Origin of the sequence: Ralstonia sp. RL, from assembly GCF_001683835.1 — a bacterium.
GTDB lineage: Bacteria > Pseudomonadota > Gammaproteobacteria > Burkholderiales > Burkholderiaceae > Ralstonia > Ralstonia mannitolilytica.
This window is the reverse complement of sequence record NZ_LWRX01000056.1, coordinates 112,289-168,811: the sequence shown is the minus strand read 5'-3', so window position 1 is coordinate 168,811 and position 56,523 is coordinate 112,289. Positions and strand designations below refer to the sequence as shown.

At 66.9% G+C, this 56,523-nt stretch carries 52 protein-coding genes and 1 pseudogene (2 of these 53 only partly in view); 27 read left to right on the top strand and 26 right to left on the bottom strand.

The window, feature by feature from the left end; genetic code table 11:
- Positions 1-438 carry the start of a methyl-accepting chemotaxis protein gene (locus A6M56_RS06030; protein WP_102078996.1) on the bottom strand. The gene continues 1,107 nt to the left of window position 1, outside the view, so only the first 438 of its 1,545 coding nucleotides appear in the window; the start codon lies at positions 436-438; the stop codon falls past the left edge of the window.
- Between the two features lie 460 nt (positions 439-898).
- Here A6M56_RS06030 and A6M56_RS06025 point away from each other — a divergent pair, with 460 nt between their 5' ends.
- From A6M56_RS06025 to A6M56_RS06015, 3 genes are read left to right on the top strand one after another with little or no spacing between them, the layout of a single operon-like run.
- The gene (locus A6M56_RS06025) at positions 899-1,459 is read left to right on the top strand and encodes a GbsR/MarR family transcriptional regulator (RefSeq protein ID WP_045219801.1); all 561 of its coding nucleotides are present in this window, start codon (positions 899-901) and stop codon (positions 1,457-1,459) included.
- A gap of 26 nt (positions 1,460-1,485) precedes the next feature.
- On the top strand, positions 1,486-2,859 hold the full coding sequence (locus tag A6M56_RS06020; protein ID WP_102078997.1) for a cytochrome ubiquinol oxidase subunit I: 1,374 nt from the start codon (positions 1,486-1,488) through the stop codon (positions 2,857-2,859).
- Complete coding sequence (locus A6M56_RS06015; protein WP_062738923.1) at positions 2,856-3,887, top strand: cytochrome d ubiquinol oxidase subunit II; 1,032 nt, start codon at positions 2,856-2,858, stop codon at positions 3,885-3,887. The genes A6M56_RS06020 and A6M56_RS06015 overlap by 4 nt, the downstream gene beginning before the upstream one ends.
- A gap of 191 nt (positions 3,888-4,078) precedes the next feature.
- On the opposite strand, the gene A6M56_RS06010 is transcribed toward A6M56_RS06015, so the two are convergent.
- Both A6M56_RS06010 and A6M56_RS06005 read right to left on the bottom strand, forming a co-directional pair.
- Positions 4,079-5,200 carry a helix-turn-helix transcriptional regulator gene (locus A6M56_RS06010; protein WP_102078998.1) on the bottom strand — a complete coding sequence of 374 codons (1,122 nt, stop codon included), beginning with the start codon at positions 5,198-5,200 and terminating at the stop codon, positions 4,079-4,081.
- Positions 5,201-5,486: 286 nt separating this feature from the next.
- A complete protein-coding gene (locus A6M56_RS06005; RefSeq protein WP_102078999.1) occupies positions 5,487-7,139 on the bottom strand; it encodes a hypothetical protein in 1,653 nt (550 codons plus the stop codon).
- Between the two features lie 213 nt (positions 7,140-7,352).
- Here A6M56_RS06005 and A6M56_RS06000 point away from each other — a divergent pair, with 213 nt between their 5' ends.
- Positions 7,353-7,784 carry a PGDYG domain-containing protein gene (locus A6M56_RS06000; RefSeq protein ID WP_102079438.1) on the top strand — a complete coding sequence of 144 codons (432 nt, stop codon included), beginning with the start codon at positions 7,353-7,355 and terminating at the stop codon, positions 7,782-7,784.
- 9 nt (positions 7,785-7,793) lie between these two features.
- Here A6M56_RS06000 and A6M56_RS05995 read toward each other — a convergent pair whose 3' ends face one another.
- Positions 7,794-8,708, bottom strand: coding sequence for a hypothetical protein (locus A6M56_RS05995; protein ID WP_045219791.1), 915 nt, complete (start codon positions 8,706-8,708; stop codon positions 7,794-7,796).
- A 157-nt stretch (positions 8,709-8,865) separates the two neighbouring features.
- Here A6M56_RS05995 and A6M56_RS05990 point away from each other — a divergent pair, with 157 nt between their 5' ends.
- Positions 8,866-9,771 carry an oxygenase MpaB family protein gene (locus A6M56_RS05990; protein ID WP_373271725.1) on the top strand — a complete coding sequence of 302 codons (906 nt, stop codon included), beginning with the start codon at positions 8,866-8,868 and terminating at the stop codon, positions 9,769-9,771.
- A gap of 63 nt (positions 9,772-9,834) precedes the next feature.
- On the opposite strand, the gene A6M56_RS05985 is transcribed toward A6M56_RS05990, so the two are convergent.
- A complete protein-coding gene (locus A6M56_RS05985) occupies positions 9,835-11,406 on the bottom strand; it encodes an MDR family MFS transporter (RefSeq protein ID WP_102079000.1) in 1,572 nt (523 codons plus the stop codon).
- 90 nt (positions 11,407-11,496) lie between these two features.
- Positions 11,497-12,441 carry a LysR family transcriptional regulator gene (locus A6M56_RS05980; protein ID WP_045219788.1) on the bottom strand — a complete coding sequence of 315 codons (945 nt, stop codon included), beginning with the start codon at positions 12,439-12,441 and terminating at the stop codon, positions 11,497-11,499.
- A gap of 136 nt (positions 12,442-12,577) precedes the next feature.
- Between A6M56_RS05980 and A6M56_RS05975 the strand changes: the two genes are divergently transcribed.
- Positions 12,578-13,192, top strand: a complete 615-nt coding sequence (locus A6M56_RS05975; RefSeq protein WP_045219785.1) for an FMN-dependent NADH-azoreductase — start codon at positions 12,578-12,580, stop codon at positions 13,190-13,192.
- Positions 13,193-13,303: 111 nt separating this feature from the next.
- On the opposite strand, the gene A6M56_RS05970 is transcribed toward A6M56_RS05975, so the two are convergent.
- Positions 13,304-13,450 carry a hypothetical protein gene (locus A6M56_RS05970; protein ID WP_180964197.1) on the bottom strand — a complete coding sequence of 49 codons (147 nt, stop codon included), beginning with the start codon at positions 13,448-13,450 and terminating at the stop codon, positions 13,304-13,306.
- A gap of 433 nt (positions 13,451-13,883) precedes the next feature.
- Here A6M56_RS05970 and A6M56_RS05965 point away from each other — a divergent pair, with 433 nt between their 5' ends.
- A complete protein-coding gene (locus A6M56_RS05965) occupies positions 13,884-14,015 on the top strand; it encodes a hypothetical protein (protein ID WP_045219783.1) in 132 nt (43 codons plus the stop codon).
- Positions 14,016-14,034: 19 nt separating this feature from the next.
- On the opposite strand, the pseudogene A6M56_RS05960 reads toward A6M56_RS05965, so the two are convergent.
- The 3 genes and pseudogenes from A6M56_RS05960 to A6M56_RS05950 all read right to left on the bottom strand — a co-directional run.
- Positions 14,035-15,612: pseudogene (locus A6M56_RS05960) on the bottom strand (S10 family peptidase); the annotation flags it as partial.
- A gap of 24 nt (positions 15,613-15,636) precedes the next feature.
- Positions 15,637-17,226: a S53 family peptidase gene (locus A6M56_RS05955; protein WP_102079002.1), complete on the bottom strand. Its 1,590-nt coding sequence runs from the start codon at positions 17,224-17,226 to the stop codon at positions 15,637-15,639.
- Between the two features lie 107 nt (positions 17,227-17,333).
- Positions 17,334-18,383, bottom strand: a complete 1,050-nt coding sequence (locus A6M56_RS05950; protein ID WP_102079003.1) for a serine hydrolase family protein — start codon at positions 18,381-18,383, stop codon at positions 17,334-17,336.
- Positions 18,384-18,790: 407 nt separating this feature from the next.
- Between A6M56_RS05950 and A6M56_RS05945 the strand changes: the two genes are divergently transcribed.
- Together A6M56_RS05945 and A6M56_RS05940 are read left to right on the top strand one after the other, a co-directional pair.
- Positions 18,791-18,997, top strand: a complete 207-nt coding sequence (locus A6M56_RS05945) for a hypothetical protein (RefSeq protein ID WP_082062929.1) — start codon at positions 18,791-18,793, stop codon at positions 18,995-18,997.
- Positions 18,998-19,268: 271 nt separating this feature from the next.
- A complete protein-coding gene (locus tag A6M56_RS05940; RefSeq protein ID WP_045219776.1) occupies positions 19,269-19,610 on the top strand; it encodes a DUF1488 family protein in 342 nt (113 codons plus the stop codon).
- A gap of 68 nt (positions 19,611-19,678) precedes the next feature.
- On the opposite strand, the gene A6M56_RS05935 is transcribed toward A6M56_RS05940, so the two are convergent.
- The 3 genes from A6M56_RS05935 to A6M56_RS05925 form a co-directional block, all read right to left on the bottom strand.
- Positions 19,679-21,367, bottom strand: a complete 1,689-nt coding sequence (locus A6M56_RS05935) for an AMP-binding protein (protein WP_102079004.1) — start codon at positions 21,365-21,367, stop codon at positions 19,679-19,681.
- Between the two features lie 128 nt (positions 21,368-21,495).
- The gene (locus A6M56_RS05930) at positions 21,496-22,005 is read right to left on the bottom strand and encodes a hypothetical protein (RefSeq protein ID WP_045220450.1); all 510 of its coding nucleotides are present in this window, start codon (positions 22,003-22,005) and stop codon (positions 21,496-21,498) included.
- A 141-nt stretch (positions 22,006-22,146) separates the two neighbouring features.
- Positions 22,147-23,031: a LysR substrate-binding domain-containing protein gene (locus tag A6M56_RS05925; RefSeq protein ID WP_102079005.1), complete on the bottom strand. Its 885-nt coding sequence runs from the start codon at positions 23,029-23,031 to the stop codon at positions 22,147-22,149.
- Between the two features lie 130 nt (positions 23,032-23,161).
- Here A6M56_RS05925 and A6M56_RS05920 point away from each other — a divergent pair, with 130 nt between their 5' ends.
- The gene (locus A6M56_RS05920; protein WP_102079006.1) at positions 23,162-23,920 is read left to right on the top strand and encodes a sulfite exporter TauE/SafE family protein; all 759 of its coding nucleotides are present in this window, start codon (positions 23,162-23,164) and stop codon (positions 23,918-23,920) included.
- A 571-nt stretch (positions 23,921-24,491) separates the two neighbouring features.
- Here the strand turns inward: A6M56_RS05920 and A6M56_RS05915 are convergent.
- From A6M56_RS05915 to A6M56_RS05900, 4 genes are all read right to left on the bottom strand, one after another.
- Positions 24,492-24,998, bottom strand: coding sequence for a TlpA family protein disulfide reductase (locus tag A6M56_RS05915; RefSeq protein ID WP_102079008.1), 507 nt, complete (start codon positions 24,996-24,998; stop codon positions 24,492-24,494).
- On the bottom strand, positions 24,995-26,260 hold the full coding sequence (locus A6M56_RS05910) for a sialidase family protein (RefSeq protein ID WP_502686883.1): 1,266 nt from the start codon (positions 26,258-26,260) through the stop codon (positions 24,995-24,997). The genes A6M56_RS05915 and A6M56_RS05910 overlap by 4 nt, the downstream gene beginning before the upstream one ends.
- Entirely contained in the window at positions 26,248-28,563 is a 2,316-nt protein-coding gene (locus A6M56_RS05905) for a TonB-dependent receptor (protein ID WP_102079010.1), read from the bottom strand. The genes A6M56_RS05910 and A6M56_RS05905 overlap by 13 nt, the downstream gene beginning before the upstream one ends.
- 84 nt (positions 28,564-28,647) lie before the next feature.
- Positions 28,648-29,052, bottom strand: coding sequence for a DUF2946 family protein (locus tag A6M56_RS05900; protein WP_045219762.1), 405 nt, complete (start codon positions 29,050-29,052; stop codon positions 28,648-28,650).
- 174 nt (positions 29,053-29,226) lie between these two features.
- On the opposite strand from A6M56_RS05900, the gene A6M56_RS05895 reads away from it, so the two are divergent.
- Entirely contained in the window at positions 29,227-30,408 is a 1,182-nt protein-coding gene (locus tag A6M56_RS05895) for an ATP-binding protein (RefSeq protein ID WP_045219760.1), read from the top strand.
- An 83-nt stretch (positions 30,409-30,491) separates the two neighbouring features.
- Complete coding sequence (locus A6M56_RS05890; RefSeq protein ID WP_052698633.1) at positions 30,492-31,499, top strand: TraB/GumN family protein; 1,008 nt, start codon at positions 30,492-30,494, stop codon at positions 31,497-31,499.
- 21 nt (positions 31,500-31,520) lie between these two features.
- On the opposite strand, the gene A6M56_RS05885 is transcribed toward A6M56_RS05890, so the two are convergent.
- On the bottom strand, positions 31,521-32,471 hold the full coding sequence (locus A6M56_RS05885) for a sugar-binding transcriptional regulator (protein WP_045219758.1): 951 nt from the start codon (positions 32,469-32,471) through the stop codon (positions 31,521-31,523).
- A gap of 193 nt (positions 32,472-32,664) precedes the next feature.
- Here A6M56_RS05885 and A6M56_RS05880 point away from each other — a divergent pair, with 193 nt between their 5' ends.
- The 11 genes from A6M56_RS05880 to A6M56_RS05830 all read left to right on the top strand — a co-directional run bounded on the left by A6M56_RS05880 (position 32,665) and on the right by A6M56_RS05830 (position 44,662).
- A complete protein-coding gene (locus A6M56_RS05880) occupies positions 32,665-34,023 on the top strand; it encodes an ABC transporter substrate-binding protein (RefSeq protein WP_102079011.1) in 1,359 nt (452 codons plus the stop codon).
- Positions 34,024-34,051: 28 nt separating this feature from the next.
- Entirely contained in the window at positions 34,052-35,005 is a 954-nt protein-coding gene (locus A6M56_RS05875; protein WP_082076369.1) for a carbohydrate ABC transporter permease, read from the top strand.
- Positions 35,002-35,823, top strand: a complete 822-nt coding sequence (locus A6M56_RS05870) for a carbohydrate ABC transporter permease (protein WP_062738911.1) — start codon at positions 35,002-35,004, stop codon at positions 35,821-35,823. Before A6M56_RS05875 ends, A6M56_RS05870 begins: the two co-directional genes overlap by 4 nt.
- 2 nt (positions 35,824-35,825) lie before the next feature.
- Positions 35,826-36,527, top strand: a complete 702-nt coding sequence (locus A6M56_RS05865) for an HAD family hydrolase (RefSeq protein WP_102079012.1) — start codon at positions 35,826-35,828, stop codon at positions 36,525-36,527.
- A gap of 54 nt (positions 36,528-36,581) precedes the next feature.
- Positions 36,582-37,682: an ABC transporter ATP-binding protein gene (locus tag A6M56_RS05860; protein WP_062738910.1), complete on the top strand. Its 1,101-nt coding sequence runs from the start codon at positions 36,582-36,584 to the stop codon at positions 37,680-37,682.
- 25 nt (positions 37,683-37,707) lie between these two features.
- The gene (gene dalD, locus A6M56_RS05855) at positions 37,708-39,108 is read left to right on the top strand and encodes a D-arabinitol 4-dehydrogenase (protein ID WP_102079440.1); all 1,401 of its coding nucleotides are present in this window, start codon (positions 37,708-37,710) and stop codon (positions 39,106-39,108) included.
- A 56-nt stretch (positions 39,109-39,164) separates the two neighbouring features.
- Entirely contained in the window at positions 39,165-40,664 is a 1,500-nt protein-coding gene (gene xylB / locus A6M56_RS05850; RefSeq protein ID WP_102079013.1) for a xylulokinase, read from the top strand.
- Entirely contained in the window at positions 40,661-41,620 is a 960-nt protein-coding gene (locus A6M56_RS05845; RefSeq protein WP_102079014.1) for a carbohydrate kinase family protein, read from the top strand. The genes xylB and A6M56_RS05845 overlap by 4 nt, the downstream gene beginning before the upstream one ends.
- Before the next feature lie 24 nt (positions 41,621-41,644).
- Positions 41,645-41,977: a YnfA family protein gene (locus A6M56_RS05840; RefSeq protein WP_045219746.1), complete on the top strand. Its 333-nt coding sequence runs from the start codon at positions 41,645-41,647 to the stop codon at positions 41,975-41,977.
- 155 nt (positions 41,978-42,132) lie between these two features.
- Positions 42,133-42,441 carry a hypothetical protein gene (locus A6M56_RS05835; RefSeq protein ID WP_102079015.1) on the top strand — a complete coding sequence of 103 codons (309 nt, stop codon included), beginning with the start codon at positions 42,133-42,135 and terminating at the stop codon, positions 42,439-42,441.
- 70 nt (positions 42,442-42,511) lie between these two features.
- The gene (locus A6M56_RS05830; RefSeq protein WP_045219741.1) at positions 42,512-44,662 is read left to right on the top strand and encodes an ATP-dependent helicase; all 2,151 of its coding nucleotides are present in this window, start codon (positions 42,512-42,514) and stop codon (positions 44,660-44,662) included.
- A 10-nt stretch (positions 44,663-44,672) separates the two neighbouring features.
- On the opposite strand, the gene mdtD is transcribed toward A6M56_RS05830, so the two are convergent.
- A complete protein-coding gene (gene mdtD, locus A6M56_RS05825; protein ID WP_102079441.1) occupies positions 44,673-46,094 on the bottom strand; it encodes a multidrug transporter subunit MdtD in 1,422 nt (473 codons plus the stop codon).
- A gap of 167 nt (positions 46,095-46,261) precedes the next feature.
- Between mdtD and fumC the strand changes: the two genes are divergently transcribed.
- A complete protein-coding gene (fumC, locus tag A6M56_RS05820) occupies positions 46,262-47,647 on the top strand; it encodes a class II fumarate hydratase (protein WP_062738905.1) in 1,386 nt (461 codons plus the stop codon).
- Between the two features lie 100 nt (positions 47,648-47,747).
- A complete protein-coding gene (locus tag A6M56_RS05815; RefSeq protein ID WP_286757895.1) occupies positions 47,748-48,794 on the top strand; it encodes a sensor domain-containing diguanylate cyclase in 1,047 nt (348 codons plus the stop codon).
- A 1-nt stretch (position 48,795) separates the two neighbouring features.
- Here A6M56_RS05815 and speD read toward each other — a convergent pair whose 3' ends face one another.
- From speD to A6M56_RS05790, 5 genes are all read right to left on the bottom strand, one after another.
- The gene (gene speD, locus A6M56_RS05810) at positions 48,796-49,221 is read right to left on the bottom strand and encodes an adenosylmethionine decarboxylase (protein ID WP_045219735.1); all 426 of its coding nucleotides are present in this window, start codon (positions 49,219-49,221) and stop codon (positions 48,796-48,798) included.
- Positions 49,218-49,406, bottom strand: a complete 189-nt coding sequence (locus A6M56_RS05805; RefSeq protein WP_027679205.1) for a hypothetical protein — start codon at positions 49,404-49,406, stop codon at positions 49,218-49,220. The genes speD and A6M56_RS05805 overlap by 4 nt, the downstream gene beginning before the upstream one ends.
- Positions 49,403-50,851, bottom strand: a complete 1,449-nt coding sequence (locus A6M56_RS05800; protein WP_102079016.1) for a DUF4178 domain-containing protein — start codon at positions 50,849-50,851, stop codon at positions 49,403-49,405. The genes A6M56_RS05805 and A6M56_RS05800 overlap by 4 nt, the downstream gene beginning before the upstream one ends.
- A gap of 88 nt (positions 50,852-50,939) precedes the next feature.
- Positions 50,940-51,983 carry an SPFH domain-containing protein gene (locus A6M56_RS05795; RefSeq protein ID WP_045219733.1) on the bottom strand — a complete coding sequence of 348 codons (1,044 nt, stop codon included), beginning with the start codon at positions 51,981-51,983 and terminating at the stop codon, positions 50,940-50,942.
- A 49-nt stretch (positions 51,984-52,032) separates the two neighbouring features.
- A complete protein-coding gene (locus tag A6M56_RS05790) occupies positions 52,033-52,431 on the bottom strand; it encodes a DUF350 domain-containing protein (RefSeq protein WP_009240530.1) in 399 nt (132 codons plus the stop codon).
- 177 nt (positions 52,432-52,608) lie between these two features.
- Here A6M56_RS05790 and A6M56_RS05785 point away from each other — a divergent pair, with 177 nt between their 5' ends.
- Both A6M56_RS05785 and A6M56_RS05780 read left to right on the top strand, forming a co-directional pair.
- On the top strand, positions 52,609-54,186 hold the full coding sequence (locus A6M56_RS05785; protein ID WP_102079017.1) for a polyamine aminopropyltransferase: 1,578 nt from the start codon (positions 52,609-52,611) through the stop codon (positions 54,184-54,186).
- Positions 54,186-55,808, top strand: coding sequence for an NAD(P)-binding protein (locus A6M56_RS05780; protein WP_102079018.1), 1,623 nt, complete (start codon positions 54,186-54,188; stop codon positions 55,806-55,808). The genes A6M56_RS05785 and A6M56_RS05780 overlap by 1 nt, the downstream gene beginning before the upstream one ends.
- A 160-nt stretch (positions 55,809-55,968) precedes the next feature.
- On the opposite strand, the gene A6M56_RS05775 is transcribed toward A6M56_RS05780, so the two are convergent.
- Positions 55,969-56,100 carry a hypothetical protein gene (locus tag A6M56_RS05775; protein WP_257983901.1) on the bottom strand — a complete coding sequence of 44 codons (132 nt, stop codon included), beginning with the start codon at positions 56,098-56,100 and terminating at the stop codon, positions 55,969-55,971.
- Between the two features lie 422 nt (positions 56,101-56,522).
- Position 56,523: a 1-nt sliver of a dienelactone hydrolase family protein gene (locus A6M56_RS05770; protein ID WP_102079019.1), read on the bottom strand. 704 nt of this gene lie beyond the right edge of the window; a 1-nt sliver of its 705-nt coding sequence is all that appears in the window; the start codon falls outside the window, past its right edge; the stop codon is cut by the window's right edge — 1 of its three bases falls inside, at position 56,523.

Sequence of the window (56,523 nt, the reverse complement as noted above, 5' to 3'; positions counted from 1 at the left end):
TCCTTTGTGAAACTTGCGCGTGCCTGCCTGTCCGGTCCGAAAATCCTTGTAGAGGGTTTCGGCGGCGGCAATTTCATCGCGGGTCGGCTTGGTGCGCACGGACATGTAACCCGTCGTGCGGCCGTTGCGCACCACGGGTGTCGCGTTGGCACGCACCCAATAATGGTCGCCATTCTTGCGGCGATTCTTGACCAGCGCCGTCCATGGCTGGCCCGACTTCAACGTCGCCCACATGTCCGCAAACGCTTCTGGGGGCATATCGGGGTGCCGCACGATATTGTGCGGCTGGCCCTCGATTTCCTCGCGGGAAAATCCGCTCGCCTCCACAAAGGCAGCATTCGCGTAAGTGATGTAGCTCTGGGTGTCGGTCGTCGACATGAGCGTGGCGTTTTCCGGGAACTCGTATTCACGCTGGGTGACAGGTTCATTGACACGCATGGGGGGGCTCCTCTGGCGATTTTGCTTAGCAACGAGGTTTTCGGCAGAAAACCCGATTTATTAAGGACGAGACAGCCCTTCGTACGCAGGGTGTGAGACGAAGTCCTCGATTAAACTGCCCGAGCAGATACTGCTCAAGGAAAACGATTTTTGCCTGCCGCCCAGGGCGGCCCAGCGCGAAAATCCTTGGGTATCTCCGTTTTCCGCAGGGAGCGCCGTCGCGTCATATATCAACATGCAAAACCAATTAATCCCTTGTTTGCGTTATTTTTCCCGTGTCAAGGGGAGAATAGAAGGCGCCTCCTAATCTGCACGCGTTTGCTTGTGAGCAACATTCACATCGCCACTTGAACGCCCCGCGTTGCGCTTCGTGCCGCCCCGCGACAGCACGTCACATTGCACCGCCAGGCCGGGCAGCTAAACTTTCACAAATTCCTGAAATTTGAGAAAGATCAAAACGATGCAACTCTCCCCCTTGAAACAGCGCTTCGTCTTGCATTTTGGCGAGATGGGCAGCCGCTGGGGCATCAACCGCACGGTCGGGCAGATCTACGCCCTGCTCTACGCGGCGCGCGAGCCGATCAACGCGGACGAGATTGCCGAGGCATTGGGTTTCTCACGCTCCAACGTGAGCATCGGGCTGAAGGAACTCGAAGCGTGGAAGCTGGTGCGGCTGTCGCACAGGCCGGGCGACCGGCGCGAGTACTTCGCCGCCCCCGACGACATCTGGACCATCTTCCGCACGCTGGCCGAAGAACGCCGCAAGCGCGAGATCGACCCCACGCTCTCGCTGCTGCGCGACGTGATGCTCGAATCCCCCACCGACCCGGACGACCGCCACGCCCAGGCCCGCATGAAGGAGATGTATCAGCTCATCACCCTCATGACCAACTGGTTTGATGACGTGCAGAAGCTGGACGCCGGCTCCCTGCAGCAGCTCATGAAGATGGGCGCCAAGGTGCACAAGCTGCTGGAGATGAAGGACAGGCTTGCCGTTGTGGTTGGCGGCAAATCGAAGTAGCACGCCCCCAAAAAGAAAGAAGAACCATGTCATTTGATCCGGTTGTACTGGCGCGCATCCAGTTCGGCGCCAACATCACGTTCCACATCCTCTTTCCCACCATCAGCATCGCGCTCGCATGGGTGCTGCTGTTCTTCAAGCTGCGCTATCGCAAGACGGGGGATGAAGCCTGGATGGCCGCGTACCGCCTGTGGGTGAAGGTCTTTGCGCTCACGTTCGCGCTGGGCGTGGTGTCCGGCGTGACGATGAGCTTTCAGTTCGGCACCAACTGGCCGGGCTATATGAACACCGTGGGCAATATCGCCGGGCCGCTGCTGGCCTATGAAGTGCTGACGGCATTCTTTCTGGAGGCAAGCTTCCTCGGCATCATGCTGTTCGGCACAAGGCGCGTGAGCCAGCGAATCCATACGTTTGCGACGTTCCTGGTCGCGCTAGGTACGACCATCTCGGTGTTCTGGATCATCGCGCTCAACTCGTGGATGCAGACGCCGGCCGGTTACGTGATGATCGATGGCCGCGCGCATCCGGAAAGCTGGCTGGCGATCATCTTCAACCCGTCGTTCCCGTATCGGTTCACCCACATGCTGCTGGCCTCGGGGCTGACGGTCGCGTTCCTGCTGGCGGGGTTGTCCGCTTACCGCTGGCTGCGCAACGATCGGGGTGCCGACGTGCGCGCCACGCTGAAGACGGGCGTGATGATGGCGGCTGTGCTGATCCCGTTGCAGATTGCCGCAGGCGATGCGCACGGCCTGAACGTGCTCGAGCATCAACCCGCCAAGCTCGCCGCGATGGAGGGCATCTGGCAAACCGAGCGCGGCGTGCCCGCCGTGCTGTTCGGCGTGCCGGACCCGGCCACACGCAGCAACCGCTTCGAGATCGCGGTGCCCAAGCTGGCGTCGCTGTACCTGACGCACTCGTTCGATGGCGAGGTGAAGGGGCTCGATCAGTTCGACCAGCATCCGCCCGTGCTGCCGGTGTTCTTCGCCTTCCGCCTCATGGTGGGCGTGGGCTTGCTGATGCTGGCGGTATCGTGGGTGAGCGCCTGGCGCCTGCGCGGCAACGCAGCGCTGCCGCAATGGCTCGCCCGCACGCTCGTGGCCATGACGTTCTCCGGCTGGGTTGCCGTGGTCGCTGGCTGGTACGTCACGGAAATCGGCCGCCAGCCGTGGCTCGTCTACGGCGTGCTCACCACCGCTCAGGCCGCGTCGGCCGTGCCCGCACGCATGATCGGCAGCACGCTCGCCATGTATCTCGCGCTGTACGCATTCCTGATCGCCTCGTACGTCGGCGTCGTGTTCTATCTGGCCCGCAAGGCGAGTGGCACCATCGACCCGACCGATGCCGACATCCCGGGCCAGCGCACGGCTAATCTCTCCCCTTCCCTCGCGAGCCGCGCATGAGCACGATTCCCGACCTCACTCAACCCGCCGGCTGGCTGCCGGTGGTCTTCATGGCCCTGATGGGAATTGCCGTGCTGGCCTACGTCGTTCTTGACGGCTACGACCTGGGCGTCGGCATCCTGCTGCGCCGCGCCGACGATGCAGACAAGGACACCATGATCGCCTCCATCGGCCCCTTCTGGGACGCCAACGAAACCTGGCTCGTGCTCGGCATCGGCCTGCTGCTGGTGGCATTTCCGGCAGCGCACGGCGAAATCCTCGGCGCGCTCTATCTGCCCGTCGCCCTGATGCTGTTCGGGCTGATCCTGCGCGGCGTGGCGTTCGACTTTCGCGTCAAGGCACGCGCGCACCACAAGCCGTGGTGGAACCGCGCGTTCTATGCCGGGTCCGTCATCGCCACCGCCTCACAGGGCCTGATGCTGGGCCTGTATATCACGGGCTTTCGGTACGACGCTGCCAACGTCGTCTTTGCGATCTGCACGGCGGCAGGGTTGATCGCGGGGTACCTGCTGCTGGGCGCGACGTGGCTGATCATGAAAACCGAAGGTGCGCTGCAGCTGCGCGCGGTGCAATGGGCGCGCGGCACCTTGTGGTTCACGGCGCTGGGCGTGGCAGCGGTATCGGCGGCGACGCCGTGGGTCAGCACACGTGTGTTCGACAAGTGGTTCGCATTGCCCAACATGATCCTGCTGGCGCCCGTACCGCTGGTTACCGTCGCGCTGTTCGGCCTGATCGACTGGGTGCTGCGCCGACTGCCGCAGCAGATTGCCAAGGGCGATGAGCACCTCGCATGGGCGCCTTTCGTCGGCACCGCCGCGATCTTCCTGCTGGCCTTCAACGGCCTGGCCTACAGCTTGTTCCCATACCTGGTGGTGGACCGGCTCGACATCTGGCAAGCCGCCAGCGCGCCAGAGTCGCTCGAGTTCATGCTGGTGGGTGTGGCAATCGTGCTGCCGACCATCGTGGCGTACACGATCTACTCGTACAAAGTGTTCCACGGCAAGGCGACGGAGCTGCGGTATGACTGAGATGGATGGCGCGGCCGGCTGCGCGTTGCGCGACGATGCGGCGCTCCGGGCTTGTCGCATGCATCGTCGTCGTCAATACGCGGACGCAACCGGCCGCATCGTCAGTGACGAACGCGGCTTCTTCGCCCCGTCTTCGCAGCCTGCGATGACCACGCACGTCGCCCAAGCCGCAGGCCGAAGGCGGCACCTCGCTATTGCGCCACCGGCTTGTTCTGCGACAACACCCACAGCATCGCCCCTACTGCTTCGGCCTGCGAGCGCGAGGCGGTTTTCTCGTAGATCGAGCGCAACTGCGTGCGCACCGTCGACACGGCAACGCCGGCACTGGCAGCGTACTCGTCAGGGGAGCGCCCCACGATCAATGCCTCCGCGACGGCAGCCTCCGCCGCCGACAAGCCAAACGCCTGCCGTAGCTGCGCCGCCGTGACAGGACTGGCGGCACCGCGGCGGCGCACGGTGACCATCATGGCAGCGTCGCCGAACGCGGCATGCGCGGCATGGGCGGGCAAGAGCGAAATGCCGAGAAAGAGCTCATGCGCTGCACCCAGCGAGGGGCGCACCGCAACACTCTCGCCTTTGCGGGATTTCGCCACGCGCGACAGCGCGCGCTGCAAGCCATCGTCGTCTGCGGCAAACGCGGCCCGCAGGCGGCCGTGCTCGAGCCGCAAGCAAGTCGACGCGCGCAGGAGCGCCTCGGCCTGGGCGTTGGCGAACAGCACACGCTGGTCACGCCCGAGTGCGAATACCGCCAAGCCGAGCTGCTCCATCAATTCCGCACCGAGCGCCGCGTCGCGATGGAGCACGCGCGTGTCCTGCCAGAGGTTGATCGTGCGCTGCAGATGGCCGGTCATGCTGGCAGCATTGGCCCGATCGGTGTCGGAGAACGGCGTGCGCCCCGTTGCCCGCAGCATGCCGAGCAGGATGTCGCTGCCGCCCGGACGCGCCAGACGCACACCCATCAGGTAACGGAATCCCGACGGTATCTGGAAGTCCTGATAGAACTCGCTGCGCTCTACATAGGCCTCGGACACAAAGTCCTGGCAGAAGGCGAACTCACCGAGCCTGGTGCGCTCGACATGCTCGCGGCGCGGGTCGAGCGCACCGTAGTACTGGTCGTAGCGGGCGATCACCTCGTCCCACCCGCGGTCGGGCGAATAGGTGGACAGATGCGGCGCATTGCGCGCGGCATCCCAGCTGAACATGTGGAAGACGTTGGCGCCCAGCGCCTCGGTCACCTCATGGACCACCTCCAGGAAACCGTCGCGTGTGACCGCAGCTTCGTACAGATCACCAATCAGCTGGTCCTTGAGCAAGCTCCCTCCCCCGAAGGATGGTCACCGAGACCACGATGCACGCTGCGCTGCGCCCAGCGGGCGGACGCGCATGCTGTTTGCGCAAAGCTAGCACGCTCGCCCGAAGACCGGCATCACTCTTTTTGGGGGGCATTCAAACGAACGATGCGGTCGGCACTGTGCCGACGCGAAGCGCCACGACCGTCGCGCTTCTTGCTGCGCCCATGCGCCACCGCAGAATGCATCGGCACCGGCCATGAAGGACCGGTGCCGACAGCATCGGAGGCGGGGCAGCGCGCGCTCGCTGTTACTGCGCGGCCGGCTTGTTCACCGAGACATTGACCTGATACGTGCTCGGTGTGACAAACGGCGAGCCGTTCCATGCCAGCGTCAGTCCGCCCAACGGCAGTTGCCAGACCTCGCGGCACGTGGTCGCGGCTCCGGAGGTGTTGGTACAGGCATTCTGAGCGCGGTGGCGCAGACCATTGAAAGGATCGTTGTAGGCGATCTGGTCGGTGTGGTTGTCCGCAAAGGTGCGAGTGACGGTGGAGCCGTTCACAGCCGTGATGGTGTGGCTGTCTTCCGAGACGGCACTGAGTCCGGCGCCCGATACCGTGCTTTGCCAGAAGCTGCTCACGGTGTTGAGTGCCGGCACAGCGAGCGTCGTCTGCGGAGCGAAGATGCCCACGCCTCCGCCCTGGCCCGGCAGCATCGTGGCGATCCACACGATATTGCCTTGCGCATTCTGGAAGCCATAGGCGTGGAAGTCCACGCCGATCGCCGGATCGCCATCGTCCACCCAGTCGGCGCCACCGTCTGCCGTGGCGACGAGGTGACCATAAGGCGATTTGGTATCCACCTCGCATGCGGAGCCCACCGAGCAGTCCGTGGCAGCCGTGGTCACGCCCTTCGCATAGTTGTGCGTACCGTAGGCGCCCCGGGCAGGGCCGCTCAGGGCAGCGTAGTTATAGAGGCCGTTGATCGCGCTCGGATCCAGTGTCTGCTTGGGCATCGAAATGGACAGCGTGCCCCCGGCGCCCGTGCCGTTCGTCCACACTGCCAGGCCGGATCGGGCGACCAGCACGCGCGTCGATCCCGTATCGTTGAGCACGAAATCGCAGGCCGTGGAGCCGGCGGTGAGCTGATAGCTCGCCCCGCCCATCGCGACGGTCAGCTTGGTGGCGTCGATGCTGACGACTTGTGCAGAGCCATCGGAGAACTTGATCAACCGATGGTCCCCGCTCTTGAGCGCCGGACACGTCGGATTGGCCGGCGCCAGCACCGTGCCCACGGTGGAACCTGCGGCGTCGGCGGAGGTGCCGCTGGTGCTGGCAACCGCCGTGCTGAGATCCACGAGGGTGACACCGGCCTTGGCCAGCGTCGACTGCAGTTGGTCGAGCACCCCGTCGTAGCCCTGGCCGCTGCCGGCGCTGATCGTGCCGCCCAGGAAGTCGCCGACGCTCGACGCATCGAAACCCGAGTTCTGCAACACCTTGACGAGCGCCGACTGTGCCGCGGTGACGTCGCTGGCGCTCACCACCGTGGTCGGCGTGAATCCCGCTACGTACTTTGCGGGATCCTGGCCGGCCAGCTGGGCGAGCAGCAGCTCAGTCAGGGGCGTGACGTTCGCCGTCGCACCGCCGGTGACGGATCCCGAGCCCGCGATGAGCGAGTGCAGCACCGTCTTGCCGTCGCCGCTGGTGGCGGTCAGCACGCATGGCAAGGTCGCCCCGCTCACCGGCGCCGAATAGCTGCCATCCGCACGCGTCGTGGCGGTGCCCGACCCGGATGAACAGACGACGTTCACCGTTGCACCCGACAAGGCGGCGCCGGTGGCCGCCACGCCCGTGATGGTCTGCGACTGCGGCGCTGGGTTCTGCGCCGGCGCAGAGTCCGCGCCGCCGCCACAGGCTGACAAGACGAGCACCGCAGTACTCAGTGCGACCGGTGTGAGCTTCATGGTTCCCTCCCTCGGAGTCGTTCCGTTGTGTTGTGGAATCGATTCTCCGGAAGCCCACCCCGCCATTCATCCTTCAAATGAAGGAAAACGACGATCGCTGCACCGTGGCGTTCGAACTCGGCGCAGCGGCCATCCGACCACGCCGTAGCCGCTCATTTGCGCTACGCTTACGGCCTTCGCACGCCCGCGCCCATCGCTTTTTCCTGCCGCTTCATGCCTACCCTGCAACACGTCGACCTGCACACGGACCCCGCCGCCCGCGCCTTCATCAAGGACGAGACCGTCCACGTCGACTTTGCCACCGAACCCGGCGAGCTGATGAGCCTCGAAGGCCCCAACCGCTACGCCGCCGGCGATGCACTGATCACGGGCTCGACGGGAGACCGCTGGGTCGTCTCTCGCGCGCGCTTCGACGCGAAATACGTCTGCACCGATGCAGCCGCGGTGCACGGCCAGCCGGGCGCCTACCGCAACCGCCCTAGCGTGGTGCTCGCCAAGCAGATGCACGGGCCGTTCTCGATGGCCCGCTCCGAAGCCGGCGACGTCCTGCACGGCCAGGCCGGCGACTGGATCCTGCAATACGCCCCCGGCGATTACGGCGTCGTGCAGGCGCAGCGCTTCGCCAAGGTGTATCGGCCAGCCTGATCGGCCGCGCTATTGCGCCGTCCGCTGGCGCTCCACCTCGCTGCGCTTCATCCGCAGGTATGCCTGCTGGTCGATCTCGTGCAACTGGCGGGGGTATTGTTCCGTCGCGTTGAACCACGTCGTCAGGCGTTGCTGCAGGCGCTGCTCGGGCGGTGCCGCCAGCGCCTTCAGGTAGGCATCGATCGCTAGGTAGTAGCGCATCGTGTTGCGCTCGAGCAAGCCGCGCACACCGCCCACGTACTGCGGCTCGGCGGCGGACGATTCCGCCGTCTTCGTGAAGCCCACCTTGTCGCTGCCGACGGTTCCCAGGTAGGTTCGCATCGCCAGCCGGCCGGCCGTGCCGTAGCCATACGAATAGGTCAGATGCAGGAAGGTGCGATTGCCCCCGGCCGGCGAGGGAATGGCCTCCAGCATGATGTGGTAGTCCCGCGTGCTGAAGGGCCCCGAAGCGGCGTTGAGTTCGACACGGAAATACGCCGCACTGTTGGCCAGTGGGCGGTAGCTGAACGCCAACCGGTAGCTGCTTGACAGGCTCTGCTCCACCTTGCGCCCCAGGTTCACGTCGAGCACGTTGCCGTTGGGCCCGGGCATCGCATGGCAATACTTGATGTTCAGATGCAGGATCAGCACGTCGCACCAGTTGGCCGGGCCCTGAGCCGGATCGCCGAGGGTGCCGCTGACGGTTGCAAACGGGTAATCGACCACGCTGTAGATGTCGCCCTTGAGCCTGTCGGATGTCTCGGTCGATTCGAGCACTAGGGGGCGGCGGAACGCGTTGTCGGCCAGCTGGCTCGCAACACTCTCATATTTGTCGCGCAGGCTTTGTGCGTTGTCGGCGGCACGCGCGGCGGGGCTCAGGCTTAGGACGGCAAGCAGCACGATGCGGCCGAGCCAGGCCGCATGTTGACGGGGCGTCATATCCATGGCGTTCTCGTAGGTCGTTTTTCATTCTAGGCAGCACGCACACGTGTTCCGCAACAAACGGTCCAGCCGCGCCGCCGCCATGCGGCGTTCCGCCATCCGCGCCAGGCGTGCGGCCCGGTAAAATTGCAGGCATCCTCCCGCCTCGCCCTTCGGCACCATGCCCCCGCTGCCCTCTCCGTTCACGGCGCTTCGCGAACGCATCGCCAACCAGGTCCGCGGCCTGACCCGTGCCACGGGCGGCCTGTCGCTCGACATCGGCTCCCCGCCGGGCGATCCGGGGCTGTTCGGGCCGGATGCGGTCTGCTGGCAGGTCCACGCCGATTTTGCGGCCATGATGGCGGGCGGCATCAGTGCGCTGCTGCTGCAGGCCTTGCATCCGCGCGCCCTCGCCGGCGTGTGGGATCACTCCAACTTTCGTGAAGACCTGCAAGGCCGCCTCGGCCGCACCGCGCAGTTCGTGGCAGGCACCACCTACGGCAGCCGCCACGACGCGCTGGCGCTCATTGCGCGCGTCAAAGACATCCATCAACGCGTACAGGGCATCGCGCCGGATGGCCGGCCCTACTCCGCCAATGATCCCGACCTGCTCACGTGGGTCCATGTGGCCGAAATGTCGAGCTTCCTGGCAGGCTATCTGCGTTACGTCGACAGCCAGCTGAGCCCCGCGCGGCAGGATCGGTATTTTGAGGAAACCGCGCTGGTGGCTGAGCTGCTCGGCGCGCGCGATGTGCCGAAATCGCGCGCGGCCGTCCATGCCTACCTGAACGCGATGCGCGCCGAGCTCGTGGCCAGCGACCGCACGCGAACGGTGGTGGAAGTCCTGATGACGTGGCAGGCGCCACGCCCGGGGCTGCGGCCCGCCGTGCGGCTGTTTCTGGACGCCGGCATCCAGCTGCTGCCGCCGTGGGCCATGCAGATGCTCGACCTGAAGCGGCCGCCTCTGCAGGCGGCACTTGCAGCGGCGGCCATGCGGACTGTCGCGCCGACGCTGCGCTGGGCCTTGTCAGAAGGCAGTGTCGCGCGGCGTGCACGGCTGCGTGCGCTCGCGCCGGCTACGACCTGACCGCGCGCACGCCCCGCTGACAACGCTAGCGAAGCGCCACCCCGCCGCTTTCATCGGCCGCGCCTACTCGATCGCTTCGGCCACCGACACCTTGCCGCGCAAGGCCTTTTCCTTGAGCCGCCCGACCAGCAAAGGCGAGATCACGGAGACGGCCGCCGCAAAAAAGAACAGGTGCCGGAACGCGCTTTCGCCGGCGCGCTGCAGCGCCTGCGCATCGGCGCCGGTGCTGGCCAGCGCGGCGTGGAACAGGTCCATGAGCACATCGCCGCCGGCGCCCACCTCGGCCTGCGGCGCGGCCTGGCGGAGCAGCGCGATCAGCACCGACGTCAGCACCGCCACCCCGACCGCACCGCCGAGCAGGCGCGAGAACGCGGTCAGCGCCGTCGCCAGCCCCACCGTCTGCGGCGGCACGGCGTTCTGCGTGGCCACCAGGCCGGTCGGGAACTGCACGCCGATGGCCAGGCCCAGCACGATCATCGCCAGGGTCAGGGCCGCCACGTGGTGCGGGTCCAGCAGGCCCAGGGCGACGAGGGCAAACGGCACCACGCATGCGCCGCCCAGCATGAGCGGCTTGTAGCGGCCGCTGTGCGTCATCCACTTGCCGGCCACGAAGGCGCCGAATGGGATCGACAGCGTCAGCGGCACGAGGCGCAGCGCCGCGGCATCGGGGCTGGCGCCCGCCACCATCTGGAAGCGCAGTGGCATCAGCACCGACGTGGCGATCAGCTGGAAGAAGCACAGAAACAGCGCGAGACAGCAGATCGTGACCGTACGCACGCGGAACATCGACAGCGGAATGATGGGCTCCGCCGCGCAGTTTTCCTGCCAGACGAAGGCGCCCAGCAACACCACCGCCCCCGCCAGCAGGCCGAGATTGTCCGGCTGCGCCAGCGGCACGCCCTGACCCACACGCGTGATCATCAGCAGCAGCGCGGTCAGGCCGAGCGCAAACAGCACCACACCCGGCACGTCGATGGGGCGGCGCTGGTGCGCGACCGGCAGGTGGCGCAGCGTGCGGCGCACGACGAACAGCGCGACGATGCCCAGCGGCAGGTTGATCCAGAAGATCCAGCGCCACGAGAGGTAATGCGTGAGGTAGCCGCCGATCACGGGGCCCGCGAGGCTCGCCATGGCCCACATGCCGCTCACGTAGCCCTGGTACCGGCCGCGCTCGCGCAGTGGCACCACGTCGGCGATCGTCGCCTGCGCCACCGAGATCAATCCGCCGCCGCCCAGCCCTTGCAGCACGCGCGCCAGCAACAGCATCGGCATGCTGCTGGCCATCGCGCACGCCACCGACGCCAGCACGAACAGGACGATGGCGGTGGTCAGCATGGCCCGGCGGCCGTACAGGTCGCTCAACTTGCCGTAGATGGGCGTGACCACGGTCGACGCGACCAGGTACGCCGAAACAACCCACGCCATCAGCGCAAAGCCGTTGAATTCGCCAGCGATGACGGGCAGCGCCACGGCCACGATCGTCTGCTCCAGCGCGCCCAGCAGAATGGCCAGCATGAGGCCACCCATGACGGCCATCACCGGGATCTCGGGCGCCGGCCGCGCGCCAAGCGGGTCACTCAGCGATGCGACGGCGGTGTCTGGCTGGGGCGGTTCGATGCTGGGGCGCGAGGACATGGGAGCGTGCGCGAACGCCGTCACAGACGTCCACACAAATGGCTGGAGCGAAACCGCCGATGATACTGCTGATCGGTAATCGTTGCAGGGTCAACGATTTGGCTGGCGGGCGATGTCTTCATAGCAGCGGCTGACCCGCGCCGTCACATCGGGCAGCTCTTCAGCCAGGAACTCGATAAAGGCGCGCACAGCCGGCACCAGGCCCCGGCGTGACGGGAACACTGCATGAAACTGGTGCGCCGGCAGCCGGTAGTTGGGCAGCAGCACCACCAGCCGCCCGTCGCGGATCGCGTCTGCGCACAGATTGAAGGGCAGCTGCGCGATGCCCACGCCCTCCAGGGCGGTCTGCCCCATGAGGTAGAGGTCGTCCGTCACCAGCGCGGGGGTGAACTCGATGTCGACGGAGCCGCCCTCGGGTGTGGTCAGGCGCCAGCGTGCGCGCTCGCCTGGGCGGCCAAAGCCAACGCCTGCAGCGCCGCGCATCGATTCCGGCGTGTCGAACGGCCCATGCTCGGCCACGAAGGCCGGACTGGCCACCAGCACCTGGTCGCTCACACCGAAACTGCGCACGACCAGATTGGAATCCTCCAGCGTCGAGCGCACGCGCAACGCCACGTCATAGCCCTCGCCGATCACGTCGACGCGGCGGTTGGTGACGTCGAGTTCCAGGCGTACGTCGGGCTGCGCGCGCAGGAACTTGGACAGCACCGGCGCGATGAAGACGTGCGCCACGCCCACCGGGCAGCTCACGCGCAGCCGGCCAGAAGGCTTTTCGCCCGCGTGCTCGGCCACCTCGAAGGCGGCGCGCGCCGCCTGGGTCATCGCCTCGCAATGCTGGTAGAACGCCGAGCCGACGTCGGTCACGTGGACCGCCCGCGTGGAGCGCTGCAGCAGCCGCACGCCGAGGCGCGTCTCCAGATCGGCCACCCGCCGGCTCACGCGCGATTTGGGGATGCCAAGCGCGCGCGCCGCGCCGGAAAAGCTGCCATGCGTGACTACGCTGGCAAACAGGACAAGGTCGTTCAGGTCTTCCATGGCGGCTCCGGGGCGCATCGCGGCAATCCGCGCATTGTCCCACTGATGGAACGATGTGTGTCGATTCGCACCACTAGTGGGACTCGCCGCACCGCACTATCTTTGCGTCAACCCACCTTTTTCTTGGAGAGACGCCATGCAAGTCCTTCACATCGATTCCAGCATCCTCGGCGACGCCTCGGCCTCGCGCATCCTGACCGCCGCCATCGTCGACGAACTGCGCCGCGTCAACCCCGATGCCACCGTGACCCACCGCGACCTGGCCGTCGAAGCGATTCCGCACCTGGACGGCGCCATCGCGGCGGGCTTCCGCGCCACGGGTGCCAATGATTTCGACGAAGCCACCCGCGCCGAGCACGCCCGCTCCGAAGCGCTGGTCAATGAACTGCTGGCCAGCGACGTGATCGTGGTCGGCGCGCCGATGTACAACTTCTCGGTGCCGAGCCAACTCAAGGCATGGATCGACCGCGTGGCGCAAGCCGGCCGCACGTTCAAGTACACCGAGAATGGCCCGGTCGGCCTGGCGGGCGGCAAGAGGGTGATCGTCGCCTCGACGCGCGGCGGCATGTACTCCGCGGGCCCCGCAGCGGCCATGGACTTTCAGGAGGCGTACCTGAAGACCGTGTTCGGCTTCTTGGGCATCACCGATGTGCAGTTCGTGCGCGCCGAGCGGCTGGGGATGGGCGCCGATGCGCGTACGCAAGCGATGGAAGCCGCCCATGCAGCCCTGCGCGACGTCGTCGCCGCCTGATTCGCTCCACGCAATACCAGACGGGCGCCTGCAGCCATGCAGCGCCCGTTTTTTATGGGCGCACGGACACGGCGGACACCGGAACGATCGGCCGGCGGGCCGGTCTGCGCATCACTCGTCGCGATGCTCGCGGGCCTGGTGCATGGCCTCGAGCAGACGGCGCGTACGCAGCTTGCGCCACATGACCGGCACGACAATCGCGGTGGCGACCAGGCACGGCGCAACCCAGGCAATGGTGGATTCCAGAAAAGTCGTCATGATGCGTTCCCCCCGACACATGTTGCCAATGCGCGATAAGGGTGGCGCGCATCGTGTAGTCCCCGCAGGGCTTTGCCTCCATTGCTGAAAGCGCCCTGACATCTATATGGACGGCTATCGGCGCGGGGCGGAAAACCTGAATGCCCAACGTTTGCCGTTTGCTCTATTTCCGACCTATCCCGACGATCTGTCAATAGCGTGCCGATAAGTTTGTAGAACATTGTGGCGCTGCGCTGACACACGCACCGGCGCCGCACAATCGCTGCGCAAAGGTAACGGCGGATTACGGCGGCACCGGGCCCACGCGTGGCGCACACGCGGCGGGCCGGCAAATCGGTAGGCGGGCGCCGCAGTTTTGCTTACAAACGGTAAAGCGCGGTTGCGAGGCGTTTCCATACAGTCGAGGCAGGTCAAGACAACCGTGGAGCTCATCATGAAACGCACCATCGCCCTGCTCATGCTTGCCGCCGCCGCTGCTTCCGCGCTGAGCGCGTGTGTGGTGGTGCCGGCAGGCGGCTATTACTACGACCGCCCGCACTACCGCCCGTATTACCGCGGTTACTGAGCGGCAGCCCGCCCGCCGCTCAGGCTTTGCGCATCTGCAGCATGCGGATGCGCGCCATGGCCTGGTGATCCGCCGTGGCGGTGTCGTACAAACGCGCGAGATCCGCCTTCAAGGCCGTGCGGGAGCCGCCATCCAGGTACACCATATGCCCCGACGGGTAGAACCCCGCCGACAGGTTCTTGCGTACGTCGGCATCCAGTAGCGGCATGGCCTTCAGGTCGAGCATGGTCTGGTAGAACGGCGTCACGAAATCGTAGTAGCCGTTGGCGGAGAACACCTTCAGGTCGACGTTCAGGCTCATCGTCGCCGCCAGGTCGCCGGCGGTATAGAGCGCGACGTTGCCGTTGGCATCGAGCCCCTTCTGTGCCCCGGTCGGGTCGATGTGCCCGAAATCCCAGTGCCGGAACGCCTGGTCATTCAGATCCGTGAAGGCGGAGTTCGAAGTGAACTTCAGGTCTTGGTTCAGGTAGGTGTTCCACATGGTGGTGTAGACGCCCGATACCGCCGTCATGGTCGGGTCGTTGCCACCGGAGTTTGGATCGACACTCGCGGCGATGCCGGTGTGGATGCCCGTCACACGGCCGTCGTAGGCGCCCACGGACAGGCCCTTGTCTGCCAGCAGCGTCGTCAGGAACAGCGACGTGCCGGCGCCGTCGTACGCAGCCACGTCCAGGCGCCAGCCCTGCAGCGTCGCCGCATCGATGCCGGTGTAGGCGGCGAGCGTCTTCACCACGGCCGGATCAGCATGCGCGGGCTTGGCGAGCGCCTTTTCGTAATCGGTGCTGGCAAACACGGCGGCCGCTTCGGCAAAGTCGCCGACGTCGGCCGGCAGCGCCCCACCGCTGGGGGATTTCGCGCGCTTGTGGAACCACGCGTCGGCTGCGCACGTGGGCAGGAGCCCGACCGGGTTCCCCGCCTGCGTGTAATCCAGAATCGACGACTGCAGCGTGATGCCGTTCAGGTCGATGCCATCTTCGTGCAGCACGTACGACAGCACGCACGAACGTGCCGTGCCATACGATTCGCCGAACAGGAACTTGGGCGAATTCCACCGCCCGTTGGCCGTCAGCCAGCGCTTGATGAACTGCGCGATGCTGCGCGCGTCCTGGTCCACGCCCCAGAAATCGACATTGCGCTTGGGCGCGATGGCCGTGGAATACCCCGTGCCTACCGGATTGATGAACACCAGGTCAGACCGGTCGAGCAGGCTGTCGGGGTTGTCTTCCATGCGGTACGGCGCAGGGGGCGTAAACGACGGCATCGACGTCACGATGCGCCGTGGCGCAAACGACCCCAGCAGCACGAACACTGCCGACGAGCCCGGCCCGCCGTTATAGAAGAACGTCACGGGCCGCGTGTCCTTGCTCCCCGGCGACGCGGCCGGCGTATCGGCCAGGAACGCCACATGGAACATCTTCGCCACGGGCTGCGAGCTGCTCGGGTCCACGATGACGAGATGGCCGGCATGCGCGGTGTAAGGGATGTTGCGTCCGCCGATGCGCACGGTGTGGTGCGTGACCGCCATGCCCTCGCTGGTGTCGGTCACGCTGTCGTCGGGGCCGTTGCCATAGGCGGTCGGGTCGAAGAAAGGCTGATCTTTGGTCGTCATGTTCGCCTCTGTCTAGAAGAGATCGGCGATCGCGTCGCCCTTGGGGCTGCCCAGGCCAGTGCAGGCATCCCACCCTGGCGCAGCGGCAAAGCTGCCGTTGTTGCCCTGCCGGATATCATTGAAGGCGCCCGGGTTCTGATACAGCCGTACGTGCGGATACCCGACCGGCCCGCGCTTGCTGGCATTGATGCGCGCCACAAGCGCGGCCCAGAGCGGCGCGACGGCGCTGGTGCCGCCTACGACGCCCGTCTCTCCGTCGACCCGCACGACGTAGCCGGTGAGCGGGTCGGCATTGCCCGCCACGTCGGGCACGCCGCGCCGTTCCAGCGGCACGCTCTTGCCATGCGTCTGCGGGGCACTCAGCCCGCGCTGCCAAGCCGGCAACGCAAACACGCTGCTCACACCGCCGCCCCCGGCACCGCCCTGCGCACCATCGTTCCAGACGGTTTCCTCGGCGATGCGGCCATCGCTGGCATGCAGGCTGGTCCCTCCGCACGCCAATGCGTAGGGGCTTGAGGCAGGAAAGTCGACGTGATCCGCGTGATCGGACAAGCCGTCGCTGGAGCCGTTGTCACCAGAAGCGACGCACACCGTGACGCCCATCGTGGCCGCGCTTTGCAGCGCCGCGTTCACGGCCTGCATGGCCTGCGGCGTCCAGCGGCTCTCCGGCGCGCCCCAGCTGATGGACACGACCGACGGCCGCAGCGTGGTGTCGTGGACGGCCGCGTTGATGGCCTGCAGAAAGCCCGCATCGGTGTTGGGCGCGAAGTACACCGCCAGCGTGGCACCCGGTGCAGCGCCGCCCGCCACTTCAATGTCGAGCATGACCTCGCCGTCGGGGCCGTTGGGATCGCCGGTCGGGCGGTTGGCGCCCTGCCCGACCGGCACGGCGGTCACCTTCGGCATCGGCACGCCGAGTTCATGGAAATACGCGCGCAGGTCTTCCTCCCGATAGCCGCCGCCCAGTTCGATCAGCGCAATGCATTGGCCCGCACCGTCGCCCTGCGGAAAACCGTAGAGCCTTGCCAGCTGCACCGGCGTATACGACGCCATGGGCGCGGCGCGTGCGGGCCGCAAGGACACCGGCGCGGGCGGCAGCGGCATGAAGCGGAAATGTGGATCGGCCTGCGGACGGGAATCGAGCCCCAGCACCGCGACGACCACATCCTGGAGGCTCTCGGGCAGCCGCAGCGGCCCGGACCGCCCCCGGTACTCGCACGTGCCGTGCATCACGCGGTGCAGGTGCGTGTCGAACGCGCCGCAGAACTGCTGGACCGAGCCTTCCAGCGTGACCGTCGCGGCTGCCGGATCGACCTGTGCCACGTGCAGGCCATGGTCGCGCGCGAAGGCACGCACGGCATCGACGTCGCCCGCAGAGGGGCCAAACTGCGCGGCCCATTCTTCACGCGTGAGCGGAGCGGGCGGCGGCGTGCCGGCCGCGTGGGATTGCGCAAAGCCGGACAGGTGCGCCTCCAGCGCGGCCTGATTGGGGCGGCGCAATTGCACCAGCACCCGAAGCTGCTCCGCGGGCGGCGCATCGCCCAGGATGCGTGCGTCTTGCGGGATCGTCCGTTCGCTGCCGCGCAGGGGTTGCCGAGCCATCGCCTTCTCCATGCAGATAGGTGGCCCGTGCGTCGCAACTGGCGTGCCGCCTGGCACGCCGCTGCAGGGCCATCGTCTTCAAGGTAGGCGATACCCTGCCCGGCTGATCAGTCGGCCGGTTCGGTGTTGGCGGACGTGTCTGCGGGAGGATGCTGCGGCCGCCCCTCGGCGAAGGCGCGGCGCATGAGCGCACCACAGGCGGTGCTGCGCACGTAGGCGCGGGGCGCGAGCGTTTCCCGCACGAGCATGCCGTAGTGGCGCTTGTCCGCAGTGATCCACGGATAGAAGCCGAACGCGCCGGCCGAACTGAAGGCGCCGTCGCCGCCGGGGTGGTCTTCGATCCAGTAGTTGAGCGCGTAGTGCCACGGGAGCGAGGCCGGCGTACTGACGGCGGTGGGGCACGTCCCCGGTTCGGTACATACCGCATGCTGGCCCAGCATCCTGCCGAGCCGGTATTCGCCGCGAATCAGCCGACGCAGGAACTGCCCATACGCGGCCGGCGTGCCAATCATGCCCCCCGCCGGCTCCGGCGCCAGATAGCGGATGCCAAGCGGCAGGCCCGCGTCACGCAGGCCGGGCGTGTTCGCCAGCTGGCGGTCGAGCTCATCGGTGAGCGCGGCGGCATCGGCACGGCCAAATCCGAGGTCGATCAGGAGCTTCTGGTCGTGGCCGCCGTTGTAGCTGAAGCGGCCGACATGGCCGGGTGTGAAGGTGCTGTTGCGTCCGCGATCAAAGCAGCTCTGCACGGTGTCGTTGCGGTTGCATTGAAGCGGGTTGAGGCCGTCGTAACCGGAGCGCATCGTCAGCGCGTCGATCTCGGCCTTGGTGAGCTTGCCCTGGGCACGCTCGACCACGTAGGCACCGAACACCCATTTGGATGCCGATGCGAGCCGCACCGTCTTGTCGGCGCCGATGCGCTGCCCATGCTGGCCGTGCATCAGCACGCCGCCGGCGTCGCCGATTTCCCAGTAGTAGTCGCCCAGATGCTGGCAACTGCTGGCACGCGCCAGCGTGGATTCCACGGCGGCCCGCCGCGTCGCCAGGCTGGGCGGTTCAGCGTGCGCCGTCGTCGTGACCACGGCCGCGAGGGCAGCGGTCAATCGTAGAACGTGCCCTGCGTGCGCCCTTGCCTTCCGGGCGCGTCTTGCTTGCGTCATGTCGATGTCCTGCTTGTTCGGTATGCCACGGCTTTTGGGCCGCACTGTACCGTACGGCACGCATTTCTTCCGTGTTGGCCTCGCGCGGGCCTGGGGTAAAAACCCGAGGTGCCGACGGGCAGCCAGGACTCTACCGGCCTGGCTGCATGCAGATTGAAAAATCTGCGGGCAGGCGTTTGAAACGTAAGCGTTTGCGTATCGATTAACTGACTTTAGCACCGGAAAAATCGCTCGATATTTCATCCCCCAAATTGTCCTAGGCCACCCGTTTATGAGCCAAATGGACGAGAAGAATCATGCCAAGGCGCACTAGCGTTCTGCACCGACTGTTCCTAGAATGCAACCGAAGAGAAAAGCAGAATTAAATAAAACTAAATACACGAGGACACGAGGCGAGGTTCCGGGTCATGAGCGCAATCAAACGGGGAACGGCAGGGTGGACATCCCGCCTGGGTTGGGAGCGCCATGCTGCCGACTGGCAGGTCATTCCGACACGGCGGCGCCTGTTCCTGACACGCCTTCCGGCAACGCGTATTCCGACGATTTTGCTGTGGCTGGCCGCGGTTTCGATCGCCTTGGGCCTCGGCCACATTGTTTTGCACCGATGGTGGTGACCATAACGTCATTGAAGACGAATTTGTACGGGGAAGGTCACAGCGCGAGAGCAATCCGCAGTCAAACACCGAACTGACAGACCGTATAACGGCGCCGAGGGATAGTCTGACCCGCTTCACTGGGTCTACCGCATCCGGATCGATTCTGCATCCGGAGCATCGTCATCCCTCCATTCGGAACCCAGGCTCCCGCACGTGATCACTGCGCCGCGAAAGCGGCATGTAGGACACGTTGGCCGATTGGCGTGTCCGGTCAATTGGGGGGAGCATCATGAACATCTCGTTCACCGGCAAGACATTCAGGTCCGTAGGCGACCTGTTTTTCCAGGCCATCGTCGACGGCAAGGCCGTCAGTTGTTTTGTCACATCCGAAGCGCTATCGCTGTGCGACTGCGCGCACCAGAAAGCGACCGCCGAGGAGGTGTATCGCAACTACCGTGACTGGATCGAGCAGGCGGCGTCGGATCTGATCCGCGCCGGCGCTCTGGCCCCGGTCATCGTGCGCGGGCGCGACCTGGCGGCCTCCCGCGCGTCGCTGCCGCATGGCGGCGTACCGTCCTATGACCTGGACCGCGCGCGCCAATTGCGCCTGGTTCCCCGATCATCGCGCTGAAGCAAACGGCGCGGGTGCGGCGGAACGTGCGGTCGGGGGCGCGCGTTCCGCCAAGTGCCCAAGTCTGCTCAGTCGGCGGGAAAATCCTCTTCCCAGAATTCGTGAACGTTGCGTGCTGCTTCCGGGCGGCCGGCTTCACGCATGCGCAGCTCGACGCGGCGGATCTTGCCCGAAATGGTCTTGGGCAGATCGGCAAACTCAATGCGCCGCACGCGCTTGTATGACGCCAGCCGGTTGCGGCAGAACCGCAGGATGTCGCGCGCAAGCTCCGGGCCGGCTTCGTGGCCCGTGCGCAGGACGAGGAACGCCTTGGGCACGGCGAGCCGCACGGGGTCGGGGCTCGGCACCACGGCGGCCTCGGCGATGGCGGGGTGTTCGATCAGCACGCTTTCCAGCTCGAACGGGCTCACGCGATAGTCCGAGGCCTTGAACACGTCGTCGGCTCGGCCAACGTAGGTGAGATAACCGCTGGCGTCGCACGCGGCGATGTCGGAGGTGTGATACACGCCGTCCCGCATGGCCTCTGCCGTTTTGCCGGCGTTGCCGGCATAGCCTTCCATCAGCCCGGTCGGCCGGGGGTCCAGCTCAATGCAGATTTCGCCCTCTTCCGCCTCGTTGCCGTCGGGGTCGCGCAGCGTGATGCGGTAGCCGGGCAGCGGCCTGCCCATGGAACCGGGCCTGACCGGCTGACCCGGGCTGTTGCCGATCTGGCAGGTCGTCTCGGTCTGGCCGTAGCCATCGCGGATGGTGATGCCCCACGCCGCGCGCACGCGCTCGATCACCTCGGGGTTCAGCGGCTCGCCCGCGCCGACGAGCTCGCGCAGCGCGGGCTTCCAGGCCGCCAGATCCTCCTGGATCAGCATGCGCCATACCGTCGGCGGCGCACACAGCGTGGTGACCTTCGCGCGGCAAAGCGTATCGAGCGCAGCCTTGGGGTCGAAGCGTGCGTAGTTGTAGATGAAGACGGTGGCGCCTGCATTCCACGGCGCGAAGAAGCAGCTCCACGCGTGCTTGGCCCAGCCGGGCGAACTGATGTTCCAATGCACATCGCCGGGGCGCAGGCCGATCCAGTACAGCGTGGACAAATGTCCGACCGGGTAGCTCGCATGCGTGTGCATGACGAGCTTGGGCTTGGACGTGGTGCCCGATGTGAAATACAGCAGCAGCGGGTCGCTGGCCTGCGTTGGCGCGTCGGGGCCGAACCCGGCCGGTGCGCCGTACGCGTCTTCAAACCGGTGCCAGCCTGCCAGCGGCCTGTCGGCCCCGACCGCGATGCGCGTGAACGTGCCCGATACCGCATCGAGCTTGGCACAATCGGCTGCGCCCACCACCACGTGCCGCACATCGCCCATGGCAATGCGTTCGCGCAGGTCTTCGGCGGTGAGCAGCGTGGTGGCGGGAATGATGACGGCGCCAAGCTTGATGCTGGCGAGCATCACGTCCCACAACGCGGGCACGTTGCCGAGCATGAGCAGCACGCGGTCACCGCGCTGCACGCCGAGTGCGCGCAAGTGGTTGGCCACGCGAGACGAACGTTCGGCCATCTGCGCGAATGACAGGCGCGTCTCGTTGCCCTGATCGTCGACGACCCAGAGGGCGATGGCCTCGTTGCCGCGCGCCATGGTGTCGAAATAGTCGAGCGCCCAGTTGAAGCGGTCCAGCTCCGGCCATGCGAAATCGCGTACGGCGGTGTCGTAATCCTCACGGTGCGCGAGCAGAAAGTCGCGGCACCGCAGGAAGGCGTCCAGCGATGTCATGCGTGTCTCCCGTGGTTTGGCTGCACGCGCCTCGTCCGGGCGCGACCAAAACACACCTGCAACCGACATCGCCACTTATAGGAGGATTTTCCGCGCCAGACCAGCCCGGACTCACCCGAGCCGCCGCGTCATCGCGGGCGTGGCGGAAAACGCAGCGTCCGCCCGCCGCCCAGGCTCAGCCACGCCCATGCCGCTGCCGCGGCCACGGCACCGAGTACGGCCGTCCATTGTGCGCATACGAGCATCAGCTCGATCGTGCTGGCAATGTCGGGCAGGATGTGCGGCCACGCGGGCCCGAGCCAGCCGCTGGCCTCGAACCAGCCGCCGCGGCCCGCCCCTGTCGCCAGCTCTGCGGCCAGCGCCGCCGCATTGAGCGCCGCAAACGCCATGCCGCCATGCGACAGCGCGCGGCTGAACACCGGCAGTTCATACAGCGGTTTGAGATATTGGATATGCCGCGTGAGCGACCACGCGCATACCATGAGCAGCGCGATGCTGACGGAAGCAAGGAACGCCGGGCTGCGCAGGCAGACACCGCAGGCGATCCACGCCAGCGCGTTGATTTCGTGGCGGCGATAGATGCGCAGCGCGCGTGCCGCATGCAGCAGGCCAATCGGGGGAACACCGGCAGACGCCATCGTGTACTCCATCAGCAGGCAGGTTGGTGCGGCGCCGCATCGCATGGCCGTGGGCCGCTACTGCGTGCAGTGTACCGATGGCCCGGAACGTGTGCGAGCGCCCGCCGCGCGCTTCCACCGAATGGCGGACGCGCACCGGTGTCACGCCTCGCGCAAATGCCCGATCAGCTGGCGCGCGAATGCGGGCAGGTCGTCGAAGCGGCGCACGCAGATGCGCAGCAGGCGCGTCGCCCAGGCATCGGTCAGCCGCACGCGCCGGATGCCCATCGAGCGCTGCAACCGGATGGCCGCATGCTCGGGGATGACGCCCACGCCCACATTGCGCTCCACCATGCGGCAGACGGCATCGAAGCTGCGCAAGCGTACGCGGTACTTGAGCTGGAAGCCTGCGCGCGCTGCGTGGCCGGCCAGGTAGGCCTGCAAGGCGTTGTCGCCGGTCAGGCCGACGAAATCCTCCTGCAAGGTTTCAACGAAGGCCAGCTCGCGGCGCTTGGCGAGCGGGTGGTTGCGCGCGGTGACGAGCACCAGCCTGTCATGCCGAAACGGAAAGGTTTCCAGCCCGGACAGGTCCACCGCGTCATTGACGATCCCGACATCGGCCCGCCCCTGCGCGATCGCCTCGACGATCTCGTGGCTCACGAGCTCCTCCAGGTCGATGTCGACCTCCGGGTGCGCCGCCAGGAACGCGCTGAGCGCCTCGGGCAGGAACTCCGTCATGGCGGCGGTGTTGGACAGCAGCCGCACGTAGCCCTTCAGGCCACGCGCATACTCGCCGAGCTCGCCGCGCATGCGGTCCATCTGCTGCAGCACGACGCGGGCGTGGTGCATGAGCGTGCGGCCGGCCGCCGTGGTCTCGACGCCGCGGCGGTTGCGCGTGAGCAGCGGCACGCCGAGCGCGTCTTCCATGCCGCGGATGCGCGCACTGGCCGAGGCCAGCGTGAGATGCGCGCGCGCGGCGCCGGCGGTGATGCTGCCGGCCTCGGCGGTGTACAGGAAGAGTCGCAGATCGGTCAGGTCGAAGCGCACGGCAAGTCTCAGGAGAGGCATCAGCCTCAGTGCCAGCCTGAGGCTCGGTCAATGTATCGCAGATTGTCTCGTGGCTGCCAGTGGCAGAAACTGAGCCATCCTCCAGAACGACAACGAGACCCTGCGCCCCATGGAATCTGCCCCGCTGCTGCTCTTTGGCGCCGGCCTGCTTGCCGGCATGATGAATGCGCTGGCCGGCGGCGGCTCGTTCGTCACCCTGCCGGCGCTGATGTTTGCAGGTGTGCCGTCGGTCTTCGCCAATGCGTCGAGCACGGTGGCGCTGCTGCCCGGCGCGGCGACATCGGCATGGGCCTATCGCTCCGACTACCGTGGCTTCCAGCACGTGCCGATGCGGGCCATGGTGGCGGTCAGCCTGGCGGGCGGCCTGCTCGGCGCGCTGTTGCTGATGAACACCTCGTCGCGCGCGTTCGACTTCATCGTGCCGTGGCTGCTGCTGGTGGGGTCGCTCGCGTTTACCTTCGGCAGGCAGGCGGGTGCGTGGCTGCGCCGGCGCGTACACATCGGCCGCACGACGCTGCTGGTCGCACAAGGCGGCCTGGCCATCTACGGCGGCTACTTTGGCGGCGCGGTCGGCATCATGATGATGGCGGTGTGGGCACTGTTCGGCCACGACGACATCAGAGCATTGAACGCCTCGCGTACGTTGCTGGTGGGGGCGACCAACCTCGTCGCCGTGCTGTGCTTTGCGCTGGCCAGGATGGTGTGGTGGCCGCAGACGCTCATCATGCTGGTGGCCGCCGCGCTCGGTGGCTACCTCGGCGCGCACGTGGGCAAGCGTTTGCCGGCACCCGTGGTTCGGGCACTGATTTCGACCTTCGGCTTTTCGATGACGGCGCTGCTGTTCTGGCGCGCCTGGTCGCACGCTTGAGGAGCACTGCCATGCCGCACGCGCCACGGCATCCGAATCACCGCACAACCGCGCCACGCGCCTGCCGAGATGTGGCCCCCTTGCATGCGTCCCGCTACGCCGCGCGGGGTGCCTGGCATGGGCACGCGGGCGAGCCAGCGCCGCGCAAGCCCGACAGCGTCGGCGCACAGACGGTGTTTTACCTCGCACGCGGTGTGGCGGTCCTGCTCGCTGCAACCGCGCTTGGCCTGGGCGCGGCGTCCGAGGGAGCCGGCCCGACATCGGCGCCATCCTCGGCTTCATCGCGGACCCCAGCGCGTTGAACGCGCGGCGTCGCTGGCGCCACGGCGCAGATGAGGATGTGTTCACATACCCAACGCGCGGACCGTTCCATGCGCACACGCGAGGCAAAGAAAAAGCCCGCGGGCCGGGGGGCGGGCGGGCTTAACATCTTCAGCCTTTGACGACGAAAGATGGTCGGGTGTGCTTTGTGAACGAGCAATGCGCCGGAATTCACAAAGCGTCGCCATTATAAAAAGGGCGCCCACCCCGCCATACCCCAACAACGAGGGGGGTCTGCGCCATTTCCTGGTCAATCCCTGAGCGCGGCATCCAAGGCCTGCGGCGTGAGCAAGCCGCTCGATGCATGACGCTTGCCGTCGGGACGCAGGATGATCGTGCGCGGCATCTCGCCCTGCCAGCCGGGGTCGAGTGCGGCACGCAGGCGCTCCGGTATGTCTTCCGCGTTCGCGTACTGCGGCACATGGGCAAGGCCGATCTTGCTGTCGCGGGCCAGGGGCGCGAGCGCGCGGTTCAGCATCTCGGCCTGTTCGGGGCCGTCCATGGCGACCATCACCACATCGACGTTGCGCCCGGCAGCGCGCCGCCACTGGGCGATGCGGGCGATGTTCTCGCGGCAGTAGCTGCAGTCGAGCGACCATATCTCGACGATGCGCGGCCGCGCTTGCGGCGTCTGCAACAAGGCCGGCACATCGCGTGCATGCAACGGCCGGAACTGCAGCGCTTCGGCGGCCTGCACCGCAACGGCTGCGGCCCACAGCGCCATTCCCAACGCCAACGATCGGTACCGTACGGTCATTGCGATGCCTCCTGGGTTGCGGTGGCCGGAACCACGCCCGCCACGTCGATCAGCCGGTAGCCCTCGACCTGCGTGCGCCACGACAGGTAGACGTGCCCGTTGCCCGCGAGCAGTTGCGGGTGGTCGCTTCCGCCAGCGGCGTCGGCCACGTTTACGGGCATCGTCCAATGCGCGCCGCCGTCGGTGGACTTGCGCAGCACGATCTGCATGCGGTCGCCGGCAAATTGCTTCCACGCGAGCCACAGCGCGCCGTCTGCGGCCAGCAGCGCCGGATGCGATGCCTGCGCACCCGCCTGTGCCGAACCGGCAAATGGCCACGCGCCGCCGATCGGTTTGCCGTCAGCGGCAAGACGGCTGTAGAACAAACCCGGCTTGCCGTTCACCACGGAAAACCACGCCATGTGCCGCACACCGTCGGGCGTGACGGCCAGCGCGGGGCCGTGGTGCGGGCACGCATCCACACGCCAGTCCGAGAACGTCGCGCGCGTGATGACCGGCGGCGTGTTACCGATTGGCAATGTCGTCAGCGCATGGTCGCGGACCTGCCCGGCAAACACGTTGCGCCACAGCGCCAGCATGTGCCCGTCGGCGTCCGGCACCAGCGCGATGCGGCAGCACTCGCAGGTCTGGTCGATGACCTTGCGTTCGGGCGCGAACGTGGCGCCGCGGTCGGTCGAGACCGTGTAGTAGACCGCCGCCCCGTCATACGGCTGCCGGGCGGCCTGCGCACGCAGCAGGTCGCGCTTGTCGATCCACGTGACGAAGATGCGGCCCGCGCTGTCCACCGCCATCGAGTCGAAGCGATGCGTGATGGGCTGGCGATCATGGTGCACCGTGACCGGCACGCTCCATGTCCTGCCGCCGTCCAGCGAGCGCGAGAAGCGCACGAAACCCGTGTACGGCGCATCGAGCGGCCGCGACCAGCTCACATACAGCGCGCCGTCCGGGCTCGCGATGACCTTCGGGCGGTTCTCGCCGTCGGTATAGATCGGCTCGGGTTGCGGGTTCACGCGCTGCGGCCTGGAAAGCGTCCTGCCGAGGTCATCGGACGAGGCCACCACGACATGCTGCCCTTCCGCCCACGCCACCCAAAGGCGACCGGCCTTGTCAAACGCGGCCGTGGTCGCGAGTTGCGGCTTGGCGGCCGCCTTGCCGGCCATCGCACCGTGGTCGTGGCCTTCGTGCGCGCCGGCCGCCATCGCGGCCAGGGCCAGGAAGAGGCCGGCCGCCCAGCGCGGGATCGAGTGCATTACAGACGCCATTTCAGTTGTCCATAGAACGTGCGCGACGGATACGGGTGGTACACGAAGTACCGCCGATCGGTCAGGTTGTCGACGCCCAGCGCCAGCGTGAAATGCCTGTCGATACGGTAGCTGGCTTTGAGGTCGACGGTGAAGAAACTGCTGGTGCCGCCGTAGACATTCGGCAGCACATCGGTGTTGTCGAGCGTGCCGTACTGCCGGCCGGAATAGCGCACGCCCGCGCCCAGTGTCCAGTCGGGCGTCGCATGCCAGCTGGCAAACAGGTTGGCGCGCACACGCGGCATGCGCGGCCACGTCTTGTCGACATACGTGGGGTTGGCTGCGTCGGCCAGCGTCTTCGATTGCGTGAACGCGACATTGGCTTCCACATCGACGCCGCGCACACCAAGGTCTTGCAGCACGTTCTGCCCGGAATACGCAAGCTCGATGCCGCGCGTGCGCACGCGGTCGACGTTCTGCACATTCGTCACATTCGGCGTGACGAGGATGTTGGTCTGCGTATAGATGCTGTCGCGCACGTCGCTCTGGAAGAGGCTCGTGCGCAGCATGCCGTACGGCACGGCCTGCTCGACGGTGAAGTCGAAGTCGTTCGCGCGTTCGGGCTTGAGGTTCGGGTCGTTGTTGACGATGGTGTTGCCGCTGATGGTGCCCTGGAACAGCTCGGCGACCGTCGGGAAACGCACCGCCCGGCCGTATGAGAGCCGCAGCAGCGTGTCTTGCGTGGCCTGCCATTGGAGGGCCGCCTTGGGCGAGAACGCGTCTTCGGTGCGGCTGGCATAGCCCAGCGTGGTGCTGCCGTTGCCGAGCTGGCCGTTGTAGGCGCGCCAGTTCTCGTAGCGCAGGCCCAGCGTGGCGAGCCAGCGCGGCGCAAAGGCCCAGGCGTCCTGCAGGAAGACGGCCTGCGTCTGGGTATCGCCCTGGTAGCCGGATTTCAGCGTGGACACCGTTTCAGCCGACCAGTTCGTCGCATTGAAGGTCTGGTTGCGCAGGTGGTACTGGTCGTAGTGGTAGCCGGTCGTGAACGTATGGCCCGCCACCATGGGCGACGTGGCCTTGACGTCGAGGTTGGACCAGCCCGTGCCGTCGCCGTAGAACACCGTGCCGGGCCCGCCGCCCGCCGCCGTGTTGGACGCCCGCAGGATGTCGCGCGTGACGTTGTAGGCCGACGCATTGGTGTCGATCTTCCAGCCGCCGAGCCTGCCCTTCACACCCAGCCCGTAGAGCCAGTTTTCCTGGTCGCCGTTCTGCGGGGCGAAGGCGTTCTGCGCAATGGTGTAGCGCGTGCCGTTGATCAGCACATTGCCGCCGGTGACCGGATTGCCGGCGGCATCGCGAAGGAAGCTGACGGCCTGGTCGCTGAAGTGGTTCTCCCAGTGGCCGAGCATGAACGACGCTTCGAGGCTGTCGCTGAAGACATAGCCGAGGCGCACCGTTTCCTGCAGTTGCTGTGTGCGCTCGAGCATCTGCGGGCCGAGAATCACACGCGGCTGGCCGTTGGGGCCGCGGTCCGTCATGGCGCCCGTGACAGGCACCGGCACGCCCGCCGACGCATTGAACGCGGAATTGGGCGTGGCGTACTGCATCGGCTGGCTGTCGTTCTCGAGCCGGTCCACCGACACCGCATACCAGAACCTGCCGATGCGGTCGCCCAGCGACGCGCTCTCGTGGTTGCCGGTGACGGTGCGCGAGAAGCCGTACGCATCGTTGTAGTGCTGGCTCATCACCTGCGTCTGGGCGGCGGCCTCGAAGGTCTCGGGGCGGCGCAGCGTCAGCGCGATGGTCGTGCCCATCGAATTGCCGGGCAGCAGCGCCGAGAACGGCCCGTACAGGATGTCGACCCGCGCCAGGTCGTCCGGCCCGATCATCGACCAGCGCGGCGGATAGCTGTAGCTCGAGCCCAGCAGGTTCGAGAGCAGGATGCCGTCGGCGTACAGCAGGCCGCGCGCACTCTGCAACTCGTTGAAATCGCGCCCCGCGAAGATGGAGTTGCGGTCGCCAATGAAGCGGCGGCGCACCATCACGTTGGGCTGGTATTTGACGGCGTCTTCGGTGGTGACGACGTTGCGGTCGGCCAGTTGATCGGCCGTGACGCTCTGCACGACGGCCGGCGTGCTGGGGGCAAAGGGCGCGCGGGCGGTGCTGGCGCGCACGACGGTGGGCGCGAGTTCCTGCGTCGCGGGCGCGGGCGTCGCCTCGTCCGCGGCAAAGGCGGACAGCGGCGCCGCTGCGCTCAGGGCCAGCGCTGCACGGCACGCCAGCGTGCGCCGGGGCCGCGCGGCGGCAATGCGCTTGTGGGATGACATCGGGGTGGTCTCCGGGGTTGCGATGGCGCCGGCCATGCGTGGGCCAGGCGCACAGGCGCCGCGAGACTCACTCCCGCGGGCGCGTCAGTTCGACAACGGCGAAGACAGCGGAGGCGCGCGCGAATCGGCTACGCGCAGCGCACTGCGCGCGTACACGGGTGCAGGGCTGGCCGGCTGCCGCACGCGATAGACGAAATGCGCGGTAGGAACATCCAGCGCCGGCGCGGCCGCCAGCGCAAACCCGGCGGCAAAGCCCGGGCAATACAGGCAATGTGCCACGCCGTGGTGCGCGGCAGCGTCGTCGGCGCGGGCGCCATCGCCTGGCAGGTCGACGGCAATCTCGACCGTGCTGCCATGCGCAGCCGTGGCGCTGCAAAGCTCGACGGCGAGCGTGCCGGTCTGCGCCGCGCGGGCAGACGCGAGCACCGGCGACAGTACGTTCAGTACGGTCGCAAGCCAGACGAGGAAGAGCCAGCGGCGATGGAGCATGGGGATGGCGAGGGAATCCGGCGAGTATAGCGCTGCACAACAATTCACGTTTGTCCTGCGACGTCCTGCCGCGCAACGCGTGTTTTCCCGGCAAGCCGACTGAATTAGCCTTAATTATTGGATTGACTATAATTTATACCGACTTACATAATCAGGTCTAAAACGGGGCACCCGATGGATTCAGACACCGACACCGGCCGCTTCAACTTCCACCGCCAGGACCTTGCCAACACGCTGTGCGACAGCCTGGAAGGCAAGGGCCTGGCCGACGCGCGCTCCGGCCTGTTCCTGGCTGCGCCCCGGCGCACCGGCAAAAGCACGTTCCTGCGCGAAGACCTGGTGCCCGAGGTCGAGCGCCGCAAGTGGATCGCCATCTACGTCGATTTGTGGGCCGACCGCGCCCGCGACCCGGGCCTGCTCATTGCCGACGCCATCAAATCGAAGCTGGCCGAGTTCGACGGGCCCATCGCCAAGCTCGCCAAGCAGGCCGGCATGGAAAAGGTGGACGTGCTGCGCACCTTTACGTTCAACCTCGGCAAGATCGGCCTGCCGCCGGGAATCACGCTGGCCGATGCGCTCGATGTGCTGTACAAGGCAGCGCGCCGGCCCATCGTGCTGATCATCGACGAGGCGCAGCACGCGCTGTCCACCGAGGCGGGCACCAATGCCATGTTCGCGCTCAAGGCCGCGCGCGACCAGATGAACCAGGGGGTGGCGGAGCCGCGCCTGTTCCTCGTCTTTACGGGGTCGAACCGTGACAAGCTGGCCAACCTGCTGCTCAACCGCACGCAGCCGTTCTTCGGCTCGCGCGTGACGAATTTCCCGCTGCTGGGGCGGCCGTATGTGTCGGCGTACACCGCGTGGGTCAACCAGCACCTCGCGCCCAACAACCAGTTCAAGGAAGACGACATGTTCGCCGCCTTCCAGCTGGTCGGACACCGGCCCGAGATGCTCAAGGGCATCGTCAGCGAAATTGCGCTCGAGCTCGGCGAGGCGGCCAACCTGGGCGAGCTGCTCAAGCGCGGCGCCCAGGGCATCCGGGACCGCATCTGGGGCGAGATCGAAAGCGATTACGCTGCGCTGACCGAGATCCAGCGCGCCGTGCTGGCCGTGCTGATCGAGCGCGGGCCGGGCTATTCGCCGTTCTCCGAAGAATCGATGAAGGCGTATGCCGCAAAGCTGGGCCACAGCGAGTTCTCGACCGCGACGGTGCAGGCCGCGCTCGATGCGTTGCGCGACAAGAACCTCATCTGGAAGGAATCGCGCGGCGCCTATGCGCTCGAAGACGAAAGCCTGGCGCTGTGGTTTCGCGAGACACGCGCCGCACACGCCGTGCCGCCGCGCTTGAGCGAGTAGGTCGACCGTCGCGACGATTGAACGATCGCCCCCGCCCGCTACACTGCAACGACCACCACAACAACATTTCGGGGAGCCGCCACATGCCACGCAACCGCACCACATGGCGCGCGCTCGCGGCCGCGTTCTGCCTGCTGACGGGCATCGGCAGCGCAGCCGCGCAGGATGCACCGGCATCCGCCGCCGCACACTGCCCGCCGCCCGCCTCGAGCTTCATCCCCAAGGACGGCTGGGCCGCCGCCGCCCAGCGCGCCACCGACCACGGACTGCTCTGGCGCATTGAAAGGAACGGCCACACATCGTGGCTCTACGGCACCATCCACGTCGCGCGCGCAGACTGGATGCTGCCCGGCCCCGCCATCCGGGAGGCGCTCCAGCAGGTGGACGCCGTCGCGCTGGAACTCGACCTGCTCGACAAGGACACCGCCGGCAAGGCGCCCGCCGCGCGCAATACCAGCGAAGACCGGCAACTCCTTGCGGGGCGCCGCGGCGAACGCTTCAACAAGCTGCTCGCCGCCGCATGCCTGCCCGACACGGCCCTCACGCAGATCCGCAAGTTCCAGCCGACCATGCAGCTGGCATCGCTGGCGGTGCTGGGCGTCCGAACCGATGGCCTGTATCCGGATTTCGGCATCGACCTCTTCCTGACCACCTACGCAAAAAGCCGGCGCCTGCCCGTCGTGCCACTCGAAACCCTCGCCCAGCAGGTGCGCGTGCTCAACGAAATCGTGCCGAAAAACGAGCTCGCACAGCAGTTCGATACGGTGCTCGACGCGATTGAATCGGGCGAGGCGCGCACGCAGACGTTGACGCTCGCCAACGCATGGGCCGACAGCGACATCGGTACGCTCGAGCGCTATCCGCAGTGGTGCGACTGCCTGAAAACGCGCTCCGACAAGCGCGCGTTCCAGCGCCTGGTCACGAACCGAAACCGCGCCATGGCCGAGAACATCGCCAAGGTGCACGCCAGCGGCCAGCGGGTGTTCGGCGCCGTCGGGGCCCTGCACATGATCGGCCCCAAGGGCATTCCGGCACTGCTGGCGGCACGCGGGTTTACGGTCACGCCCGTGCTGCCGCCGCCAACGCGCTGAAAGGTCTGCGCGGGTACGGGTTCAATCCAGTTCAAGAATCCGCTGCGCGCAAGCTTCGTCGGTCACCAGGCCAGTCAGCCACCCGCCGCGCAGGGCGGCCGCAATCGCGCCCGCCTTGGCAACGCCCCCCGCCATGGCGATCACCGGGTGCGCGGGCATCGGCTGCAGCGGCAAGCTCGTGATGCGCGTTTGCAGCGGCAGGTCGAGCAGGCGCCCTTGCGCATCGATCGGCCGGCCGATCAGTTCGCCAGCGGCACCGTGCGCGAGCAGGTCGTCGACGTCTTGCGCAGTGATGAAGCCGTCGACCTGCAATGCGCACCCCGGCCCGATCGTGCCGACGCCGATGAAGGTGACATCCGCCTGCGCGGCCAGGTCTGCGACCACGCCGTAGAGGCGGTGCTGGCACCACTGGCGCGTGTCTTCCGCACTGTCGGCCACCAGCGGCGCGGGCAGCAGGTAGTAGCGGCTGCGGGTTTTCTCAGCGGCAGCCAGCGCGACGTCGTAACGATTGGACGAGCCGTCCGCGGCAATCGCCCCCACCATCGAGACGATGCGGTGCTGCGGGCGGTCGAGATCCGGCAGCTGATCGATGGCGGCGCGCAACGTGCGTCCCGAGCCGACGCTGACCACGCGCGGCGCCTCGGCCAGCAGGTGGCGCTCCATGGTCTCGGCAGCCGCCACGGCAATCATGCGCTGTACCGCTTCCGCGCTGTCGGCGGCGGTCGGCACCACGTGGCAGGCCTCCAGCCGGAAGCGGCTGCGCAGGCTTTCCGCCAGTTCCAGGCACGCTGACACAGGGTGCGTCACGCGGACCTTCACCAGCCCATGCTCCACCGCGTAGGCGATCAACCGCTGGGCGATCTGGCGCGACACCCCGAGTTGCTCGGCGATGTCCTGCTGCGTGTGGTTGCCCACGTAGTACAGCCACGCCGCGCGAGCGGCCTGATCTCGTTTCTCTTGCTGCTTGGACACGCAGCGTCTCCTCTGGCTAGAACCTTGGCGATACGGTGCACTGTATCGCGCTTTTGCTCCACGAACGAGCATTTGCTTGACAAGCGCGATACCGCATCCGATTATTTGCTCACAACAAGGACAATTGCTCAATTCAGACCTTTTGTCCAGGCGATGCGGCCGCATCGCCACATTCCAAAAAGGAGACGACTGCATGTTCCGCACGTTCTTGCGCGGGATTGCCCGCCCATCTCATGTCTTCAGGCTGGCTGTCTTCGCGGCCCTCCCCGCGTTCCACACGTTCTGTGCAGCCGCGGTGCACGCCGCGCCCACCACGCTGACGATCGCCACGATCAACAACCCCGACATGATCGTGCTGCAAAAGCTCTCCAGCCAGTTCGAGCAGGCCCACCCCGACATCAAGCTGCGCTGGGTCACGCTCGAAGAAGGCGTGCTGCGCCAGCGCGTGACCACCGACATCGCGACGGGCAGCGGCCAGTTCGATCTGATGACGATCGGCGGCTACGAAGCGCCGCTGTGGGCAAAGAAGGGCTGGCTCGTCCCGCTGGACATGCCCGCCGGCTACGACACGGCCGACCTGCTGCCCACCGTGCGCGAGGGCCTGTCGCAAGACGGCAAGCTGTACGCCGTGCCGTTCTATGCCGAAAGTTCGATGACGTACTACCGGCGTGACCTCTTCAACGCCGCCGGCCTGAAGATGCCCGAGCAGCCGACGTATGACGACATCGCCAGATTTGCCGCCAAGCTGCATGACCCGGCCAGGGGCGTCTACGGCATCTGCCTGCGCGGGCGCGCGGGCTGGGGCGAGAACATCGCCCTCGTGTCCACCATGGTCAATACGTTCGGCGGCCGCTGGTTCGACGAGAAGTGGCAGCCGACCATCGACACGCCGCAGTGGAAGCAGGCGGTCAACACCTATGTCGACCTGCTGAAGAAATACGGCCCGCCCGGCGCCAGCAGCAACGGCTTCAACGAAAACCTCGTGCTGTTCTCGGGCGGCAAGTGCGGCATGTGGATCGACGCCACCGTCGCGGCCGGCATGGTCAGCAGCGCGAAGGATTCCAAGGTGGCCGACAAGGTGGGCTTTGCCAACGCGCCGATCGCCAGCACGCCGAAGGGCTCGCACTGGCTGTGGATCTGGGCGCTGGCGGTGCCCAAGTCGTCGAAATCACCCGAAGCCGCCAAGACGTTCGCGGCGTGGGCGACTTCGAAGGACTACATCCGCGCGGTCGCCAAGGCACAGGGCTGGGGCGAGGTGCCGCCCGGCACGCGCGCATCGACGTATGACGACCCGGCTTACCAGAAGGCCGCGCCGTTCTCAGGCTTCGTGCGCCACGCCATCGAGACGGCCAACCCGAACGATCCATCCGCGCAGAAGGTTCCGTACACCGGCGTGCAGTTCGTGACCATTCCGGAGTTCCAGTCGCTGGGCACGGTGGTGGGGCAGGCGATTGCGGGCGCGCTCGCCGGCAAGACGACCGTGGAGGATGCGCTGCGGACGTCGCAATCGCAGGCGCAGCGCGCCATGCGCCAAGGCGGCTATCTGAAGTAATGCAGCGGCGGCTGCGCCCGGAGGTCTCATGGAACACGCATTGGAATCGCACGTGAACGGCGTCGGCGGCACGCCGTCACCGGTGTCGGCGCCGGCACAGCCGCAGCGCACGCGGCGCTGGCTGCCGACGCTGCTGGTCTCGCCATCGGTGCTGGTGCTGCTGCTGTGGATGATCGTGCCGCTGGCGATGACGCTGTATTTCTCCGTCAGCCGCTACAACCTGCTCAACCCCGACCAGACCGGCCTGGCAGGGCTCGACAACTACCGCTTCCTGGTCGAAGACCCCGCCTTCTGGCCCGCCATCGCCAACACGCTGGTGCTGATCGGGTCGGTGCTGGTCATCAGTGTGGTGGCGGGCACGTTGCTGGCGGTGCTGTTCGATCAGCCGTTTGCGGGGCGCGGTGTGGCCCGCATTCTCGTCATCAGCCCGTTCTTCGTCATGCCGACCGTGGCGGCGCTCATCTGGAAGAACATGATGCTGCACCCGGTGTACGGCCTGGCCGCCTGGGTGGCGCGGCTGTTCGGCGCCGAGCCGGTGGACTGGCTGGCGACGCATCCGATGCTCTCGATCATCATCATCGTGGCGTGGCAGTGGACGCCGTTTGCGTTCCTGATCCTGCTGACGGCGCTGCAATCGCTCGATCCAGAGCAGAAGGAAGCCGCGCAGCTCGACGGCGCGAGCCCCGTGCGCATCTTCTGGCACATCGTGCTGCCGCACCTCAAGCGTGCGATTGCCGTGGTCGTGATGATCGAGACCATCTTCCTGCTCTCCATCTTTGCCGAGATCCACACCACCACAGCAGGCGGCCCCGGCACCGCCACCACCAACCTTGCGTACTTCGTCTACAGCCTCGGCCTGCAGCAGTTCGACATCGGCATCGCGTCGGCCGGCGGCATCGTGGCCGTGGTGCTGGCAAACGTCGTGGCGTTCTTCCTCGTGCGCATGCTGGCCCGCAACCTGAAAGGAGTGCACGAGCAATGAGCACGCTGACTTCCACCTGGCGCACCCGGCTGGCTGGCGTACTGGCTTGGACGATCGCCCTGGCGCTGTTCTTCCCTATCGCCTGGGCAGCGCTGACGGCCTTCAAGACCGAGCAGGACGCCTATACGCCCACGCTGTTGTTCACGCCCACGCTCGACAGCTTCCGCGAGGTGCTGGAGCGCGCGCACTACCCGAGCTTCCTCGGCAACTCGCTGGCGGTATCGGCCATCTCCACGCTGCTGGCCCTGGCGATTGCCATCCCGGCGGGCTATGCGATGGCGTTCTTCCCGAACAGGCGCACGCAGCAGGTGCTGCTGTGGATGCTCTCCACCAAGATGATGCCGGCCGTGGGCGTACTGCTGCCGGTGTACCTGCTGGCAAAGACGGCGGGGCTGCTAGATTCCATCACGGCGCTCGTCATTGTCTACACGCTCGCCAACCTGCCGATTGCCGTCTGGATGGTCTTCACCTACTGCAACGACGTGCCGCGCGAGATTCTCGAGGCCGCGCGCATGGACGGCGCCAACCTCTGGCAGGAACTCGTCTACGTGCTGCTGCCGACGATGCTGCCGGGGCTCGCCTCCACCGCGCTGCTTTTGCTGATCCTGTCGTGGAACGAAGCCTTCTGGAGCCTGAACCTGACCAGCATCGACGCGGCGCCGCTCACCGTGTTCATCGCGTCGTACTCGAACCCTGAAGGCCTGTTCTGGGCCAAGCTCTCCGCCGCGTCTGTGCTGGCGATTGCGCCGATCCTCGTGCTGGGCTGGCTGGCGCAGCGACAACTCGTGCGTGGCCTGACGTTCGGAGCCGTGAAGTGACGATGACGCAGACCGACGTGCGCGCCCCCGCCTACCTGATCTGCGACTGCGACGGTGTGCTGATCGACAGCGAATCCGTGGCGCTGCGCGCGCTGATCCGCACGCTCGGTCCGCACGTGCCGCACCTCTCGCCGGCCGCGCTCGAGGAGATGCTCGAACCGCGCCTGGGCATGAACACGGTGGCACTGCTCGACGAGCTGCAAGGCAGCATCGGCCTGAGGCTCTCGGATGCTGAGCTGGCAAGCGTCCTTGCAGACGTCGAGCACGACTGCGCCACGCAATCGCAGCCGGTGCCTGGCATCGCCAAGCTGCTCGCCACCGTGCCGCAGCCCAAGGCAGTGGCAAGCAACAGCAGCCGCCCCCGCATTGAAGCCAGCCTCGTGCGCGCCGGCCTGCGCGACGTGTTCGGCGAGCACATCTACAGCGCCTACGAAATGCCCCAACCCAAGCCGGCGCCGGACGTGTACATCGCGGCGTGCGCAGGCCTCGGTGCAGCACCCGTGCATTGCCTGGCCATCGAAGACAGCGACACCGGGGTGCGCGCCGCCCGCGCCGCCGGCCTGACGGTGTTCGGCTTTGCCGGCGTTGCACACGCGCCGGCCGTTGCCACGCAGCGCCTGCTGGCCGCGGGCGCACGCTACGTCTTTACCGACATGCGCGCCCTGGCCGACGCCCTGACGTCGACACTCGCCACGCCCGCCTGAGCCACATATCGCATACCGAAGATCGAAGATCGAGTACGCCCAAGGAGACGCCCCATGGCCAGCCTCACTCTGCGCAATCTGCAAAAGCGCTACGAACAGAACACCGTCCTGCACAACATCAACCTCGACATTGCCGACGGTGAATTCGTCGTCTTCGTCGGGCCCTCGGGCTGCGGCAAGTCCACCCTGCTGCGCACGATTGCCGGCCTGGAGGACATCGACGGCGGCGACCTGCTGATCGGCGATACGCGCGTCAACGACGTGGTACCGGCCAAGCGCGGCATTGCGATGGTGTTTCAGTCGTACGCGCTGTATCCGCACATGAGCGTGTACGACAACATGGCCTTCGGTCTGAAGCTCTCGGGGATGAAGCGCGAGGCCATCGACGCCGCCGTGCGCCGCGCCGCCGAGGTACTGCACATCGACGCGCTGCTCGATCGCAAGCCACGGCAGCTCTCCGGGGGTCAGCGCCAGCGCGTTGCCATCGGCCGGGCCATCACGCGAGAGCCCAAGGTCTTCCTGTTCGACGAGCCGCTCTCCAACCTCGATGCCGCGCTGCGCGTGAAGATGCGCCTGGAGTTTGCGCGCCTGCACGATGCGCTCAAGACGACCATGATCTACGTCACGCACGACCAGGTCGAAGCCATGACGCTGGCCGACAAGATCGTCGTGCTGCGCGACGGCCGTATCGAGCAGGTCGGCTCGCCGCAGACCCTCTATCACCATCCAGCCAGCGAGTTCGTCGCGGGCTTCATCGGCTCGCCAAAGATGAACTTCCTGCGCGGCAGCGTCGTGCGTGCCGATGCGTCGGGCGTGGACGTGGCGCTTGCGGGCGGCCAGCAGCGTGTGGCGGTGTCGCCAGGCGCGTTGCGCGCGGGCGATGCCGTCACGCTGGGCGTTCGGCCGGAGCATCTGCATCTTGATGCGGCCGGCGCGATGCGGGCGTCGGTCACGCACATCGAATCCCTGGGCGATGTGGCGTACCTGCATGCCGACTGCGAGGCCGCGCCCGACGGCCTCGTGCTGCGCGTGCCGGAGTCGACCAGGCTGGCGCACGGCAGCGCCATCAGCGTGGCTGCGGATGCCGCGCACTGCCATCTGTTCGATGCCGAGGGCCGCGCGCTGCCGCGCCTGCAAACCCAACTGGCCGCCTGACCTGCAACGCTCCACGCCCACGCTCATGCCTTCTTCCAACGCTTCTTCCACCTGGCTGCACCTGGGGGCCGGCTCGTTCCATCGCGCGCATCAGGCGTGGTACCTGCATCGCCTGCGCGAGGCCGGGGATGCCTCATGGCGTCTTGCCCTGGCCAACATCCGCAACGATGCCGCAACGCTGCTGCACGACCTAGCCGCGCAGCACGGCGCTTACACGCTGGAGACGGTGGACACCGCCGGCCGTCGCGCGTACGAGCGCATCACGTCCATCGATACCATCGTGCCCTGGGATGCCGACCTCGCTGCGGTGTGCGAAATCGGGGGCGCGCCCGAGACACGCGTGATCTCCTTCACAGTCACGGAAGGCGGCTACTACCTCGACCAGCAGCACCAGCTCGACACCACGCAGCCCGACATTGCGACTGACCTGCGCGGCGGCGCCTGCACGCTGTACGGCGCGCTCGCACGCGTGCTGCGCCAGCGCATGCGCCGCGGCGGCGCACCGGTCACCCTGCTCAACTGCGACAACCTGCGCCACAACGGCGAGCGCGTCGCGCACGGCCTGCGCCAGTTCCTCACGCTGCACGGCGACGACGATCTCGTTGCATGGCTGGACACCCACGCCAGCACGCCCAATACCATGGTCGACCGGATCACCCCACGCCCGACCGATATCCTGCGCGAGCGCGTGGCCGCGCACACCGGCTGGCAAGACCGGTGCCCCGTCATGGCCGAGACCTTCGTGCAATGGGTGGTCGAGGACGATTTCCGCGCTGGCCGGCCCGCGCTGGAACGCGTGGGGGTGAAGTTCGTGAGCACCGTGCTGCCGTATGAGGAGGCGAAGATCCGCGTGCTCAACGCCAGCCATAGCTGCATCGCGTGGGCCGGCACGCTGCTGGGCCTGCGCACCATCGACGAAAGCGTGGCCGTACCGTCCATCCGCCGCATGGCGTGGGACTACGTCACGCACGACGTCATCCCCTGCCTGACACCGAGCCCCGTCGACCTGGCTGCCTACCGCGACACCGTGCTCGACCGCTTTGCCAATCCGCACATCGGTGACACGAACCAGCGCGTGGCGGCCGACGGCTTCTCGAAGATTCCCGGCTTCATCACGCCGACGCTGGTGGAGTCGCTCGCGCGCGGTCATGCGCCGCTCGCCACGGCGATGCTGCCGGCGCTGTTCTTCGTGTTTCTGGAGCGATGGGGCGCCGGTGCGCTGCCGTATGCCTACCAGGACGGCCAGTTCGACCCTGCCGCCGCCCGCGCCATGCTCGATGCGCCCGACCCCGTCGCCGTGTACTGCCAGAACGCCGCACTGTGGGGCAGCCTCGCTGGAACGCCACCGCTCACAGGCCTCGTCCGCGATGCGGTGGGGCGTGTGCGCGCGTGGCTCGGGATCGAGCAGGCTGCCACCGCCGGTTGACGACGAACGGATACGCGCGACAATCGACGCCTCACACAACCGGACCCGGCGGCCCCATGTACCTCGGCATCGATCTCGGCACCTCCGAAGTCAAAGTGCTGCTGCTGGACGCAGCGGGCAGCATCGTCGGCACGGCCGGCGAAGCGCTGACCGTGTCGCGGCCGCAGGTGGGCTGGGCAGAGCAATCGCCTGACGACTGGTGGCAGGCCACGTGCGCGGCCATCGGCAAATTGCGCAGCGTGGCGCCGCGTGCGTTTGCCGCCACGCGCGCCATCGGGCTGTCGGGCCAGATGCACGGTGCCGTGCTGCTCGATGCGCGCAACCGCGTCTTGCGGCCGGCCATCCTGTGGAACGACACGCGCAGCACCGCCGAATGTCTCGAGCTGACACGCCGCGTGCACAGCCTGCACGCCATTGCCGGCAACCTGGCGATGCCCGGGTTCACTGCGCCCAAGCTGCTGTGGAGCGCGCGTCATGAGCCGGCGGTCTTCGACGCCATCGACTGCGTGCTGTTGCCCAAGGACTATCTGCGCCTGCGCCTGACGGGCGAGCGCGCGTCAGACCCGTCGGATGCCGGCGGCACGCTGTGGCTGGACGTGGCGCGGCGCACCTGGTCTGACGAACTGCTGGCCGCGACGGGGCTGTCGCGCCGGCACATGCCGCGGCTCGTGGAAGGCAGCGCCGCCAGTGGCACGTTGCTGCCCGAGGTGGCCGATGCGTGGGGCCTGGCGCCTGACGTCATCGTGGCCGGCGGCGGTGGCGACGGCGCGGCCAGCGCCGTGGGCATCGGCGCGACGCAGCCGGGCGACGGCTTCCTGTCGCTGGGCACGTCGGGTGTGATCTTCGTGGTCAACGACCGCTTCCACCCCAACCCCGCACAGGCCGTCCATGCCTTCTGTCACGCGCTGCCCGAACGCTGGCACCAGATGAGCGTGATGCTTTCCGCCGCAAGCTGCCTGCGCTGGTTCTGCCGGCTGACCAGCGTGCACGAAGCCACGCTGCTCGAAGAGATTGCCGCGCTGCCCGAACCCGCGCGCGAATCCGCGCCGTTCTTCCTGCCTTACCTGTCGGGCGAGCGCACGCCGCACAACGATGCACTCGCGCAGGGGCATTTCCACAACCTCACGCACGCCAGCGACCGCGCCGCGCTCGGCTACGCCGTGATCGAAGGCGTGGCCTTCGGCATGGCCGACGGCCTGAATGCATTGCGCGCGGCCGGCACGCAGGTCGCATCGCTGTCATTTGTGGGCGGTGGCTCGCGCAGCCCGTTCTGGGCGCAACTGCTGGCCGACACGCTCAGTACCGAACTGACAACGCACGTGGGCAGCGAAGCAGGCGGGGCGCTCGGCGCCGCCCGCCTGGGCTGGATGGCCGATGGCGGCATTGAAGCCACCGTCTGCGCCAAGCCGCCCGTGCTGGCCACGTATCGGCCCGACGCCGCGCGCCATGCGCGCCTTGCGCAGCGGCTGTCGGCATTCCGCGCACTGTATCGACGCGCATCGCCGCCGGCCACCGCGCCCGCTCCACAAACCGCTGCCCTGCCCTTGCCTGCATGACCGCCCCCGCGTCGCCCGCCCAACCGCTGCCCCGCCTCGTCGTCTTTGGCGAGGCGCTGACCGACTTTCTGCATCAAGGCAACGGCCAGTGGCTTGCCCGGCCCGGCGGCGCATGCTGGAACGTCGCGCGGGTGGCGGCACGCCTGGGCGCGCCCACCGGCTACGCAGGCGCCATCAGCAACGACGTATTCGGCGATGCGCTGTTCTCCGATTCGCGAGCCGCCGGGCTCGACCTGCGCTTCCTGCAGCGCGTGGACCGCGCTCCGCTGCTGGCGATGGTCACCTCCACGCAGCCACCGCACTACTTCTTCGTGGGCGACGACAGCGCAGACCTGCATTTCGATGTGCAGGCCCTGCCGGCCGGCTGGCAGGCCGCCGTGGAGGTCGCGCATTTCGGCTGCATCAGTCTGGCGCGCGAACCGCTGGGCAGCCGCCTCGTGGCACTGGCCGAAACGCTGGCCGCGCAAGGCACGCGCATCACCTTCGATCCCAACTGGCGCGTGACGATGGCCGCTGCGCACTACGCACCGCTGCTCCGGCGCATGGCAGCCATTGCGTCGGTCATCAAGGTATCGGACGAGGATTTGCACCGGCTGTTTCCCAGCCATGCCGATCCGCTCAGCGTGCTGCGTGCGCTTGCGCCGCAAGCCGACATCCTGCTCACGCTCGGCGCGAAGGGCATGGTGTGGGTGCAACGCGGCCACGGCGATGTCCGCATCGCCCAGGAGGCGTTCACCGTGCCGGTGGTCGACACGGTCGGATGCGGCGATGCCGCCATGGGCGGCTGGCTCGCCAGCCTGCTGCGCTGCCCCGACGCGCCCGTGCAGACGCATCTGCGCCAGGCTGCGGCTGCGGCGGCCTTGACGGCTTCGCGCGCAGGCGCCTATGCCGGCACGCAAGCCGAGGTGGAAGCCCTGCTGCAGGCGCATGCTGCCATGCCACAATCGGCGGTCTGATATCGGATCGCCCCGGGGCTTGTTTTGGAACTGCTTCGCATTGCTGTGCTGTTTGCCGCCACCGCCGTGGCGGAAATCGTCGGCTGCTACCTGCCATGGCTGGTCCTGCGCCAGGGCAAGCCGATGTGGTGGCTGCTGCCCGCAGCCGCGTCGCTGGCGCTGTTTGCGTGGCTGCTGACGCTGCACCCGACGGCAGCCGGCCGCACGTATGCCGCCTACGGCGGTGTGTACATTGCCGTGGCGCTGGTCTGGCTGCGCGCGGTCGATGGCGTCACGCTCACGCGTTGGGACATCGTCGGCGCGGCCATTGCGTTGGTGGGGATGGCGGTGATTGCGCTGCAGCCCCGGGGCAGCTGATCGTTGGCCGCAAGGCGCGCGATCTTTACGCTTCGCTGACCGCAATGGAACTGTCAGCCACCGCAGTACCCGACCGAAGCATCATCGCAGCCGGCGATTGCGCTCGGCGCTCACTCGCCGCCCCCTTCCAACCGTTTCTTACTGCGGAGGCCAGAATGCCTGCCAACCTCGTCAAACACCTTCCTGTCGCCGCGATCCTGATGGCGGCTGCCACGAGCGCGTCGGCGCTGACCACATCGCCCCACACCTTCCGCGAGTCGGACTTGCAGGCGATGCTGGCCCAAAGCCAGCCGGCGCAGCCTGCTCAGCGTGCGCAACAGGCACCGCGCGCACCATTGACCATCGGCGTGAGCGATCCCGAGACCAGGCTCGTCCTGCCGTGGTTCCTGGCCGAGCTGGTCGACGCCGTGAACCAGCACACCGCACCGCAAGACGTGGTGAAGAAGCCGCGCAAGGGCATCTGACGCAAGCTTTCCCGGGAGCGGCGCGCGCGGTGCTGTATATTCATACAGTTATTTTTTGTGACGCCCCACCGTGCTTGCCGCCTCCCCCGCCCCTGACACCACCAGCGCCCCGGCCACGCCGGGCTATCTGGCCCAACTGAACGACCAGCAGCGCCAGGCGGTCGAGTTCGGCATTTCGGGGCCAGACGCGGCGGAGACCGGCCCGCTGCTCGTATTGGCCGGGGCAGGCTCGGGCAAGACCCACACGCTCGGCTGGCGCGTGGCACATCTCGTGGCCAACGGGGCGGACCCGCAACGCATCCTGCTGCTGACGTTCTCGCGCCGGGCGGCGAGCGAGCTGTCCAGCCGCGCCGGCCATCTGCTCGCCCGCGCCATGCACGGTGAACGCACCAACGGTGGGCTCAACGCGGCGGGCGCCTCCTACCAGACGACCCTGCCGTGGGCTGGCACCTTCCACGGCATCGGCGCGCGCCTGCTGCGCGAATACGCCGAGCGCGTCGGCCTGGCACCCGATTTCACCATCCACGATCGCAGCGACTCGGCCGACCTGCTCAACGTCGTGCGCCACGAGCTGAACCTGTCGACCAAGGAGCGCCGCTTCCCGCTCAAGCAGACGTGCCTGGCCATCTACTCGCGCGCCATCAACGCCGAAAGCCCGCTGAACGCCGTGCTCAAACACCACTTTCCGTGGTGCGCGATGTGGGAGGCGCAGCTGCGCACGCTCTTCGACGCATATGTCGAGGCGAAGCAGGCCCAGCACGTGCTCGACTACGACGACCTGCTGCTCTACTGGCACGCGATGGTGTCCGACGCGGACCTTGCCGCCGAGATCGGTGCGCGCTTCGACCACATCCTCGTCGACGAATACCAGGACACGAACCGGCTGCAGTCGTCCATCCTGCGGGCGCTGCGCCCGGACGGCCGCGGCGTGACGGTGGTGGGCGACGACGCGCAATCGATCTACGCATTCCGCGCGGCCACGGTGCGCAACATCCTCGACTTCCCGCGCCATTTTTCGCGCCCGGCGCGCACGGTGCTGCTGGAGCGCAATTACCGCTCGACCCAGCCGATCCTGGACGCATCCAATGGTGTGATGCGCTTTGCCACCGAACGCTTTGCCAAGACGCTTTGGACCGATCGGGCGTCGACGCATCGGCCGCGGCTGATCTCGGTGCGCGACGAGGCCGAACAGGCGCGCTGCGTGGCCGAGCAGGTGCTGCGTCACCGGGAAGGCGGGCTGACGCTGAAATCGCAGGCCGTGCTGTTCCGCACCGCGAGCCACAGCGCGCCGCTCGAGATCGAACTCACGCGCCGCAACATCCCGTTCGTGAAATACGGCGGCCTGAAGTTTCTGGAGGCGGCGCATGTGAAGGACGTGCTCTCGGTGCTGCGCTGGGCCGAGAACCCGCGCAACCGCATCGCCGGCTTTCGCGTGATCCAACTGCTGCCGGGCGCCGGCCCCGCCACGGCCGCGCGCGTGCTCGATGCGATGGCCGAAGCGGTGGACCCCATTGCCGCGCTCCTGGCCTACGAACCGCCCGCACGCCTCGCCGGCGACTGGGCCACGCTCATGGCGCTGATGCAGACCCTGCGCGCGCCCAAGGACAGCCTGGCCTGGGCCAGCGAACTCGAAGCCGTCGGCGCGTGGTACGCCCCGCACATGGAACGCCTGCACGACGATGCCGCCGTGCGCCAGGGCGACCTGGACCAGCTCGCGCGCATGGCCGCCACGTACGCCACGCGCGAACGCTTCCTGACCGAGATGACCCTCGACCCGCCCGAACTGACCAGCGATGAATCGGGCGAACCGTACCGCGACGAGGACTACCTGATCCTGTCGACGATCCACTCGTCGAAGGGCCAGGAATGGAAGGCGGTGTATGTGCTGAACGCCGTGGACGGCTGCATGCCCGCCGACCTGGGCGCCGGCTCGCACGAAGAGCTGGAGGAAGAGCGCCGCCTGCTCTACGTGGCGATGACGCGGGCGCGCGAGCATCTCGACATCCTCGTACCGCAGCGCTTCTACGTGACGCAGCAAACACCCAATGGCGATCGGCACATCTACGCGTCGCGCACGCGCTTCATTCCGCCGGCGCTGCTGCCGCTGTTCGAAGCCTGCGCCTGGCCGGAACCGGAGCCCGGCGCCGATCCGGCAGCCGAAGCCCGCGCCGCCGCCAAGGTAGACCTGACCAAGAAGATGCGCGGCTACTGGCAGAAGTAGGCGGCCTGCCTCAGTCGACGATCTCGGGCCGCTTGACCACCTGCGTGGACTCGAAGCGCGAGAGCTGCGCGAAGATCCACGCGGCCGCCGCCGTCATCACGCCCACGCACAGGAAGGTCTTGTGGAAAGCGGCCAGTGTGTCGTGTCCTTCCGGCCCGGCCGTGAAATCGGTAAAGCCCGTGAGCAGCGCGCCCGCCGCCGCCACGCCGAGGCTCATCGACAGCATCATCACCATGGACAGCATGCTGTTGCCCGCGCTCGCCAGCGGCCCGTTCAGGTCCTTGAGCGTGAGCGTGTTCATGGCGGTGAACTGCATCGAGTTGAACGTGCCGAACAGGGCCAGCTGGACGATGCGCAGCCACAGCGGCTTGTCCGGCGTCATCAATGCAAAGCTGGCCATCATCAGGCCGACCATGAGCGTGTTGCCAAACAGCATGCGGCGATAGCCGTAATGCTTGATCGCCCAGGTACCCAGGGGCTTGGCCGCCATGCCGGCCGCAGCCACGGGCACCATCATCAGGCCCGCCTGCAACGGCGAATACCCCAGGCTCACCTGCAGCAGCAGCGGGATCAGGAACGGCATGCCGCCGCTGCCGATGCGCGCAAACAGGTTGCCCAGGATGCCGATGGAAAAACTCGGGATCCCGAACAGCGTGCGCGGAAACAGCGGCCCCACCACACGCCCAGCGTGCAGCCAGTACGCCGTGAGCGCCGCCAGCCCGAAGATCAGCAGCACCAGCACCGTGGCATGCTGGAAGCCCAGCTCCGACAGCCCGTCGAGCGAGAACGACACCGCCGCCATGCCGAAGGCCAGCATCAGGTAGCCCGACCAATCGAAGCGGCTGTCGTCGTCGGCCCGCACGTCCGGCATCACCTTGAGCGTGACCAGCGCGCCCACCACCCCGACCGGTATGTTGATGAGGAAGATCCAGTGCCACGACACGGCCTGCACCAGCCAGCCGCCGAGCGTCGGGCCGATCAGCGGGCCGATCAGCCCCGGGATCGTGACGAAGCTCATGGCGGGCAGAAACTGCTCGCGCGGCACCACGCGCAGCACCGTCAGCCGCCCGACCGGCATCAGCAGCGCACCGCCCACGCCCTGCACCACGCGCGAAGCAATCAGCATGGTCAGGCTGCGCGACTCGGCGCACAGCAATGACCCGATCGTGAACAGGAAGATGGCCACGAAGAACATGCGGCGCGTGCCGAACCGGTCGGCCAGCCAGCCCGACGCGGGCATCAGCATGGCGGTCGTCAGCGTGTAGGCGATGATGACCGACTGCATCTTCAGCGGGCTTTCCGACAGACTGCGCGCCATGGCGGGCAGCGCCGTGTTGACGATGGTGGAATCCAGCGTCTGCATGAACAGCCCGATGGCCACCAGCCAGAGCAGCGGTTGAAGCGACTTGTCGACGGAAACGGAAGTGGACATGGGCGGGTCGGTACGTGCGGCGCAACCGCCATTGTGGCGCGCCTGGGATGCGCCCGCAAACGATGTTCCCGGCCGGCGCGACCCCTCGTCCATCCGCCCTGTCGCCAACAAGGGCTCTGGAGCCTGCCTATACTGGAGCGTTCGTCCCAGTCACCTTCCTCCTTGCCATGACCACCCGAACCGAACGCGACACCTTTGGCCCGATTGAAGTCCCGGCCGATCACCTGTGGGGCGCCCAGACACAGCGCTCGCTGCAGAACTTCGACATCGCGGGCGACCGCATGCCGCGCGAACTGATCGACGCGCTCGCTCGCATCAAACGTGCCAGCGCGGCCGTCAACCAGCGCCTCGGGCTGCTGCCCGCCGACAAGGCCAACGCCATCATTGCCGCTGCCGACGAAGTCATTGCCGGCAAGCACCCGAACGAGTTTCCGCTCGTGGTGTGGCAAACCGGTTCGGGCACGCAGACCAACATGAACATGAACGAGGTGCTCGCCAACCGCGCCAGCGAACTGCTCGGCGGCGAGCGCGGCGAAGCCCGCCTCGTTCACCCGAACGATGACGTGAACCGCAGCCAGTCGTCGAATGACGTGTTCCCGACCGCAATGCATGTGGCCGCCGTGACGGCCATCACGCATCACCTGATCCCGTCGCTGCGCACGCTGCGTGAAACGCTCGCCCGGAAGGCGGCGGATTTCGACGACATCATCAAGATCGGCCGCACGCACCTGCAGGACGCCACGCCGCTGACGCTCGGGCAGGAATTCTCCGGTTATGTGGCCCAGTTGCAGCACAACGAAACGCACCTGAACGCCACGCTGCCGCACCTGTGCGAGCTGGCACTGGGCGGCACGGCGGTGGGTACCGGCCTGAACGCGCCGGCCGGCTATGCAGAGCAGGTGGCCGAAGAGCTGGCGCAACTGACCGGCCTGCCGTTCGTCACGTCGCCAAACAAGTTCGAGACCATGGCGTCGGCCGACGGCCTCGTATTCGCGCACGGTGCGCTGAAGACGCTGGCCGCCAGCCTCACCAAGATCGCCAACGATGTCCGGTGGTTGGCCAGCGGCCCACGCAGCGGCCTGGGCGAACTTTCCATCCCCGAGAACGAGCCGGGCTCCTCCATCATGCCGGGCAAGGTCAACCCCACGCAGAGCGAAGCGTTGACGATGCTGTGCGCGCAGGTGTTCGGCAACGATGTCGCCATCAACGTCGGTGGCGCCTCGGGCAACTTCGAGCTGAACGTGTTCCGCCCGATGATCGCCTACAACTTCCTGCACAGCGTGCGCCTGCTGGCCGACGGCATGCGCAGCTTCAATGACCACTGCGCCGTGGGCATCGAACCGAACCGCGACCGTATCGACGAGCTGGTGCAGCGCTCCCTGATGCTGGTGACGGCGCTCAACCCGCATATCGGCTACGACAAATCGGCGCAGATCGCCAAGAAGGCGCACAAGGAAGGCACCAGCCTGCGCGAAGCCGCCCTGGCGCTCGGCTATGTCACGCCCGAGCAGTTCGATGCGTGGGTGCGGCCAGAGAACATGGTGGGCCGCTAAATCATCCGACACGGGCCCACAGCCTGCGACGCGTGGCGTATCCTTCCTCCTTTTCCATTGCCCGTTTCAAGCGCGCCGGCCCGGCCGGCGCCCCTTGCGCATGAAACCCGCTCCCATCCCGAAGAACGAACCCGAACGTCTTGCCTCGCTGCAAGACATGCTGCTGCTCTCTACACCCGACGAGGAGTTGTTCGACCGCGTCACGCGCACGACCAAGCGCGTGTTTGACGCCCCGATCGTGCTCGTGTCGCTCATCGACGCCCAGCGTCAATGGTTCAAATCGTGCATCGGCCTGAGCGTGCGTGAGACGCCGCGCGACATCTCGTTCTGCGGCCATGCCGTGGCCGAAGAGCAGATGCTGGTCATTCCCGACACCCAGGCCGACCCGCGCTTTGCCGACAACCCGCTCGTGACCGGCGCGCCGCATATCCGCTTCTATGCGGGGCGGCCGGTCAAGAATCTGGCCGGCTATGCCGTCGGTACGCTCTGCGTGATCGACCAGAAGCCGCGGCCATTTGAACAGGCCGAGCGGGAACTGCTCAATGACCTGGCCAGCTGGGTGGAATCGGGTTTTCGCGAGCGCGAGCTGAGCGAAACGCAGCGCTCCATCCTGACCGAGCTGCAGGTGGCACGCCACGAGAGCCTGACCGACCCGATGCTGAGCATCTGGAACCGGCGCGCTGCGATGGAGCTGCTCACGCGCGAATGCGGCCACGCCATGCTGCACGGGCAACCGCTTTCCTTGCTGGTGGTGGATGTGGACCACTTCAAGCGCGTGAACGATACCTACGGCCACCCCGCGGGCGATGCCGTCCTGGTTGAGATCGCACGCGCCATGCGGGTGAATTCGCGCCCCGCCGACGCGGTGGGCCGCTACGGCGGCGAGGAATTCCTGGTGGTGCTGCCGGATACGACCACACTGCAGGCCGCCGGCATTGCCGAACGACTTCGCAGCGCGGTGGAATCGCTGGAGATCGCCACGCCAGAAGCCAACATCCGCTGCACCATCAGCGTGGGTCTGGCAAGCTGCGAGCCGGGGAAGAACGCGTGCACGCCCGCAGACCTCATCATGCGTACCGATGCCGCCCTGCTGGCGGCCAAACGGCTGGGGCGCAATCGCGTGATATTCGACGGCCAGCCGGTGTAACTCAGTTTGACGCGGGCGCTGTCCCGCGACGAACGATGCGCACATCAACCCGTTGCGGTGCCAACGCGCGCTCGAACACCGCGCGCGCGGCATGCGTCGTGCCGGTGCCGCACATGAATGCGTCGATGGCGGCAAAGCCGTGCTCGGGCCAGGTGTGAATCGAAAGGTGCGACTCAGCGAGCAGCAACACGCCTGTCACGCCGCCCTGCTCGCCGACGGGCAAACCCGTGCGCACGGAATCGAAGCGATGCAGGTGCGCATGCAGGATGGTCGCGCCGAGCGCATCGGCCGCATCGCGCAGCGCGGTTTCGAGCGCCGCCGCATCGCGCAGCAGCGCCGGTGCCACGCCGTAAAGATCGAGCAGAAGATGCTCGCCCACGGCGGCGGAGGCCTCCTCCGCAGACAGCGCTGCGTCGGTACGCGTCACTTGTGGCCCCCGCTGAAACCGCCGCCATAGCCGCTACCGCCCGAAGAACCGCCCCAATAGGACGACCCGCCCGTGCTACTGCTGCCGTACGACGGCGTGCGCGGCGCGGCAAAGCCGGCCTTCCAGTCCATATACGTGGCGCCGATCACCACGGCCACGGCATAGAGAACGAACCAGTTCTTCATTCCCCGCCCCCAATCTTGGCGACCAGCCACGCCGGCACCAGCAACAGCAGCGCCGCGAAGAACGTGATACCGAACACCGAGCCCGGCGCCATGAAAAACGGCACGAGGTTCAGCAGACCAAGCAGCACGCAGGCGACCACCGCCACCGTCATGTAGTTCGACGACGATGCCTTGTCGGGCTCGGCGACCACCTTGCCGAACCACGCCTTGATCTGCGCGGCGCTGACCGGCGTGCTCTTGGACCACGTCAGCTCATGCGCGTCGCTCTCCGCCGCGAGGCTTTCCTCGCCTGCGGTGTATTCGACTACGCGCGTCTGGTCACCCGATTGGACACGCCAGTTGAAGGCGCCAGCGGCATACGTCACGCGCGAGGTGTAATCCTCATCGCGGGCGTAGACCTTGCCGTCGAGCACCGCGGTGCGGCCGTCGCGCTGGGTGGGCCAGCGGTCGAGCACGTTGGCGCGGAACCAGCCGTCATCGGCTTCGATCATCCAGCTGAAACCGCGCTTGGGCGTGTACAGCAGATATTCGAACCATTCGCCGCCACCGTCGACGACCGTGCGACGCATCACGCCGATCACCTGCCACTGCAGGCCGTCGATGAGCGCCTTGTCGCCCAGCTCGAGCGTGGTGGCGACCTGCGGGACCGACCGTGCGCGCGCAATGATGTCGCCGCGCGGCGTCGCTGCATCGATGGCCGCGCCGCAGCCGGGGCACAGCACATGGCCGGTCACGCCGGGGCTGAACGGGATCGATGTGCCGCACTGCGGGCAATCGAGATTCGTGAGCTTGCCCGGGACGCGGCCAGCGGCTTCCTTGATCTCGGCGTCGGTGCGCAGAAGCTGGCACTTGAGCAGGTCGAGCGTGGTGGCTTCGCCCACGTAGAGCGTTGGCGCCGTACCGTCGGAGTAGTCCAGCGTGATGAAAGCGTCTTCTCTGCGGCCATCGGCAACGCGTGCATGCCAGCCTTCGCCCACGCGGAACGGCAATTCGCCCTGGCCCCCGGTGCAATCGGCTTCACGCACATCGGACAGCACGTACTGCTTGCCCTCGGCGTCGTACAGCTGCCCCGGGCGCAGCGCCTCGAAGGCGACCGCATTGGCGGGCGTGCCGCGCGCGAACGTCATCGTGACCTGCCCGGACGCTTCGGCCAGCCAGCCGTCGGTGCCGTCGTCAAACAGCACGTACCACTCGTTCCAGAAACCCGCGTCGTAGCGCAACTGGATGCGGCCCACGACGGTGAACGCCTTGTTCTTGTAGCGCCCGGTGGTGCCGATCTGCACGCGTGCGTAGTCCTCGAGCACGGCAGACATCTTGCCGATGTCGGAAAGCGTCTCGCCGTCGCGCAGGAGCGTGCTTTTGCAGAAGCTGCACACCGCCATGACGGCCGCGGCAGACTTCAGTTCCACCGGCGCGCCACACGCCGGGCAGTTGGCATGAAACATGGTCAGGTCGTTCGATTGCGCAAAAGATTGCGCAGAAAAACGGGCGGCTTGCGATGCCGCCCGGTCATCCGATCAGCGGGGCCGGGGCTCAGCCTCCGGTCAGCGCCTTGAGCACAGCAGCCTTGCCGGCGTCAAAGTCGGCTTGCGTGATGAGGCCCTTGTCGAGCAGTTCCTTGAGCTTGGCCAGGCGCGCGGTGGGGTCATCCGCTGCAGGAGCCGCGGGTGCGGCGGCAGCGGCAGGTTGAGCCACCGCACCGCCGGCGTTGCCCTGCACCGCCGTGCGCAGGCTGTCGGCCATCGCCTGGCCCATCGCCAAGCCGGCTGCCAGGCCGGCGCCCGTGCCCGCGATGCCGCCCTCGTTGCGTGCGGCCAGCGGCAGCGATTCGGCGGTCTGGTATTGCGTGAAGCGCTGCATGTCGCCGGTCATGTCCATGCTGATGCGGCGGTCCAGCGCGGCCTGCAGTTCGTCCGGCAGCGTGACGCTGGACACCTGGAAGCTGTCGAGCGCCAGGCCGTACTGCGTGAACTGCGGCAGCAGCGCCTCGCGCACCTTGTTCGACATCAGCATCTGGTTGGCAGCCAGGTCCAGGAACGGCACACCGGATTCGCCGAACGCCGTGGCCATCGCACCCATGATGACGGGGGCAAGTTGCGCCTCGACTTCATCCACGGTGTAGATGTCGCGCGTGCCGCTCACCTGCTGATAGAACAGCTTCGGGTCGGCCACGTGGTAGGCGTACACGCCAAACGCGCGCAGGCGGATCATGCCGAAATCCTTGTCGCGCACCGTCACGGGCTGCGGCGTGCCCCAGCGGCGGCCGAGCTGCTGGCGGGTGCTGAAGAAGTAGACGTCGGACTTGAAGGGGGACTCGAACAGCTTGTCCCAGTTCTTGAGATACGTGAGAACGGGCAGCGTCTGCGTGGTCAGCTTGAAGGTGCCCGCGCTGAATACGTCGGCGATCTGGCCTTCGTTGACGAACATCGCCATCTGCGAGTCGCGCACGACCAGGGTGCCGCCGTTCTGGATTTCCATGTCCTGCATCGGATAGCGCCAGGCGAGCACGCCGTCTTCGCTTTCCGTCCATTGCAGGATGTCGATGAACTGCTTCTTGATGAAACTGGACAGGCTCACAGCAAACTCCTTCGCGATGATTCGCGGGGCAGGAACAATCAGGACAAGGTCACGACAGGCATGCCGCGTTGATCACGCCAACGGCCAGCGCGCTCACGCCAAACAGCATACCGGCGGCGATGTTGTTGTGCTCGATCTGCAGCCGGTAGTCCGGCATCAGACGCGTGAGCACCAGGAAGACGATCAGCTGCACCACCGACGCCATCACCGCCCAGAACAGGAACGGCACCAGGCCATCGGCATGCGTGATGCTCGACGCGATGGTCAGCACGAAGCCGAGCAACGCCCCGGCCAGCGACAGCGCCGCGGCGATATTGCCTTCGCGGATCAGCTTGAACTCGTCATACGGCGTCAGGCGCAGGTAGACGAAGAAGAAGCCGGAAAACACCACGGCGCCCGCCAGCAGGTGCGAGGCATAGGCGATCACGGAAGCGGTCATGTCAGGCATGGAAAGGGGCCGTGCAGTACTTGGGTGGCGCCACTATAGCGGCTGATGCGCCGCTTGCGTACCCCCCGATGCGGCCCTGCACCGGTCGGCTCGCAGGCCGGGAAAAAAGGCGGCACAATCGCGCTCGCCTTGGCATCCGCCGTTTGTTAACGCCCGTTCATTTTCCATCTTCGCAGCATGTCGACGCCGCAGCCTGACGCCACATACGAACCCAAGCAGCCAGCCGGCCGCGGCAATGCCCTGCTGGTCCTCGCCGTCTTCGTGGTGGCCTCGTGCGGGCTGGCGTACGAATTGATTGCCGGGGCATTGGCTTCGTATCTGCTGGGCGATTCCATTCTGCAGTTCTCTTCCATCATCGGCGCCTATCTGTTTGCCATGGGCATCGGCTCATGGCTCTCGCGCTACGTGGCCGACGACGCGCTGCTCGCCCGCTTTGTCGATCTGGAATTGCTGGTCGGTCTGTTTGGCGGCGTGTCCGCTGCTGCGCTGTTTGCGTTGTTTGCGCTGGAATCGGCGCCGTTCCGGCTGGTGCTGTACGCGCTTGTCACGGTGATCGGCGTGCTGGTCGGCATGGAGATCCCGCTGGTGATGCGCATGCTGCATCGTCGGCAGGCCAAGTTTTCCGATCTCGTCAGCCGCGTGCTGACATTCGACTACCTCGGTGCGCTGGCGGTGTCGCTGTTGTTTCCGCTGGTGCTGGCGCCGCGCCTGGGGCTGGTGCGTACCGGCTTCCTCTTCGGCCTGTTCAATACGGCGATTGCGGTCTGGACCCTGTGGCACTTCCGCACCGAGCTGGCGCTCACGGCGCGCATGCGCACGGCGATGGCGTGGCGCGCCGGCGCAGTGACAGCGGCATTGCTTGCGGGCTTTGGCGCATCGGACAAACTCACGCATTGGTCGGAACGCGCGCTCTTCGGCGACGAGATCATCCACGCGATTTCCTCGCCGTATCAACGGCTGGTGGTGACGCGCTGGAAAGACGACCTGCGCCTGTACATCAACGGCAACCTGCAGTTTTCCTCACGCGACGAATACCGCTATCACGAAGCGCTGGTGCTGCCCGCCCTGGAATCGGTGCGCGGTGCGCGGCGCGTGCTGGTGCTGGGCGGCGGCGACGGCCTCGCGCTGCGGCAGATCCTGAAGTACCCGCAAATCGAGCACGTCACGCTGGTCGACCTGGACCCGCGCATGACGAACCTGTTCTCGCACGCCGAGGCACTGGTCGCGCTCAATCAGCATGCGTTCAGCGACCCGCGCGTGACCGTGGTCAACGCCGATGCGGCGCAATGGATGCAGACCGCCACCGACATGTTCGACGTGGCCATCGTCGATTTTCCGGACCCGTCCAACTTCAGCATCGGCAAGCTGTATTCGGTGCCGTTCTATCGGCTGCTGTCGCGCCATGTGGCGGATACGGGCCTGGTCGTCATTCAGGCCACGTCGCCCTATTTCGCGCCGCGTTCGTACTGGTGTGTGGATGCGACGCTGAAGGAAGCCGGCTATCGCACGTGGCCCTATCACGCGCTGGTGCCGTCGTTTGGCGAATGGGGCTTCATCCTGGCCGCACCGGGCCGCGCGGATTTCAAACCGCCTACGTCGTACCGCGTGCCGACGCGCTTTCTGGACGCCGACACCACGCACCAGATGTTCAGCTTCGCGCCCGACATGCCGCGCCCCCAGGTTGAACCGAACCGGCTGAACAACCAATCGCTGGTGCGGTATTTCGAAGAAGACTGGCACGGCGTGCTGCGCTGATGGCAACGCGACGCAGCTTTCTTGTGGGTGCAGCTGCGGCCGGTGTGGCTGCGGCGGGTGCCGCCTCGTGGGCAGGCTTTCGCGCCTTTACCGAAATCACGCCCAACGTGCGCATGCCCGGCCAGGCTGCGGGCCACCGGCTGCGCGACCTGCGCGCGCTGCCGCGACCATCGGAAACGCGGCGCGTGGGCGTTGCCATTTGCGGCAGCGGCATCGGCGGATTGAGCTGTGCGTGGCGGCTGGCAAAAAGCGGCCGGCGCGACGCGGTGGTCGTGGAAGGCCCGGAGCGCTATGGCAATGCCGCTGGCGGCGCCTTCGGTACGCAGCGCTTCCCGACGGGTGCGCATTACCTGCCGCTGCCGTCGATGGAATCGACGCACGTGCGCGAGATGCTGGCCGACTTTGGCGTGATCGAGCGCGACCCGTTTGCCCTGCGCCCGACGTACGACGAACGCGTGCTCGTTCATGCGCCCGATGAACGCCTGTGGCTCGGCAATCGCTGGCAAGACGGCTTTGTGCCGCATGAAGGCATTACCGAAGCGGAACGCGCCGAGCACACACGGTTCTTCGCCCACATCGACCGGCTGCGCCAGACCATCGGCGCCGACGGCCGCCGCGTCTTTGTCGTGCCGACGGCGCTCTCGTCCGCCGACCCGGCGTGGCGCGCGCTCGACGCACTCACCTTCCGCGACTGGCTGCACCGCGAGGGCTACCGCGCCGCCACGCTGCACTGGTATGCCGACTACTGCTGCCGCGACGATTACGGCGTCACCGCCGATCACGTTTCCGCCTGGGCCGGCATTGCCTATTTCGCCAGCCGAGGCGGCATGGCCAGCAATGCCGAACAAGGCACCGTGCTCACGTGGCCAGAGGGCCTGGACTGGATGGCGGAGCGGCTGTTCGAAGCCGCCGGCCTGAATGAACCCGGCCGCCTGCTGCCGGGCAGCGTCGCGCGCATCGGCACCAGAACCGAGGCCGGCGCCCGCGTCTTCGCCGATGTGCTGCAAGCGGATGGCCGCGTCGTTCGGCTGCTGGCCGATCACGTGGTCAGCGCGATGCCGCTGCACGTTGCCAAACACATCATCGACGGCTTTGACGTGCCCGCCGCCGAGCTGCCCGAAACCGCGCCGTGGCTGCTCGCCAACCTGCTCATCGACGGCTTCCCGCCCGAACACGACGACACGCCGCTGGCGTGGGACAACGTGGTGTATCGCGGTACGGGGTTGGGTTATGTGGTGGCCAATCACCAGGACATCCGTGTCGGGCCACCCGCGCAGAGCGTGTTCACCGCCTACGTGGCGCTGTCGGACATGACGCCGAAGGCCGCGCGTGAATGGCTGCTGAAGGCATCGCCGCAAGCGCTGCTCGATCGCGCGTTGGCCGATCTGGATACCGTGTACGGCATCCGCCTGCGCACGCAGATCCGCCGGGCCGACCTGACACTGCGCGGCCATGCGATGGCGATTCCCACACCCGGCTTTCTCTCCCGACCCGGCATTGCGCGCTTGCGTGAAAGCGCCGGGCCGATCCACTACGCGCATGCGGACCTGTCCGGCTATTCGGTTTTTGAAGAAGCGGCGTGGTGGGGGGATCGCGCGGCGCGGCGCATTCTGGGCGGCTGATTGGCGCTGCCGCTGGCTTCTAAGGTAGCCGCTCAACCTCGGCCATCAATTCCCACGTGGCCGGATCGATATCGCTGCGCTCCAGTGCCAGCGACACGTATGCGCCGATCATGTCGACAAACCCGCGCGCAAATGCGGGCGGATAGGCGCTGCCCGTGTACTACATCAGTTGCTGCCGCAAGAGACGTGGCCGATGCTGCCCGAACTCGCGCACGTAGGCTTGCGTTCGGCAGAGGAAGGCTCGCGCTTCCAGCGCACCATCAAGGTAGACGCGGCGTTTGGTGAGTGTCATTGGCGGCTCCCGAATCGCAACGGAACGGGGCACAGCCAAGGTGGAGAGGGAAAAGACGCGGGGCGACGCCCGCTGAGTACAACAGTCATGGAGCCTCCTACGGATTGCAAAAGGCCCGACGTTTCGCTGCGAACGAGGGTGGCGGGCCCGACGACAGGGTTCGCAGACCGGCCCGTAGGACGCCGGCAGACCTTTCGGTCTCCCTGCCCGGCCCGCCAAAGTACAAGCGTGCGCGAGCGCGGACGTGAAAAAGCCGCACAAGGCGGCCGTCCGGCCATACGGGAAAAGATAGGCTGCGAAACCCAGCTACCGTTGGTGCGGCAGCGCCGTGAATTATAGCGGCGGCAACAGCGCAGCCCACATGCGAAATTGCAGCATTTCGTGAGCGCGCCGTACCGCCAAACCCGCCGTCCTGTGTGGGCT

What these genes read in the sequence shown, in the direction of transcription:
- A6M56_RS05940 (WP_045219776.1), top strand. Translation starts at nt 19,269, where the DNA reads ATGAACATCTCGTTCACCGGCAAGACATTCAGGTCCGTAGGCGACCTG.
- A6M56_RS05775 (WP_257983901.1), bottom strand. Translation starts at nt 56,100, where the DNA reads ATGACACTCACCAAACGCCGCGTCTACCTTGATGGTGCGCTGGAAGCG.
- A6M56_RS05895 (WP_045219760.1), top strand. Translation starts at nt 29,227, where the DNA reads ATGGATTCAGACACCGACACCGGCCGCTTCAACTTCCACCGCCAGGAC.
- A6M56_RS05865 (WP_102079012.1), top strand. Translation starts at nt 35,826, where the DNA reads ATGACGCAGACCGACGTGCGCGCCCCCGCCTACCTGATCTGCGACTGC.
- A6M56_RS05790 (WP_009240530.1), bottom strand. Translation starts at nt 52,431, where the DNA reads ATGCCTGACATGACCGCTTCCGTGATCGCCTATGCCTCGCACCTGCTG.
- A6M56_RS05805 (WP_027679205.1), bottom strand. Translation starts at nt 49,406, where the DNA reads ATGAAGAACTGGTTCGTTCTCTATGCCGTGGCCGTGGTGATCGGCGCC.
- dalD (WP_102079440.1), top strand. Translation starts at nt 37,708, where the DNA reads ATGCCTTCTTCCAACGCTTCTTCCACCTGGCTGCACCTGGGGGCCGGC.
- A6M56_RS06025 (WP_045219801.1), top strand. Translation starts at nt 899, where the DNA reads ATGCAACTCTCCCCCTTGAAACAGCGCTTCGTCTTGCATTTTGGCGAG.
- A6M56_RS05935 (WP_102079004.1), bottom strand. Translation starts at nt 21,367, where the DNA reads ATGACATCGCTGGACGCCTTCCTGCGGTGCCGCGACTTTCTGCTCGCG.
- A6M56_RS05845 (WP_102079014.1), top strand. Translation starts at nt 40,661, where the DNA reads ATGACCGCCCCCGCGTCGCCCGCCCAACCGCTGCCCCGCCTCGTCGTC.
- A6M56_RS05870 (WP_062738911.1), top strand. Translation starts at nt 35,002, where the DNA reads ATGAGCACGCTGACTTCCACCTGGCGCACCCGGCTGGCTGGCGTACTG.
- fumC (WP_062738905.1), top strand. Translation starts at nt 46,262, where the DNA reads ATGACCACCCGAACCGAACGCGACACCTTTGGCCCGATTGAAGTCCCG.
- A6M56_RS05900 (WP_045219762.1), bottom strand. Translation starts at nt 29,052, where the DNA reads ATGCTCCATCGCCGCTGGCTCTTCCTCGTCTGGCTTGCGACCGTACTG.
- A6M56_RS05890 (WP_052698633.1), top strand. Translation starts at nt 30,492, where the DNA reads ATGCCACGCAACCGCACCACATGGCGCGCGCTCGCGGCCGCGTTCTGC.
- A6M56_RS05980 (WP_045219788.1), bottom strand. Translation starts at nt 12,441, where the DNA reads ATGGAAGACCTGAACGACCTTGTCCTGTTTGCCAGCGTAGTCACGCAT.
- A6M56_RS05965 (WP_045219783.1), top strand. Translation starts at nt 13,884, where the DNA reads ATGAAACGCACCATCGCCCTGCTCATGCTTGCCGCCGCCGCTGCTTCC.
- A6M56_RS05905 (WP_102079010.1), bottom strand. Translation starts at nt 28,563, where the DNA reads ATGTCATCCCACAAGCGCATTGCCGCCGCGCGGCCCCGGCGCACGCTG.
- A6M56_RS06015 (WP_062738923.1), top strand. Translation starts at nt 2,856, where the DNA reads ATGAGCACGATTCCCGACCTCACTCAACCCGCCGGCTGGCTGCCGGTG.
- A6M56_RS05785 (WP_102079017.1), top strand. Translation starts at nt 52,609, where the DNA reads ATGTCGACGCCGCAGCCTGACGCCACATACGAACCCAAGCAGCCAGCC.
- mdtD (WP_102079441.1), bottom strand. Translation starts at nt 46,094, where the DNA reads ATGTCCACTTCCGTTTCCGTCGACAAGTCGCTTCAACCGCTGCTCTGG.
- A6M56_RS05930 (WP_045220450.1), bottom strand. Translation starts at nt 22,005, where the DNA reads ATGGCGTCTGCCGGTGTTCCCCCGATTGGCCTGCTGCATGCGGCACGC.
- A6M56_RS05875 (WP_082076369.1), top strand. Translation starts at nt 34,052, where the DNA reads ATGGAACACGCATTGGAATCGCACGTGAACGGCGTCGGCGGCACGCCG.
- A6M56_RS06020 (WP_102078997.1), top strand. Translation starts at nt 1,486, where the DNA reads ATGTCATTTGATCCGGTTGTACTGGCGCGCATCCAGTTCGGCGCCAAC.
- A6M56_RS05815 (WP_286757895.1), top strand. Translation starts at nt 47,748, where the DNA reads ATGAAACCCGCTCCCATCCCGAAGAACGAACCCGAACGTCTTGCCTCG.
- xylB (WP_102079013.1), top strand. Translation starts at nt 39,165, where the DNA reads ATGTACCTCGGCATCGATCTCGGCACCTCCGAAGTCAAAGTGCTGCTG.
- A6M56_RS05780 (WP_102079018.1), top strand. Translation starts at nt 54,186, where the DNA reads ATGGCAACGCGACGCAGCTTTCTTGTGGGTGCAGCTGCGGCCGGTGTG.
- A6M56_RS06000 (WP_102079438.1), top strand. Translation starts at nt 7,353, where the DNA reads ATGCCTACCCTGCAACACGTCGACCTGCACACGGACCCCGCCGCCCGC.
- A6M56_RS05915 (WP_102079008.1), bottom strand. Translation starts at nt 24,998, where the DNA reads ATGACCGTACGGTACCGATCGTTGGCGTTGGGAATGGCGCTGTGGGCC.
- A6M56_RS05955 (WP_102079002.1), bottom strand. Translation starts at nt 17,226, where the DNA reads ATGGCTCGGCAACCCCTGCGCGGCAGCGAACGGACGATCCCGCAAGAC.
- A6M56_RS06005 (WP_102078999.1), bottom strand. Translation starts at nt 7,139, where the DNA reads ATGAAGCTCACACCGGTCGCACTGAGTACTGCGGTGCTCGTCTTGTCA.
- A6M56_RS05975 (WP_045219785.1), top strand. Translation starts at nt 12,578, where the DNA reads ATGCAAGTCCTTCACATCGATTCCAGCATCCTCGGCGACGCCTCGGCC.
- A6M56_RS05880 (WP_102079011.1), top strand. Translation starts at nt 32,665, where the DNA reads ATGTTCCGCACGTTCTTGCGCGGGATTGCCCGCCCATCTCATGTCTTC.
- A6M56_RS05990 (WP_373271725.1), top strand. Translation starts at nt 8,866, where the DNA reads ATGCCCCCGCTGCCCTCTCCGTTCACGGCGCTTCGCGAACGCATCGCC.
- A6M56_RS05920 (WP_102079006.1), top strand. Translation starts at nt 23,162, where the DNA reads ATGGAATCTGCCCCGCTGCTGCTCTTTGGCGCCGGCCTGCTTGCCGGC.
- A6M56_RS05835 (WP_102079015.1), top strand. Translation starts at nt 42,133, where the DNA reads ATGCCTGCCAACCTCGTCAAACACCTTCCTGTCGCCGCGATCCTGATG.
- A6M56_RS05995 (WP_045219791.1), bottom strand. Translation starts at nt 8,708, where the DNA reads ATGGATATGACGCCCCGTCAACATGCGGCCTGGCTCGGCCGCATCGTG.
- A6M56_RS05910 (WP_502686883.1), bottom strand. Translation starts at nt 26,260, where the DNA reads ATGGCGTCTGTAATGCACTCGATCCCGCGCTGGGCGGCCGGCCTCTTC.
- A6M56_RS05985 (WP_102079000.1), bottom strand. Translation starts at nt 11,406, where the DNA reads ATGTCCTCGCGCCCCAGCATCGAACCGCCCCAGCCAGACACCGCCGTC.
- A6M56_RS05860 (WP_062738910.1), top strand. Translation starts at nt 36,582, where the DNA reads ATGGCCAGCCTCACTCTGCGCAATCTGCAAAAGCGCTACGAACAGAAC.
- A6M56_RS05800 (WP_102079016.1), bottom strand. Translation starts at nt 50,851, where the DNA reads ATGTTTCATGCCAACTGCCCGGCGTGTGGCGCGCCGGTGGAACTGAAG.
- A6M56_RS05950 (WP_102079003.1), bottom strand. Translation starts at nt 18,383, where the DNA reads ATGACGCAAGCAAGACGCGCCCGGAAGGCAAGGGCGCACGCAGGGCAC.
- A6M56_RS05945 (WP_082062929.1), top strand. Translation starts at nt 18,791, where the DNA reads ATGAGCGCAATCAAACGGGGAACGGCAGGGTGGACATCCCGCCTGGGT.
- A6M56_RS05970 (WP_180964197.1), bottom strand. Translation starts at nt 13,450, where the DNA reads ATGACGACTTTTCTGGAATCCACCATTGCCTGGGTTGCGCCGTGCCTG.